This is a genomic window from Nocardioides sp. Root1257 (assembly GCF_001425175.1).
GTDB lineage: Bacteria > Actinomycetota > Actinomycetes > Propionibacteriales > Nocardioidaceae > Nocardioides.
In genome coordinates, this window is record NZ_LMDV01000004.1 from 1 (window position 1) to 57,671 (window position 57,671).

General features: G+C 72.3%; 46 protein-coding genes, 2 tRNA genes and 1 other RNA gene (1 of these 49 running past the window's edge). 34 read left to right on the forward strand and 15 right to left on the reverse strand.

Annotated elements, in window-relative coordinates; genetic code table 11:
* Positions 1-100: 100 nt before the first annotated feature.
* The 3 genes from ASC77_RS07485 to ASC77_RS07495 all read right to left on the reverse strand — a co-directional run bounded on the left by ASC77_RS07485 (position 101) and on the right by ASC77_RS07495 (position 4,538).
* Entirely contained in the window at positions 101-2,443 is a 2,343-nt protein-coding gene (locus ASC77_RS07485) for a glycoside hydrolase family 3 protein (protein WP_056150653.1), read from the reverse strand.
* Positions 2,444-2,514: 71 nt separating this feature from the next.
* Positions 2,515-3,303 carry a nucleoside hydrolase gene (locus tag ASC77_RS07490; RefSeq protein WP_056150655.1) on the reverse strand — a complete coding sequence of 263 codons (789 nt, stop codon included), beginning with the start codon at positions 3,301-3,303 and terminating at the stop codon, positions 2,515-2,517.
* Positions 3,300-4,538 (reverse strand): glycoside hydrolase family 1 protein, encoded by a 1,239-nt coding sequence (locus tag ASC77_RS07495; protein ID WP_056150657.1) that lies wholly within the window; start codon positions 4,536-4,538, stop codon positions 3,300-3,302. The genes ASC77_RS07490 and ASC77_RS07495 overlap by 4 nt, the downstream gene beginning before the upstream one ends.
* A gap of 109 nt (positions 4,539-4,647) precedes the next feature.
* Here ASC77_RS07495 and ASC77_RS07500 point away from each other — a divergent pair, with 109 nt between their 5' ends.
* The gene (locus tag ASC77_RS07500; protein WP_056150746.1) at positions 4,648-5,796 is read left to right on the forward strand and encodes an alpha/beta hydrolase family protein; all 1,149 of its coding nucleotides are present in this window, start codon (positions 4,648-4,650) and stop codon (positions 5,794-5,796) included.
* A 27-nt stretch (positions 5,797-5,823) separates the two neighbouring features.
* Here the strand turns inward: ASC77_RS07500 and ASC77_RS07505 are convergent, their stop codons facing one another.
* Positions 5,824-6,855 (reverse strand): LacI family DNA-binding transcriptional regulator, encoded by a 1,032-nt coding sequence (locus tag ASC77_RS07505; RefSeq protein WP_056150659.1) that lies wholly within the window; start codon positions 6,853-6,855, stop codon positions 5,824-5,826.
* A 214-nt stretch (positions 6,856-7,069) separates the two neighbouring features.
* Between ASC77_RS07505 and ASC77_RS07510 the strand changes: the two genes are divergently transcribed.
* From ASC77_RS07510 to ASC77_RS07575, 14 genes are all read left to right on the forward strand, one after another.
* Entirely contained in the window at positions 7,070-8,605 is a 1,536-nt protein-coding gene (locus ASC77_RS07510; RefSeq protein WP_056150661.1) for a sugar ABC transporter ATP-binding protein, read from the forward strand.
* Positions 8,602-9,651: an ABC transporter permease gene (locus ASC77_RS07515; protein ID WP_056150664.1), complete on the forward strand. Its 1,050-nt coding sequence runs from the start codon at positions 8,602-8,604 to the stop codon at positions 9,649-9,651. The genes ASC77_RS07510 and ASC77_RS07515 overlap by 4 nt, the downstream gene beginning before the upstream one ends.
* A gap of 67 nt (positions 9,652-9,718) precedes the next feature.
* On the forward strand, positions 9,719-10,846 hold the full coding sequence (locus tag ASC77_RS07520) for an ABC transporter permease (protein WP_056150666.1): 1,128 nt from the start codon (positions 9,719-9,721) through the stop codon (positions 10,844-10,846).
* 5 nt (positions 10,847-10,851) lie between these two features.
* Positions 10,852-11,895, forward strand: coding sequence for a rhamnose ABC transporter substrate-binding protein (rhaS, locus tag ASC77_RS07525; protein ID WP_056150748.1), 1,044 nt, complete (start codon positions 10,852-10,854; stop codon positions 11,893-11,895).
* Between the two features lie 97 nt (positions 11,896-11,992).
* Positions 11,993-12,352, forward strand: coding sequence for an L-rhamnose mutarotase (locus ASC77_RS07530; RefSeq protein ID WP_056150668.1), 360 nt, complete (start codon positions 11,993-11,995; stop codon positions 12,350-12,352).
* 1 nt (position 12,353) lies between these two features.
* Positions 12,354-13,517: an L-rhamnose isomerase gene (gene rhaI / locus ASC77_RS07535; protein WP_056150669.1), complete on the forward strand. Its 1,164-nt coding sequence runs from the start codon at positions 12,354-12,356 to the stop codon at positions 13,515-13,517.
* Between the two features lie 4 nt (positions 13,518-13,521).
* Positions 13,522-15,567, forward strand: coding sequence for a bifunctional rhamnulose-1-phosphate aldolase/short-chain dehydrogenase (locus tag ASC77_RS07540; RefSeq protein ID WP_056150671.1), 2,046 nt, complete (start codon positions 13,522-13,524; stop codon positions 15,565-15,567).
* A 9-nt stretch (positions 15,568-15,576) separates the two neighbouring features.
* Positions 15,577-17,064, forward strand: a complete 1,488-nt coding sequence (locus ASC77_RS07545; protein WP_056150673.1) for a rhamnulokinase — start codon at positions 15,577-15,579, stop codon at positions 17,062-17,064.
* An 11-nt stretch (positions 17,065-17,075) separates the two neighbouring features.
* Positions 17,076-17,816, forward strand: coding sequence for a (Fe-S)-binding protein (locus tag ASC77_RS07550; protein ID WP_056150675.1), 741 nt, complete (start codon positions 17,076-17,078; stop codon positions 17,814-17,816).
* The gene (locus ASC77_RS07555; RefSeq protein WP_056150676.1) at positions 17,813-19,252 is read left to right on the forward strand and encodes a lactate utilization protein B; all 1,440 of its coding nucleotides are present in this window, start codon (positions 17,813-17,815) and stop codon (positions 19,250-19,252) included. The genes ASC77_RS07550 and ASC77_RS07555 overlap by 4 nt, the downstream gene beginning before the upstream one ends.
* Positions 19,249-19,845, forward strand: a complete 597-nt coding sequence (locus tag ASC77_RS07560; protein WP_056150678.1) for a LutC/YkgG family protein — start codon at positions 19,249-19,251, stop codon at positions 19,843-19,845. The genes ASC77_RS07555 and ASC77_RS07560 overlap by 4 nt, the downstream gene beginning before the upstream one ends.
* A gap of 2 nt (positions 19,846-19,847) precedes the next feature.
* Positions 19,848-20,078, forward strand: a complete 231-nt coding sequence (locus ASC77_RS07565; RefSeq protein WP_056150680.1) for a helix-turn-helix domain-containing protein — start codon at positions 19,848-19,850, stop codon at positions 20,076-20,078.
* A gap of 146 nt (positions 20,079-20,224) precedes the next feature.
* Positions 20,225-26,047: a family 78 glycoside hydrolase catalytic domain gene (locus ASC77_RS26050; protein ID WP_082574570.1), complete on the forward strand. Its 5,823-nt coding sequence runs from the start codon at positions 20,225-20,227 to the stop codon at positions 26,045-26,047.
* Between the two features lie 63 nt (positions 26,048-26,110).
* The gene (locus tag ASC77_RS07575; protein ID WP_156390989.1) at positions 26,111-27,970 is read left to right on the forward strand and encodes a CocE/NonD family hydrolase; all 1,860 of its coding nucleotides are present in this window, start codon (positions 26,111-26,113) and stop codon (positions 27,968-27,970) included.
* Here ASC77_RS07575 and ASC77_RS07580 read toward each other — a convergent pair.
* Complete coding sequence (locus tag ASC77_RS07580; RefSeq protein ID WP_056150684.1) at positions 27,951-28,382, reverse strand: MarR family winged helix-turn-helix transcriptional regulator; 432 nt, start codon at positions 28,380-28,382, stop codon at positions 27,951-27,953. The two genes, ASC77_RS07575 and ASC77_RS07580, sit on opposite strands and share 20 nt — an antisense overlap.
* Before the next feature lie 75 nt (positions 28,383-28,457).
* On the opposite strand from ASC77_RS07580, the gene ASC77_RS07585 reads away from it, so the two are divergent.
* From ASC77_RS07585 to ASC77_RS07600, 4 genes are all read left to right on the forward strand, one after another.
* Positions 28,458-29,048, forward strand: coding sequence for a TIGR03086 family metal-binding protein (locus tag ASC77_RS07585; protein WP_056150685.1), 591 nt, complete (start codon positions 28,458-28,460; stop codon positions 29,046-29,048).
* A gap of 135 nt (positions 29,049-29,183) precedes the next feature.
* A tRNA-Ser gene (locus ASC77_RS07590) sits at positions 29,184-29,273 on the forward strand.
* Between the two features lie 86 nt (positions 29,274-29,359).
* Positions 29,360-29,896, forward strand: a complete 537-nt coding sequence (locus tag ASC77_RS07595; RefSeq protein WP_056150688.1) for a gamma carbonic anhydrase family protein — start codon at positions 29,360-29,362, stop codon at positions 29,894-29,896.
* A complete protein-coding gene (locus ASC77_RS07600) occupies positions 29,893-30,651 on the forward strand; it encodes a crotonase/enoyl-CoA hydratase family protein (RefSeq protein ID WP_056150690.1) in 759 nt (252 codons plus the stop codon). The genes ASC77_RS07595 and ASC77_RS07600 overlap by 4 nt, the downstream gene beginning before the upstream one ends.
* On the opposite strand, the gene ASC77_RS07605 is transcribed toward ASC77_RS07600, so the two are convergent.
* Entirely contained in the window at positions 30,648-30,980 is a 333-nt protein-coding gene (locus ASC77_RS07605) for a hypothetical protein (RefSeq protein ID WP_056150692.1), read from the reverse strand. The two genes, ASC77_RS07600 and ASC77_RS07605, sit on opposite strands and share 4 nt — an antisense overlap.
* 109 nt (positions 30,981-31,089) lie before the next feature.
* Here ASC77_RS07605 and ASC77_RS07610 point away from each other — a divergent pair, with 109 nt between their 5' ends.
* Both ASC77_RS07610 and ASC77_RS07615 read left to right on the forward strand, forming a co-directional pair.
* On the forward strand, positions 31,090-31,968 hold the full coding sequence (locus ASC77_RS07610; protein ID WP_156390990.1) for an AAA family ATPase: 879 nt from the start codon (positions 31,090-31,092) through the stop codon (positions 31,966-31,968).
* Positions 31,965-33,344, forward strand: a complete 1,380-nt coding sequence (locus ASC77_RS07615) for a vWA domain-containing protein (RefSeq protein WP_056150696.1) — start codon at positions 31,965-31,967, stop codon at positions 33,342-33,344. The genes ASC77_RS07610 and ASC77_RS07615 overlap by 4 nt, the downstream gene beginning before the upstream one ends.
* An 87-nt stretch (positions 33,345-33,431) precedes the next feature.
* Here the strand turns inward: ASC77_RS07615 and ASC77_RS07620 are convergent, their stop codons facing one another.
* The 4 genes from ASC77_RS07620 to ASC77_RS07635 all read right to left on the reverse strand — a co-directional run bounded on the left by ASC77_RS07620 (position 33,432) and on the right by ASC77_RS07635 (position 37,902).
* The gene (locus tag ASC77_RS07620) at positions 33,432-34,802 is read right to left on the reverse strand and encodes a hypothetical protein (RefSeq protein WP_056150697.1); all 1,371 of its coding nucleotides are present in this window, start codon (positions 34,800-34,802) and stop codon (positions 33,432-33,434) included.
* Positions 34,799-35,101 (reverse strand): hypothetical protein, encoded by a 303-nt coding sequence (locus tag ASC77_RS07625; RefSeq protein ID WP_056150699.1) that lies wholly within the window; start codon positions 35,099-35,101, stop codon positions 34,799-34,801. The genes ASC77_RS07620 and ASC77_RS07625 overlap by 4 nt, the downstream gene beginning before the upstream one ends.
* A gap of 55 nt (positions 35,102-35,156) precedes the next feature.
* On the reverse strand, positions 35,157-36,341 hold the full coding sequence (locus ASC77_RS07630; protein ID WP_056150701.1) for a pyridoxal phosphate-dependent aminotransferase: 1,185 nt from the start codon (positions 36,339-36,341) through the stop codon (positions 35,157-35,159).
* Between the two features lie 94 nt (positions 36,342-36,435).
* Entirely contained in the window at positions 36,436-37,902 is a 1,467-nt protein-coding gene (locus ASC77_RS07635) for an FAD-binding protein (protein ID WP_082574571.1), read from the reverse strand.
* A 34-nt stretch (positions 37,903-37,936) separates the two neighbouring features.
* Here ASC77_RS07635 and ASC77_RS07640 point away from each other — a divergent pair, with 34 nt between their 5' ends.
* Entirely contained in the window at positions 37,937-38,968 is a 1,032-nt protein-coding gene (locus ASC77_RS07640) for a TlpA disulfide reductase family protein (RefSeq protein ID WP_082574572.1), read from the forward strand.
* Between the two features lie 53 nt (positions 38,969-39,021).
* Positions 39,022-40,542 (forward strand): potassium/proton antiporter, encoded by a 1,521-nt coding sequence (locus tag ASC77_RS07645; protein WP_056150705.1) that lies wholly within the window; start codon positions 39,022-39,024, stop codon positions 40,540-40,542.
* Here the strand turns inward: ASC77_RS07645 and ASC77_RS07650 are convergent.
* The 3 genes from ASC77_RS07650 to ASC77_RS27150 form a co-directional block, all read right to left on the reverse strand.
* Positions 40,535-41,026: a LytR C-terminal domain-containing protein gene (locus tag ASC77_RS07650; protein WP_235547543.1), complete on the reverse strand. Its 492-nt coding sequence runs from the start codon at positions 41,024-41,026 to the stop codon at positions 40,535-40,537. The genes ASC77_RS07645 and ASC77_RS07650 overlap by 8 nt on opposite strands.
* An 11-nt stretch (positions 41,027-41,037) precedes the next feature.
* A complete protein-coding gene (locus tag ASC77_RS07655; protein ID WP_056150710.1) occupies positions 41,038-41,334 on the reverse strand; it encodes a type II toxin-antitoxin system VapB family antitoxin in 297 nt (98 codons plus the stop codon).
* A gap of 93 nt (positions 41,335-41,427) precedes the next feature.
* Complete coding sequence (locus ASC77_RS27150; RefSeq protein WP_200944936.1) at positions 41,428-41,601, reverse strand: hypothetical protein; 174 nt, start codon at positions 41,599-41,601, stop codon at positions 41,428-41,430.
* Positions 41,602-41,776: 175 nt separating this feature from the next.
* On the opposite strand from ASC77_RS27150, the gene ASC77_RS07665 reads away from it, so the two are divergent.
* Positions 41,777-42,226 carry a nuclear transport factor 2 family protein gene (locus tag ASC77_RS07665; RefSeq protein ID WP_056150714.1) on the forward strand — a complete coding sequence of 150 codons (450 nt, stop codon included), beginning with the start codon at positions 41,777-41,779 and terminating at the stop codon, positions 42,224-42,226.
* A gap of 31 nt (positions 42,227-42,257) precedes the next feature.
* On the opposite strand, the gene eccCa is transcribed toward ASC77_RS07665, so the two are convergent.
* On the reverse strand, positions 42,258-46,199 hold the full coding sequence (gene eccCa, locus ASC77_RS07670; RefSeq protein ID WP_235547544.1) for a type VII secretion protein EccCa: 3,942 nt from the start codon (positions 46,197-46,199) through the stop codon (positions 42,258-42,260).
* A gap of 150 nt (positions 46,200-46,349) precedes the next feature.
* On the opposite strand from eccCa, the gene ASC77_RS07675 reads away from it, so the two are divergent.
* The 8 genes from ASC77_RS07675 (at position 46,350) to ASC77_RS07710 (ending at position 55,369) form a co-directional block, all read left to right on the forward strand.
* The gene (locus ASC77_RS07675) at positions 46,350-47,723 is read left to right on the forward strand and encodes a hypothetical protein (protein WP_156390991.1); all 1,374 of its coding nucleotides are present in this window, start codon (positions 46,350-46,352) and stop codon (positions 47,721-47,723) included.
* Positions 47,724-47,885: 162 nt separating this feature from the next.
* Positions 47,886-48,203, forward strand: a complete 318-nt coding sequence (locus ASC77_RS07680; protein ID WP_082574573.1) for a WXG100 family type VII secretion target — start codon at positions 47,886-47,888, stop codon at positions 48,201-48,203.
* Positions 48,204-48,231: 28 nt separating this feature from the next.
* Positions 48,232-48,528, forward strand: a complete 297-nt coding sequence (locus ASC77_RS07685) for a WXG100 family type VII secretion target (protein ID WP_056150722.1) — start codon at positions 48,232-48,234, stop codon at positions 48,526-48,528.
* A 99-nt stretch (positions 48,529-48,627) separates the two neighbouring features.
* A complete protein-coding gene (eccD, locus tag ASC77_RS07690) occupies positions 48,628-49,977 on the forward strand; it encodes a type VII secretion integral membrane protein EccD (protein WP_056150724.1) in 1,350 nt (449 codons plus the stop codon).
* A 9-nt stretch (positions 49,978-49,986) separates the two neighbouring features.
* Positions 49,987-51,417, forward strand: coding sequence for a type VII secretion protein EccB (gene eccB, locus ASC77_RS07695; RefSeq protein ID WP_056150726.1), 1,431 nt, complete (start codon positions 49,987-49,989; stop codon positions 51,415-51,417).
* A complete protein-coding gene (locus ASC77_RS07700; protein WP_056150728.1) occupies positions 51,408-52,667 on the forward strand; it encodes a S8 family serine peptidase in 1,260 nt (419 codons plus the stop codon). Before eccB ends, ASC77_RS07700 begins: the two co-directional genes overlap by 10 nt.
* Positions 52,668-52,676: 9 nt before the next feature.
* Entirely contained in the window at positions 52,677-54,383 is a 1,707-nt protein-coding gene (locus tag ASC77_RS07705; protein ID WP_056150730.1) for a hypothetical protein, read from the forward strand.
* Positions 54,380-55,369 (forward strand): hypothetical protein, encoded by a 990-nt coding sequence (locus ASC77_RS07710; protein ID WP_056150732.1) that lies wholly within the window; start codon positions 54,380-54,382, stop codon positions 55,367-55,369. The genes ASC77_RS07705 and ASC77_RS07710 overlap by 4 nt, the downstream gene beginning before the upstream one ends.
* Before the next feature lie 71 nt (positions 55,370-55,440).
* Here ASC77_RS07710 and ASC77_RS07715 read toward each other — a convergent pair.
* Positions 55,441-55,528, reverse strand: a tRNA-Ser gene (locus ASC77_RS07715).
* A gap of 113 nt (positions 55,529-55,641) precedes the next feature.
* On the opposite strand from ASC77_RS07715, the gene ffs reads away from it, so the two are divergent.
* An RNA gene (gene ffs / locus ASC77_RS26055) (signal recognition particle sRNA small type) lies at positions 55,642-55,732 on the forward strand.
* 56 nt (positions 55,733-55,788) lie between these two features.
* Positions 55,789-57,671 carry the 5' portion of a DNA polymerase III subunit gamma and tau gene (locus tag ASC77_RS07720; RefSeq protein WP_056150734.1) on the forward strand. The gene runs 157 nt beyond the window's last position, so 1,883 of the gene's 2,040 nt are visible here — the first part of the coding sequence; it begins with the start codon at positions 55,789-55,791; its stop codon lies beyond the right edge, outside the window.

A 57,671-nucleotide genomic window follows, 5' to 3' on the forward strand; every position in this document is an offset into this window, starting at 1 on the left:
GGTGATTCAGGTGTGGGTGCGTGGTTGCTCCACACCTCACCCGGAGGTCTTCGTCATCGTCCAGCAGGCACGCCGTACCTAACGTCCGTGATCAGTACAGCTAGAGCGCCACCTCGCCGCGGATGTCACCCAGCCCGCGCGCGACCAGCAGCCTGCCGGAGGTCAGTGGGCGCCAGGCCCCGTCGTCCCAGGTGCGCATCGCCCGTGCGTCGATCGTGACGTCGACGGTGTGCGTGGAGCCGGCGAAGACGTCGACGGTGCTCCACCCGACGAGCCGGACCGGCTGGTCGTCCCCCTCTGACGGGTCCGGCTGGAGGTAGACCTGCACGACCTCGCGGGAGTCGCGCGTCGAGGTGTTGGTGACCTCGACGGACACGACCGAGCCGGCGAGCGTGACCTCGCCGTACGACCACTCGCCGTAGCCGAGGCCCTCGCCGAACCAGTACGCCGGCGGGGCCGCACGTCGGGCCGCGTAGCCCCGGTAGCCGACGTAGACGCCCTCGTCGTAGGTCAGGCGGCCGTCGGTCGGGACGACGTCCCACGCCGGCGACTCGCCGTCGGCTGCCGGGAACGAGGTGACCAGGCGACCGGCCGGCTCGATGTCGCCGAGCAGCGCGGCGGCCACCGCGTGGCCGCCCTCCTGGCCCGGTAGCCCGGCCCAGACGATGGCGTCGACCTCGTCGCGCCACGGCATCAGCACGGGGGTGGCGGCGTTGACGACCACGACCGTCCGCCGCGCGGCTGCGGCGACGGCCGACACCAGCTCGTCCTGGCGACCGGGCAGGGCGAGGGTCGACTTGTCGAACGCCTCCGTCTCCTGCTCCTCGGTCAGACCGACCACGACCACGGTCACCTCGGCCGCACGAGCAGCGGCCACCGCCGCCGCGATCGCCGCGTCGTCGCCCGGTGGGGTCGGCTCCGCCACCAGCCCGAACCGGGACAGTGCGCCGACGGTGATGTCGGCGACCAGCTCGGAGGGCCCGTCGAGCACCACGTCGGTCTGCCACCCGGGCGGGCGCAGGAAGTCGCCGCCGATGTCATCGGACTCCGACGCCAGCTTCACGTCGTACGACGCCCCGCCGATCGTCACCGTCGCGGAGCCGACGCCGAGCACGCCGACCCGCATCGCACCGCCGGGCACGGTCGCGGACAGCACCAGCCGGGCGACCGGCTCCGCCAGCTCCTGCTCGGGCATGCCGACCGCGACCTTCGCCTCGCCGGAGACGGTGTCGGAGATCAGCGCCCCGGATGCGCCGTACAGCCGGACGTGCATGCTGAAGTCGCCGGCGCGGGCCCGGGCCCGGACCGCGACGCCGTCGACGACCGTGACGCCGTCCATCGCGGCGGCCAGGCCGTCGGCGACGCTCACCTGGTGCGGCGCACGCACCGACGCCGACCCGCCGCCCATGCAGGTGGTCTCGAGCGCCAACCGGCCGACCAGGGCGACCGACGCCTCCCGGGCGAGGGGCAGCACGCCGTCGTTGGCCAGCACCGTCATCCCCTGAGCGGCGAGTCGCGTCAGCTGCTCGCGGCGTACGTCGTCCGTCGGCTCCGGCAGGTCGGTGCGCCAGCCGCGGGGCGCGTCGAGGGCGCCGACCCGCTCGGCGAGGAGCAGCAGCCGGCGCAGGTGGTCGTCGATGACGGTCTCGTCGACCTCGCCCGACTCGACCGCCGCGACCAGCGCCGGCCCCCACGGCCCGAGCGGCCCGGGCATCACCAGGTCGAGCCCGCCGTTGGCGGCGGGGCCGGCGGACTTGGTCGCGAACCAGTCCGACATCAGCAGGCCGCGCCAGCCCCACTCACCCTTGAGGATCTCGTTGTTGACCGTGGTCTGCTCGGTCGCGGCGATGCCGTTGACGTCGTTGTAGGCCGCCATCAGCGTCCACGGGTCGGAGTCCTCGACGGCGATCTCGAAGGGGAGCAGGTAGAGCTCGCGCAGGGTCCGGTCGTCCACCACGCTGTCGACCGTGTGCCGGTCGGTCTCGGCCTCGTTGGCGACCAGGTGCTTCGGGCAGGCGCCGATGCCGCGCGCCTGCATCCCGGTGACGTACGCCGCCGCGAGGTGGCCGGTGAGCAGCGGGTCCTCGGAGTAGGCCTCGAAGAGCCGCCCGCCCAGCGGGGTGCGGTGCAGGTTGACGGTGGGACCGAGCACCACGTGGATCTGCTGCCGCTCGGCCTCCTCGGCGAGCAGCCGCCCCACCTCCTCAGCGGTCTCGGTGCGCCACGACGACGCGAGCAGGGTCGCGTTCGGGAAGAGGCCGGTGAGCGGGCCGTCGGTGAAGTGCAGGCCCCGTACGCCGGTCGGCCCGTCGGAGAACGCCATCGGTTCCAGCCCGGCGTCGTCGTCGCCACGCAGCGTGAACATCGAGGCGCCGGTCAGCAGCCGGACCTTGCGCTCGAGCGTCAGTGCGGCCACCCGCTCGTCGAGACGTTCGTCGTCCATCTCGTCACCTTCCCACTGTCGGCGTCGGACGCTCGGCAGGGCCGCGCGCGTTCACCCACTTTGTCCGCGCGTCACTGCCCCGCATGCCGCTCGAGCTTGGCGAGCAGGTCGCCGAGGAGCAGCCGCACGTCGACGCCCGTGAACACCCGCCGGTTGGGCGCGGGCGAGGTCCAGGTGGAGGTGACGTCGTCCAGCGCGGTGACCAGCACCGGCGGGCTGTCGCCGAGCGGCCAGACCTCGCCGAGCTCGATGAAGGCGGGGAGCGGGAGCTCCTCGAACTGCCGCCAGAGGAAGGCGCCGACCGGACCGGCACCGCCGATCCGCTGCTCGAGCTCGGCGACCGAGAAGCCGCACCGCCGGTAGGTCTCCAGCGGGAACTGGTCGATGGCCAGCCCCGTCTGGGCGAGCACGTACGCCGCGGCCTCGGGATCGGTGTCGCGGTTGTACTCCTCGACCCCGTCCTCGATCGTCCCGCCGACCCACACGAGGCGGAATCGCTCCACGGCCGTCGGGTCGAGCTCGATCGCCGCTGCGACGTTCGTGAGCGGTCCGCCGCAGACGACGTGGAGCGGCAGGTCGTCGTCGGCAGCCGCCGCGGCAGCGATCGCGGCGGCGTCGTCGGCGTGGACCGGGACCGGGAGGTCGAGCAGGTCCACGAGCTCGCGGGCGACGGCCGCCCCGTCTGCAGGCGTGGGTCGCGGCGAGCCGAACATCGGGTGCAGCCCCGTGCTCGTCACCGCGTCGACCCGGTTGGCCGGCGACAGCAGGTGGTGGGCGAGTGCGACGAGACCGTCCGGGTCGCCCGCCCAGTCGTTGTCGAGGACGACCCGGCAGCGCGGCCGGATCCTCAGCCCGGTCACGCCCGGGCGGACTTCACCAGGTCGGCGTACACGCCCGCGCTCGGCTTGGGCGTCCTCTCGAAGGTCTCGCGGTCCACCTCGTGCAGGCCGATCTGGTGGGCGTAGCCGAACACCCACTCGAAGTTGTCGAGCAGTGTCCAGTGGATGTAGCCGAGGACCGGGACGCCCTCGTCCATCACCGCGCGCAGCCCGGCGAGCGACGGCTCGAGGAAGGCCGCACGCAGGGTGTCGTCGTGGGTGCTGAGTCCGTGCTCGGTGACCAGGATCGGCACGCCGGTGCGCTCGTACGCGTAGCGGACCGCGCCGGCGAGCGACAGCGGCTCGATGGCGGTGCCCATCTGGTTGGTCGGGACGCCCGGTGCGGGTGCCACGGCACCGTCGGCGTCGTAGGGCATCCGCTCGTAGTTCTGCACGCCGAGGAAGTCGTCGTCGCGGACCAGGTCGAGCCAGCGCTGGTAACACTCCGCGCGCTTGCGGTCGCGCACGGTCGGGTCGTCGCCGTCGACCACGTCGTCCATCATCGCCAGCGACAGGCCGACCGGCAGGTCGGGCCGGCGCGCCTTGATCACGGCCTTGGCCGCGAGGTGCCCGGCCTCGAGGCCGTCCTCCATCCGGTCGAGCTCCTCGGGCAGCACGACGTTGGCGAGCCGGTACGCCGGCACCCCGGCCTTCTCGCTCGCGGCCTCGAGCGTCGCGCGCTCCACCTGCCGGACGAAGTCGGGGAGGTTGAGCCACGACAGGACGTGCGGCAGGTTCGGCTCGTTGAGCGTCACGGCGTACGCGATCCGGTCGCCGAAGCGCTCCATCAGCCGGTCGCAGTAGCGCGCGAAGAGCGCCGGCGCCTCGGGGTCGAGCCAGCTGCCGCGGCAGGCGAACCAGTGCGGCGAGGTGAAGTGGTTGAAGGTGACGACCGGTGCCAGCCCCTGGGCGACGCACTCGTCGACCATCGCGGCGTACCGGTCCAGCGCCTCCTCGTCGAAGACGCCCTCGGCCGGCTCGACGCGCGCCCACTCCACCGAGAACCGGTAGGACGTCAGGCCCATCGCGACGACGAGGCCGATGTCCTCGCGCCAGCGGTTCCAGCTGTCGCACGCCAGCCCGGACGGCTCCTGGAAGACGGACGGGTTCACCTGCTCGGCGAACCAGGTGTCGCTGTTGCTGTTGCCACCCTCGATCTGGTGGCCGGCGCCGGCGGCGCCCCACAGGAAGCCGTCGGGGAACGTGAGGTCGGTCATACCGACCATCGAACGTGGTCGGGACCGATCGCGGAACGCGCCGTCGCCGATACCTCGCATCACGACAGCCGGGTTCCGGTGCGAAGTGACGCCCGGCACAGTGGCGAGCATGTTCGAGTACTTCACCGGCCCCAAGTACGTCTGGAACCTCGGCGTCTGCGCGACGCTGAACAACGGAGGCGCGATCGACGAGGTCGACCGCGCCTGCCGGCCCGCGCGCGAGGCGGCCGACGTGAACTCGGGCAGCCGCATCTTCATGCAGTCGTGGAAGGCGGTGGCCGACCAGGTCGCCGACCAGGCGCGTGCCTCCGAGGCCGCCGGCCACCTGCGTACGGCGGGGCAGCAGTGGTACCGCGCCGGGCTCTACATCTGCCAGGCCGAGCGGATGCTCTCCAACACCGACCCGGGCCGGCGCGAGTTCTACCAGCAGGCGCTCGACGCGTTCGCCAAGGTCTTCGAGATCTCCGACCCGGCCACGTCGCGGGTCGAGATCCCGTTCGAGGGCACCACGCTCCCGGCGTACTTCTCCAACGCCAGCCAGGACGGCGAGCCGGTGCCGTGCGTGATCATGTGGAACGGCCTCGACTCCACCAAGGAGCACATGTACACGTCCGGCTGGGCGCAGGAGATGCGCGAGCGCGGCGTCTCGGTGCTGATGATCGACAACCCCGGCTCCGGTGAGGCGCTGCGCTTCCAGGACCTGAAGTCGCGGATCGAGTCCGAGGACTGGGCGACCGCGCAGGTCGACTGGCTCGAGACCCGCTCCGACGTCGACAGCGAGCGGATCGGCCTGGTCGGCTGGTCGCTCGGCGGCTACTACGTGCCGCGGGCCGCGGCGTACGAGAAGCGCATCAGGCTGATCGCCGTCTGGGGCGCCAACCACAACTGGGGCGAGGTGCAGCAGAAGCGCCTCAAGCGCGAGGGCGAGAACCCGGTCCCGCACTACTGGGAGCACGTCCTGTGGGTGTGGGGCTTCGACGACGTCGAGAAGTTCATCGCGTACGCCGAGGGCGTCAACCTCAACGGCGTCGTCGACCAGATCACCGTCCCGTTCCTGATCGCCCACGGTGAGAACGACCGCCAGATCTCGGTCGAGTACGCCCACCAGTCCTACGACCAGGCGGTCCACAGCCCGAAGCGCGAGCTGCGGATCTTCACCGTCGAGGAGGGCGCCGCCGAGCACGTCGGCCTCGACCACATGCCGCACATCAACGCATACGTCGCCGACTGGGTCGAGGACACGCTGGCCGAGCTGTGAGGGAGGCGCGGCCGACGACCGACCCGGCTAGCCCTGCGTCGACGACCGGGCCACCAGCTCCGGGGTGAAGAGGACCTGGCGGTGCGTGTGGTCGGGGTTGGACGCCTCGTCGAGCACCAGCTCGGCAGCGGTCTGGCCGAGCAGCTGGCGGGGCTGGCGCACGGAGGTGAGGGGTACGGCGGCGGCCGCTGCGAACTCGATGTCGTCGTAGCCGACGATGCTCAGCTCCTCGGGGACGCGCACGCCCGAGGAGATCGCGTGCTGCAGCAGGCCGAGGGCGACCAGGTCGTTGGCGCAGAAGGCGGCGGCCGGGCGTCGCCGGGCGGGGATGCCGGCCAGCCGCGCTCCGGCCTCGCGGCCCTCGGCCACCGTCAGGGCGCTGGTCTCGATCCAGGTGAGCGACTCCGCCGGTCGTCCCGCGGCGGCCCACGCGTCGCGGGCGCCCTGGAGCCGGTCGCGGACCTGGCCGAGGTGGGCCGGGCCGCCGACGTACGCGACCCGCGTGTGACCGCGGTCGACCAGGTGCTCGACCGCGAGCCGGCCTCCGAGGACGTCGTCGACGGCGACCGAGCAGAAGGACTGGTCGGAGCGGGTCCGGTCGACCACCACGACCGGGGTGCCCCGACGGGCGACCTCGTCGAGCGCCGGTGACTCCGGGTCGACGGGGGTGACCAGCACGCCCTGCACGCGCTGCTGCTCGAGCAGCGTGAGGTGGGACTGCTCGCGCTCGGCCGAGTTGCGGCTGTTGCAGAGCACCAGCGACAGGCCCGCGGCCTCGGCGGCGGTGTCGATGCCCGCCGAGACGTCGGTGAAGAACGGGTTCGCGGCGTCGAGCATCACGTAGGCGAGGGTGCGGCTGCTGCCGGCCCGGAGCTGGCGCGCCGACTCGTTGCGCACGAAGCCGAGGTCGGCCATCGCGCGCTGCACCTTCTCGCGGGTCTCGGGACTGACCCGGTCGGGCCGGTTGAGCACGTTGGAGACCGTGCCCAGGGAGACGCCGGCGGCGGCGGCGACGTCCTTCACGGAGGCGCTGCGCGCTCCCGGTTCGCGGTGCGGCACGGGCTCCCTCCCTCCGGTCGGGTGACTGCTGCTGAAACGATCAACGCACACCTTAGGGGGCGTTGGCAGCGGGGGACAGGGTTTCGTGTCCACTCCGTTACACGGAGATTTCTGCCAATCCCTTGACGGCTGTGATCGCAGTCACCTACGGTCTGCGGCATCGGGATTTGAAACCTTTCAATCCGCAAAGTCCGACGTCGTGAAGGAGCCCCACATGCCCGGCACCGCACCCGAGGGTCCCGCCCTCGAGCTGCGCGATGTGGCCAAGTCGTTCGGGTCGGTGGTCGCGCTGCGCTCCGGCAGCATCGCCGTCACCCCCGGCTCGATCCACGCCCTCGTGGGCGAGAACGGCGCCGGCAAGTCGACCCTGGTCAAGATCGTCGCCGGCGTGCACCGCCGCGACTCCGGTGTCTTCCGCCTGCACGGCGAGGACGTCGACTTCGGCTCGACCGCCGACTCCAAGGCCGCCGGCGTCGCGGTGATCTACCAGGAGCCGACGCTCTTCCCCGACCTCTCGGTCACCGAGAACATCTTCATGGGCCGCCAGCCCGTCGGTCGCGGCCGCCGCATCGACCGGGCCGCCATGTACGCCGAGGCCGAGCGGCTCTTCCAGGGCCTCGGTGTCCACATCGACCCGCGCCGTCCGGCCCGCGGCCTGTCGATCGCCGACCAGCAGATCATCGAGATCGCCAAGGCCATCTCGCTCGACGCGAGCGTCCTGATCATGGACGAGCCGACCGCCGCGCTCTCCGGCGTCGAGGTCGAGCGGCTCTTCGCCGTCGCCCGCGGGCTGCGCGACGAGGGTCGCGCGCTCGTCTTCATCTCGCACCGCTTCGACGAGGTCTTCGAGCTCTGCGACACCGTCACCGTGATGCGCGACGGCGACTACGTCTCCACCGACGCCATCGCCGCCACGTCCGTGGACGAGATCGTCTCGCGGATGGTCGGCCGCGAGGTCGCCGAGCTCTTCCCCAAGAGCCCCGCCGAGATCGGTGACGTCGTCCTCGAGGTCGAGGGGCTCTCGTCGCTCGGCACCTTCCACGACGTCTCCTTCTCCGTTCGCGCGGGCGAGATCGTCGGCCTGGCCGGCCTCGTCGGCGCCGGCCGCAGCGAGATCGCCCGGGCCGTCTTCGGCGTCGACCGGTACGACGCGGGCGCGGTGCGCCTCGCCGGCAAGCCGGTCGCGGCCCGGTCGCCGCGAGCCGCCATCCGCGCCGGCATCGCGTTCGTGCCCGAGGACCGCCGCAAGCAGGGCCTGGTCACCGACGCCTCGGTCGCCCGCAACGTGGCCGCGGTGATCCGCCGTGGCCTGACCCACGCCGGCGTGCTGACCAACCGCGACGAGAACAAGGCCGCCGGCCCCTGGGCCGGTCGCCTCGAGGTCAAGACCAGCGCCCTCGACATGACGGCCTCCACGATGAGCGGCGGCAACCAGCAGAAGGTCGTGCTCGCGAAGTGGCTCGCCACCGAGCCGAAGCTGCTGATCATCGACGAGCCCACCCGCGGCATCGACGTCGGCACCAAGGCCGAGGTCCACCGGCTGCTCTCCGACCTGGCCGGCCAGGGCCTCGCGATCCTGATGATCTCCTCCGAGCTGCCCGAGGTGCTCGGCATGGCCGACCGCGTCCTCGTCGTCTGCGAGGGCCGGATCACCGCGGAGCTCTCCCGCGACGAGGCCACGCCCGAGGCGGTCATGCACGCCGCGACCGCCACCACCGCCCACGCCATCGAAGAGGAGGCCACGGCATGAGCACGGACACCCTGCTCGTCGAGCCGAGTGCTGTCTCGCCGACCAAGCGGATCGTGGGGGAGCTGCTCCGCTCCCGCGAGATCGCGGTCGCGGTCGTCTTCGTCCTCGTCGTCGCGCTGACCACGATCAAGAGCCCGAACTTCCTGTTCAGCAGCGACGGCTGGCGCGACCTCCTGCTCACGCCCTGCCTGCTGCTGATCCTGGCGGTCGGGCAGACGGCCGTGATCATCACCCGCAACGTCGACCTGTCCGTCGGCTCGACGCTGGGCCTGACGGCGTACTTCACCGGCAAGCTCTTCAGCGACCACCCGGGCCTCCCGATCATCGCCGTCGTGGTGCTCGGGATGTTGTTCGGCGCCGTGCTCGGCCTGGTCAACGGCCTGCTGGTCGCGATCTTCAAGGTGCCGGCACTGGTCATCACGCTCGGCACGCTCTACATCTACCGCGGCATCTTCCTGACCTGGGCCGGCAGCGACCGGATCAACGCCGGCGACATGCCCAAGGACTTCCTGTCCCTCGGCACCAAGACGGTCCTCACCATCCCGGTGCTGACGATCGTCGGCCTCGTGGTGCTGGCGGCGGTCGGCTACTACCTCCACACCGCCCGCGGCGGCCGCGAGCTCTACGCGATCGGCTCCGACCCGGACGCCGCGGTGCTCTACGGCCTCAAGGTCAACCGGCGGATCATCGGTGCCTTCGTGCTCAGCGGCGCGCTGGCCGGCCTGGCCGGTGTCGTGTACACCGCCCGCTACGGCACGGTCAGCTCCAACGCCGGTCTCGGCATGGAGCTCCAGGCGGTCGGCGCGGCGGTGATCGGCGGCGTCGCGATCTTCGGCGGCTCGGGCACGGTGTGGGGCGCCGCGATCGGCGCGTTCCTGCTGGTGACGATCAACCGGGCCCTTCCCGTGGTCGGCATCTCCGACTTCTGGCAGCGCGCCGTGGTCGGCGCCCTGATCCTCGGCGCGATCGTGCTGGACCGGGTGCTGTCCGCCCGACAAGAACGACGACTCGTGGCCGCGCGTGAAGAGACGAGGTCCGCACGATGAACACCCCACAGAACTGCGAGCTTCCCCCGCTTCGCTCCTCCATCTCACACTTCTGCGGGGACCCCGAATGAGCACCGCAACGGTGGACCGGCCCGAGGGCCGGGCGACCCGCACCTACCCGGCGTACTCGAGGTCGCTGTGGCGCCGGGTGCTGCTGACCCGCGAGTTCGCAGTGATCGCCCTGCTCGCGATCGTCTACTTCTACTCCAACGCCAACGTGCCCGCCTTCGACGGCCCGCTGACGCTCTACTACCTCTTCCTCGACATCGCGCCGATCCTGCTGATCGCGCTGCCGATGACCCTGGTGATCATCACGGGCGAGATCGACCTGTCGGTCGCGAGCGTGATGGGCCTGTCGAGCGCACTGATCGGCGTCCTCCACGCCGATGCGGGGATGTCGATCCCGCTGGCCGCCCTCGTGGCGATCGTGGTCGGCGCGGTGTGTGGCGCCTTCAACGGCTTCCTGGTCGCGTACGTCGGCCTCCCGTCCCTGGCCGTCACGATCGGCACGCTCGCCCTCTACCGCGGCATCGCGCAGGGCCTGCTCGGCACCAAGGCGATCACCGACTTCCCGGAGAAGTGGACCGACCTCGCCAAGGAGCGGATCTTCGGCGACGGCTCGTCGTACCCGATGATCCTGATCCCCTTCGTGATCCTGCTCGTCCTCTTCGTCTGGCTGCTGCACTTCTCGACCTTCGGTCGCGGGGTCTTCGAGATCGGGCTCAACGACGAGGCGGCGCACTTCAGCGGGGTCGACGTCGAGCGGACCAAGTTCCTGCTCTTCGTGCTGGCCGGCGCGGTCTCGGCGTTCGCGGGTCTCTACTTCACGTTGCGCTTCGGCAGCGCCCGCGGTGACAACGCGAACGGCCTGGAGCTCCAGGTGATCGCGGCGGTGCTGCTCGGCGGCGTCTCGATCTTCGGCGGCCGCGGCGCCCTGCACGGCGTCGTCGCCGGCGTGATCCTCATCGGCGTCATCTCCAGCGCCATGCGGCTGCAGGGCGAGACGGTCAACAAGATCAACATCGTCATCGGGGTGCTGCTCGTGCTCTCGGTGATCTCCACGACGCTGCTCGGCTGGGCGCAGGGCTTCCTGTCCCGTCGCCGCCGGAGCAGCACCCCCATCTCGGGATCGAGCTCGGAAGACGGTCAGCGCCGACAGGCGGCCGCTGCCACTGAAAGCACCAACGAAAGGTGAGCACCATGAAGGTCCGGAACCGGCGGCTTTCCGCCCTGGCAGCGGTGACGCTCGTCGCCAGCCTGGCGCTGACCGCCTGCGGCGGCAGTGACAGCGACGGCGGCAGCGATGGCGCCAGCGGGGGCGGCGGCGGTGGCAACACCACCGTGACGTTCCTGCCGAAGAACCTCGGCAACCCGTACTTCGACACCAGCAGCAAGGGTGGCAAGGCGGCCGTCGAGGAGTTCGGCGGCACCTTCGACGAGGTCGGCCCCGACACCGCGTCCCCCGACGCGCAGGTCCAGTTCATCAACACCGCCGCGCAGCAGGGCGTCAACGCCCTCGTCGTGTCGGCGAACGACCCCGAGGCCATCTGCGACGCGCTCAACGAGGCCAGCGACGCCGGCACGAAGATCGTCACGTTCGACTCGGACACCAACCCGGACTGCCGCGACCTCTTCATCAACCAGGCGACGGCCGACGGCATCGCCAAGGTCCAGGTCGACATGATCGCCGAGCAGATCGGTGACGCCGGCGAGGTCGCGATCCTCTCGGCCGCGGCCAACGCGACCAACCAGAACGCCTGGATCGACACGATGAAGAAGGAGCTGGAGGCCAGCCACCCGAACATCAAGCTCGTCGACACCGTCTACGGCGACGACGACGACCAGACGTCCTTCGACAAGACCGCGGCGCTGCTGCAGTCGCACCCGAACCTCAAGGGCATCATCTCGCCGACCACCGTCGGTATCGCCGCCGCGGCGCGCTACCTGTCGACGTCGGAGTACAAGGGCAAGGTCGCGCTGACCGGCCTCGGTACCCCGAACCAGATGCGTGAGTACGTCAAGGACGGCACCGTCACCGAGTTCGCCCTGTGGAACCCGGAGGACCTCGGCTACCTCGCGGCGTACGCCGCCAAGGCCCTCGTCGACGGCGACATCTCCGGCAAGGAGGGTGACTCCTTCACCGCCGGCAAGCTCGGCGACTTCACCGTCGGTGCCGACGCCACCGTCCTGCTCGGTGAGCCCTACCGGTTCAACAAGGACAACATCGACGACTTCGACTTCTGAGTCGTCGCTCCTCCTCTCCACCCGCTGCCGGCCGGCCCCACCCCCCTCGACCTCCGTCGGGGCCGGCCGGCAGCACCCCTCCCCGAAAGGTGTGGCGATGCCGCGCGTCTGCTTCCAGCTCCAGGTCAAGCCCGACCGGATCGCTGAGTACAAGACCCGGCACGCCGCCGTCTGGCCCGACATGCTCCAGGCGCTGCACCGGACGGGGTGGCACAACTACTCCCTCTTCCTCCGACCGGACGGCCTGCTGATCGGCTACTTCGAGACCCCTGTCTCGGTGGCCGATGCGCAGGCCGGCATGGCCGGCACCGAGGTCAACGCCCGCTGGCAGGCCGAGATGGCCGAGTTCTTCGAGGAGCTCGACGGGCTCGCGCCGGACGAGGGGTTCCTGCAGCTCGAGGAGGTCTTCCACCTCGAGGACCAGCTGCCCGACGTACCGCAGACAGAAGTGATGTGAGATGACAACGTTCAGCGAGATCGCACCGGTCCTCGAGCGCCAGGCGATCGAGGTCCCGTCGTGGGCCTACGGCAACTCCGGCACCCGCTTCAAGGTGTTCGGCACTCCCGGCACCCCGCGCACGCCCGAGGAGAAGATCGCCGACGCGGCGACCGTGCACAGATTCACCGGCCTCGCGCCCTCGGTCGCCCTGCACATCCCGTGGGACCTGGTCGACGACTACGCCGCTCTGCGCCGGTACGCCGAGGACCTCGGCATCCGCCTCGGCACCATCAACTCCAACACCTTCCAGGACGACGACTACAAGCTCGGCGCCCTGACCCACACGGACCCCAAGGTCCGGCAGAAGGCGATCGACCACCACTTCGCGTGCATCGACGTGATGGACGCGACCGGCTCGCGCGACCTCAAGATCTGGCTCGCCGAGGGCACCAACTACCCGGGCCAGGGCGACCTCCGCGGCCGTCAGGACCGGCTCGCCGAGAGCCTGCGCACCATCTACGACCGCCTCGGCGACGACCAGCGGCTCGTGCTCGAGTACAAGTTCTTCGAGCCGGCGTTCTACCACACCGACGTCCCGGACTGGGGCACGTCGTACGTCCAGGTGGCCGCCCTCGGCGACAAGGCGATGGTCTGCCTCGACACCGGCCACCACGCGCCGGGCACCAACATCGAGTTCATCGTCGCCCAGCTCCTGCGGCTCGGGAAGCTCGGCTCCTTCGACTTCAACAGCCGCTTCTACGCCGACGACGACCTGATCGTCGGTGCGGCCGACCCCTTCCAGCTCTTCCGGATCCTCTTCGAGTGCGCCCGCGGTGGCGCGCTCGACCCGGACAGCACCGTGGCCTTCATGCTCGACCAGTGCCACAACATCGAGGACAAGATCCCGGGCCAGATCCGGTCGGTCCTCAACGTCCAGGAGATGACGGCCCGGGCGCTGCTCGTCGACCGGGACGCACTCACGAAGGCGCAGGAGGACGGCGACGTCCTGCTGGCCAACGAGATCTTCATGGACGCGTTCTACACCGACGTCCGCGCCGACCTCGCCGGATGGCGCGAGGGCCGGGGGCTGCCCGCCAACCCGATGCGGGCCTACCTCGAGAGCGGCTACCAGCAGCAGATCGAAGCGGACCGCGTCGGCGGCACGCAGGCAGGATGGAGCTGAACCCATGAGCACCGCTCGCAGCAACGCGGCACAGGAGCTGATCACCCGGTCCAACCGACTGGGCTCGGACCCGAAGAACACCAACTACGCCGGGGGCAACACCTCCGCGAAGGGCACGGAGACCGACCCGGTGACCGGCCAGGACGTCGAGCTCCTCTGGGTGAAGGGCTCCGGCGGCGACCTCGGCACCCTGCAGGAGAGCGGCCTCGCCGTGCTCCGCCTCGACCGGATGCGCGCGCTCGTCGACGTCTACCCGGGCATCGCCCGGGAGGACGAGATGGTCGCCGCGTTCGACTACTGCCTCCACGGCAAGGGCGGCGCCGCCCCCTCCATCGACACCGCGATGCACGGCCTCGTGGACGCCGCGCACGTCGACCACCTCCACCCCGACAGCGGCATCGCGATCGCGACGGCCGCCGACGGCGAGGCGCTCACCAAGGAGATCTACGGCGACAAGGTCGTGTGGGTCCCGTGGCGACGTCCCGGCTTCCAGCTCGGCCTCGACATCGCCGAGATCAAGGCCCAGAACCCGAAGGCGATCGGCTGCATCCTCGGCGGCCACGGCATCACTGCCTGGGGCGATACCAGCGAGAAGTGCGAGAAGAACTCGCTCTGGATCATCCGGACCGCCGAGAAGTACATCCGGGCCAACTCCAAGAAGAACCCCTTCGGCGCACGCGTCAAGAAGTGGGAGCCGCTCAGCCCCGCCAAGCGTCGCGCCCGGGCGGCCGAGCTCGCACCCACCCTGCGCGGCGTCGCCTCGGCCGACCGCCCGATGGTCGGGCACTTCACCGACGACCGGGTCGTCCTCGACTTCCTGGCCAGCCGCAACCACCCGCGCCTCGCCGAGCTCGGTACGTCGTGCCCGGACCACTTCCTGCGCACCAAGGTCAAGCCGATGGTCCTCGACCTGCCGGCCGACGCCCCGATCGAGAAGGTGAAGGCGCGCGTCGCCGAGCTGCACGAGGCCTACCGGGCCGATTACGCCGGCTACTACGACCGCAACAAGGTGAAGGGCTCGCCCGCGATGCGCGGCGCCGACCCGCTGGTCATCCTGGTGCCCGGCGTCGGCATGTTCTCGTACGGCGCCAACAAGCAGACCGCCCGCGTCGCGGGTGAGTTCTACATCAACGCGATCAACGTGATGCGCGGCGCGGAGGGCCTCTCGACGTACGCCCCCATCGACGAGTCGGAGAAGTTCCGCATCGAGTACTGGGCGCTCGAGGAGGCCAAGCTCCAGCGGATGCCGAAGCCGAAGCCGCTCGCCACCCGGGTCGCGCTCGTCACCGGTGCCGCCTCCGGCATCGGCAAGGCCACCGCCGAGAAGCTCGCCGCCGAGGGCGCCTGCGTCGTCATCGCCGACCTCTCCCTGGAGAAGGCCCAGGCGGCCGCGGCCGAGCTCGGCACGACGGACGTCGCCGTCGGGGTCCAGGTCGACGTCTCGAGCGCCGACGCCGTGCAGGCCATGGTCGACGCGGCCGTGCTCGCGTTCGGCGGCGTGGACCTGGTCGTCAACAACGCCGGGCTCTCGCTCTCGCGCTCGCTCCTGGACACCACCGAGAAGGACTGGGACCTCCAGCACGACGTGATGGCCAAGGGCTCGTTCCTGGTCTCGCAGGCCACCGCGAAGGTGATGATCGACCAGGGGATGGGCGGCGACATCGTCTACATCTCCTCGAAGAACTCGATCTTCGCCGGACCCAACAACGTCGCGTACGGCGCCGCGAAGGCCGACCAGGCGCACCAGGTGCGGCTGCTGGCCGTCGAGCTCGGCGAGCACGGCATCAAGGTCAACGGCGTGAACCCGGACGGCGTCGTCCAGGGCTCCGGCATCTTCGCCAGCGGCTGGGGCGCCAACCGCGCCGCGGTCTACGGCGTGGAGGAGCAGGACCTCGGCAAGTTCTACGCGCAGCGCACGATCCTCAAGCGCGAGGTGCTGCCGTCGAACATCGCCAACGCGGTCTTCGTCCTCTGCACCGCCGAGCTCAGCCACACCACCGGCCTGCACATCCCGGTCGACGCGGGCGTGGCGGCGGCGTTCCTGCGATGAGCTCCTGCCATGTCTGAGCCCGTCCGCGTCGCAGCGGTCGACCTCGGTGCCACGAGCGGCCGGGTGATGGCCTGCCGGGTCGGCGCCCGCACCCTCCACCTGGAGGAGCTGCACCGCTTCGGCAACGGCGCGGTGCCGGTGCGCGGCTCCCTCTACTGGGACGTGCTCGGCATCCACCGCGAGGTGCTCGTCGGCATCCGCGAGGTCGCCCGCACCGGCGCGCTGCACGGCATCGGCATCGACTCCTGGGCCGTCGACTACGGGCTGCTCGACCGCGACGGCCGGTTGCTCGGCAACCCCCGCAGCCACCGGGACAGCCGCACCGACGGCGTACCGGCGCAGGTGCGGGAGTCCGTCTCCGACGCCGAGCTGTACGACGTGACCGGGCTGCAGCAGCTGCCGTTCAACACGGTCTACCAGCTGGTCTCCGAGGTCGGGACGCCCGCGCTCGAGTCGGCGGAGCGGCTGCTCCTGCTGCCCGACCTGCTGACCTACTGGCTGACCGGCGAGGTGGGTGCCGAGCGCACCAACGCCTCGACGACCGGTCTCTATGACGTGCGGACGAGGGAGTGGTCGCTGGACCTGGCGAAGCGGATCGGCCTGCCCTGGTCGGTCCTCCCCCCGCTGCGCGAGCCGGGCACCGTGGTGGGTCCGGTGGTGGACGAGGTGGCGGAGTACGTCGGCACTGCCGGCGTACCCGTCATCTCGGTGGGCTCCCACGACACCGCCTCCGCGGTGGTCGGGGTGCCGGCGGACGAGGGCAGCTTCGCCTACATCTCCTCGGGCACCTGGTCGCTGGTCGGTCTCGAGCTCGAGAGCCCGGTGCTGACGTCGGAGGCACGCGAGGCGGACTTCACGAACGAGTCGGGCGTCGACGGCACGATCCGCTTCCTCAAGAACGTGATGGGCCTGTGGGTGCTCTCCGAGTCGGTGCGCACCTGGGCCGACAAGCGGCTCAGCGACGTCACGCTGCCCGCCCTGCTCGCGGGGGCCGAGACGGCACCGGCGCTGCGCACCGTCGTCGACATCAACGACCCGCGCCTGCTGACGCCCGGCACGGTGTCGACCAACAGCATGCCCGCGCGGATCCAGGAGCTGGCGCGCGAGGCCGGCGAGCCGATCCCGCGCACCCCGGTCGCGATCACCCGCACCATCCTGGACAGCCTGGCCCTGGCCTACCGGCGCAACATCCGGCTGGCCGCGTCCCTGGCCGGTCGTGACGTCGACGTCGTGCACCTGGTCGGCGGCGGCTCCCAGAACGCGCTGCTCTGCCAGCTCACCGCCGACGCGCTCGGGGTGCCGGTGCTCGCCGGGCCGGCGGAGGCGGCGGCGCTGGGCAACGGACTCGTGCAGGCGCGGGCGTTGGGTGCGGACCTTCCCGACCTTGCTGCGATGCGGGCGCTGATCCGCCGCACCCACGACGTACGCCGCTTCGAGCCGCGCGGCGACGCCGCCTCCGGCGGGGACTGGGATGCGGCCGCATCCCGGCTGGGGTGAGGATGGGGGACATGCGGGTCGCGCTGATGGTCACGTGCATCAACGACGCCCTCTACCCCGACACCGGCAAGGCCGTCGTGACGCTGCTGCGCCGCCTCGGCGTCGAGGTCGAGTTCCCGGCGGGCCAGACGTGCTGCGCCCAGCCGATGGTCAACACCGGCTACCTCGACGAGGCGGTGCCCGTCGTACGCAACTTCGTCGACACGTTCGCCGGGTACGACGCCGTCGTCACGCCGTCCGGCTCCTGCGCGGGCTGCGCGCGGCACCAGCACTCGATCGTCGCGCGGCGCTCGGGTGACGCGGGGCTGGCCGCCGCGGTCGAGGAGACGTCGCCGAAGGTCTACGAGCTGTCGGAGTTCCTGGTCGACGTGCTCGGCGTGACCGATGTGGGTGCCTACTACCCGCACACGGTGACCTACCACCCGACCTGCCACTCGCTGCGGATGCTCGGGGTCGGTGACCGGCCGCGGCGACTGCTGGAGAGCGTCCGCGGCCTGACGCTGCTGGAGCTGCCGGCGGCGGACCAGTGCTGCGGCTTCGGCGGCACCTTCGCCGTGAAGAACTCCGACACCTCGGTCGCGATGGGCACCGACAAGGTGCGGCACGTGCAGGACACCGGTGCGGAGGTCCTGGTCGCGGGCGACAACTCGTGCCTGACCCACATCGGCGGCCTGATGACGCGCCAGCAGTCCGGCGTGCGCCCGGTGCACCTCGCGGAGATCCTGGCGGCCACCGAGGCGGACCCGGCATGAGCGGCGGCACCTTCGTCGGGATGCCCGCCTTCCCGAAGGCCGCGCACGAGGCGCTCGGCAACGCCCAGCTGCGCCACAACCTCGCCCACGCCACCGGCACCATCCGTGCCAAGCGGCTCCGGCTCGTCGACGAGGTCAATGCGAACTCCTCCTGGGAGGAGCTCCGGCTCGCCGGCGCCGGGGTCAAGGAGTCGGCACTGGTCGACCTCGCCACCCATCTCGAGCGGCTCGAGGAGTCGCTCACCGCCAACGGCGCGACCGTGCACTGGGCTCGTGACGCTGCCGAGGCGAACGCGATCGTCGCGTCGATCGCGAAGGGCCACGGCGTTGACGAGGTCGTCAAGGTCAAGTCGATGGTGACCCAGGAGATCAACCTCAACGAGGCGCTCGAGGCCGAGGGCATCGCCGCCTGGGAGACCGACCTCGCGGAGCTGATCGTCCAGCTGGGCGAGGACCTGCCCTCTCACATCCTGGTGCCCGCCATCCACCGCAACCGCTCGGAGATCCGCGAGATCTTCCTCGCCAAGATGGCCGGGGCCGGCCGGCCCGCCCCCGAGGACCTGACCGACGAGCCGGCCGTCCTCGCCGCTGCCGCCCGGGCGCACCTGCGCGAGAAGTTCCTGCGCGCGAAGGTCGGCATCTCCGGTGCGAACTTCGCCGTCGCCGACACCGGGACGCTGGTCGTCGTGGAGTCCGAGGGCAACGGCCGGATGTGCCTGACGCTGCCCGAGGTGCTGATCTCGGTCGTCGGCATCGAGAAGGTCGTGCCGACGTGGGAGGGCCTGGATCCCTTGCTGCGCCTGCTTCCTCGATCCTCGACCGGCGAGCGGATGAACCCCTACACGTCGACCTGGTCCGGCATCACGCCCGGCGACGGCCCGCAGGAGGTGCACGTCGTGCTCCTCGACAACGGCCGCACCAACGCGCTCGCCGACGAGGTCGGCCGTCAGGCCCTGCGCTGCATCCGCTGCTCGGCCTGCCTCAACGTCTGCCCGGTCTACGAGCGCACCGGCGGGCACGCCTACGGCTCGGTCTACCCGGGCCCGATCGGCGCGATCCTGAACCCGCTGCTCAAGGGGCCGGGCGCCGACGAGCAGACCGACTCGCTGCCGTACGCGTCCTCGCTCTGCGGCGCCTGCTTCGAGGCCTGCCCGGTCCGCATCGACATCCCCTCGGTGCTCGTCGACCTGCGCGCCCAGGTCGTCGACGCCCATCGTGGCGGCGTCCCCAAGCTCGAAGCGGTCGCGTTCAAGGCGTCCGCGGTCGCGCTGTCGGACGCGCGCAAGCTCGCCTTCGGCGAACGCTTCACGCGCCTCGGTCTGCGCGTCGCCCGCCGCTTCGGCGCCTCGAAGTGGACGTCGTCCCGCGACCTGCCGCCCGCGCCGCCGGAGTCGTTCCGCGCCTGGTGGAAGCGCACCGACGGAGGTCGCCGATGAGCGCCCGGGACGACATCCTGCGCAGGGTCCGCGCCGCGCTCGACGGCGTCGAGCCCGGGTACGCCGTGCCGGCCGCGCCCCGCATCGCGCCGCTGGACGACGTCGTCGGCCACTTCGTCGAGCGGGTCGAGGACTACAAGGCCGTCGTGCAACGCTGCTCGCCCGCGGACCTCGCCGACCGCGTGACGGCGGCCCTGCCCGACGGAGCCCGGGTCGTCGTGCCCGCCGGGCTCTCGGTCGCCGTTCCCGGTGCCGACGAGGACGCCGGCTTCGGTGCGCACGAGCTCGACGGCTACGACGCCGTCGTCACCGAGGCCCGGGTCGGGATCGCGGAGACCGGGACGATCATCCTGGACCACGGGCCTGGTCAAGGGCGTCGAGCGATCTCGCTGGTCCCCGACCTCCACGTCTGCATCGTGCGGGCCGACCAGGTCGTGCCCGACGTTCCCGACGCACTGCCGCTCCTCGACCCCGCGCGGGCCCACACCTGGATCAGTGGGCCGTCGGCGACGAGCGACATCGAGCTCAACCGCGTGGAGGGGGTCCACGGGCCGCGGACGTTGGTCGTCATCGTCGTCGAAGCCGCTCCGTGACCATGGTCGACTCGGGCCGAACGCCCGCCGCTGCCGGCGGCTGGGACCCCAGCGCGGACGACGTCCGCATCCTCCAGCTGCTCTCGGAGGGGCACACGACCGACGTGATCGCGCGCCGGGTGGGCCTGTCCGAGCGCACTGTCCGGCGGCGGCTCCGGACCATCGCGGACGAGATCGGCGTGGACTCGACGATCGAGGCCGTCGTGTACGCCGTGCGGGCCCGCCTGATCTGAGCGGATCGGCGTCAGCGATTGAATCGTTCTCGCCGACCTGAGAACTTCCTGTGACCGGATGCGGTCAGAACCGTTGTGACGGCGGTCACGACGACCTACGTTGCCGTTTGCAACGTTTCAAATCCCCCCGTCGCAAGGAAGTCCTCATGTCTGCACCTCGAGCTCGCGCTCGTGCACATGGCCGCCTCGTCGCCCCGGTGGTGGCGCTCGGCCTGGGCCTGACCCTCGTCGTCCCCGCCTCGCTCGTGACGGCATCGTCCGCCGCCGCCGCCGCCGCCGCCGCCGTCGCCGCGCCGCTGACGGTCACCGGTCTCCAGACCAACGGCCGGACCGAGCCGCTCGGCATCCCCGGGGCCGACCCGAGCCTGAGCTGGAGGTCGGAGTCCTCGGCGCGCGGGGTCGTGCAGAGCGCCTACGAGGTGCGGGTCGCCAGCAGCGAGGGCGAGCTCTCGTCCGCAGACGTCTGGGACTCCGGCAAGGTCGGCTCCGACGACCAGACGGATGTCGTGTACGGCGGTCCCGACCTCACCGCCGGCACCCGCTACGTGTGGCAGGTCAAGGTGTGGGACGGGTCCGACGCGGCCTCCGCGTGGAGTGAGCCCGCCACCTTCGAGACCGGGCTCCTCGACGCGGCCGACTGGGGCGACGCCGACTGGATCGGCAAGTCCGCCAACGGCGAGGTGGACCGGTGGACGAACTACACCGCCGACATCGACTTCGACATCGACAAGCTGGCGCTGGGCGTGTTCGTCCGCGCCAAGGACACCGCCAACGCGTACATGTGGCAGATCTCGACCGCCGACGGCACCGGCGTCCCGAAGTTCCGTCCCCACAAGCGGGTCAACGGCGTCTACACGCTGCTCGACAACAAGCCGATCACCGGGATCACGTCGGCCCAGCTGCTGGAGGGCACGCACCGCCTGTCGGTCAAGGTCGACGGCAGCACCATCACGACCCTGCTCGACGGCACCCAGATCGACCAGCGCACCGACGCGACGTTCGCGAAGGGCTTCGTCGGCTTCCGCCAGGACTTCGCCAACGACGTCAACGAGTCCGCGGACATCAAGGCGGTCAAGGTCACCGCGCTGGGTGACGGCGGAGCGGCAGGCGACGTGCTGCTCGACACGGACTTCTCCGACGGCAACCCCTTCAACGGCGGCACCCTCACCGCCCAGGGCCTGCGCGTCGCCGATCGCAAGGACGTGCTGTGGCGCTCCCCGGACGCCAACAAGCCGCTGCTCCGCACGGAGTTCACGACCGAGCCCGGCAAGACCATCGAGTCGGCACGCGTCTACGCCTCGGCGCACGGCGTGTACGAGCTCGAGCTCAACGGCGAGAAGGTCGGTGACCAGTTCCTCGCTCCCGGGAGCACCGACTACCGCAAGCGGATCCAGTCCCAGACCTACGACATCACCGACCAGGTCCACGAGGGCGACAACGCCCTCGGCGCCGAGCTCGGCGACGGCTGGTGGGCCGGCAAGGTCGGCATGTGGGGCCCCGGCATGTTCGGGTCCTCGCTCGGCCTGATCGCCCACCTCCGGATCGACTACACCGACGGCACCCACCAGGTCGTGGACAGCGACGGCAGCTGGAAGAGCCACTTCGGCCCGTACGCCGCGGCCGACAACATCGACGGCGAGACCTACGACGCCAACGCCGAGCAGCCCGGCTGGGACCAGCCGGCGTTCGACGACGCCGCGTGGAACGACGTCACGGTGACGGGCTCCGACACGAGCACGCTGGTGCCCCAGCCCGACGAGCCGGTCCGCGTGACCGGCGAGCGTCCGGCGCTGTCGCGGGTGCCGTCGCCCGGCGTCGACAACGGCTACATCTACGACCTCGGTCAGAACATGGTCGGCGTCGCACGGATGCGCATCTCCGGAGTCGCCGGCCAGACCGTCAAGTTCCGGTACGCCGAGGAGCTCCGCGCGAACGGCGCGTTCTACGTCGGCAACCTGCGGGCCGCGAAGGTGACGGACTACTACACGTTCAAGACGACCGGCACGGTCGAGTACACCCCGAAGTTCACGCAGCACGGCTTCCGCTACATCGAGATCTCCGGCGCGGCGACCCCGCCCGAGATCGGCGACGTCACCGGTGTCGTCTGGGGCTCGGACCTCAAGGCGACCGGCACCCTGCAGACCTCGGACGCGATGCTGAACCAGCTGGTCAGCAACATCTCGTGGGGCCAGCGCGGCAACTTCCTGTCGATCCCGACCGACACCCCTGCCCGTGACGAGCGGCTCGGCTGGACGGGCGACATCAACGTCTTCGCCCCGACCGCGAGCTACCTGCGCGACACCCGCGCGTTCCTCTCCAAGTGGACCGCGGACCTGCGCGACTCGGCGTACGGCAACGGCAACCTGCCGGGCATCGCGCCGTCGGTGCCGACGATCGACCTGGGCAGCGGCCTGGGCTGGTCGGACTCGCAGATCACCGTCCCGTACGCCTCGTTCCACGCCCAGGGCGACACCGCGATCGTGCGCCAGAACTACGCGGCCATGCAGAAGTTCTTCACCTTCGTGCAGAACGGCGCGGGCGCCGACCTGATCGACTCGGCGCGCGGCAACTGGAACGACTGGCTCAACCTCGACGACAACACCGGGGTCGACGTGCTCGGCACCGCCTACTACGCCGAGGACGCGCGGATGCTCTCCGAGATGGCTGCGGCCATCGGCGAGGACGACGATGCGGCCGAGTACGCCGCATTGTCCGAGCAGATCCGCGACGCCTTCACCGACAAGCTGATCTCCGACGACGGCACGGTCGACGGCAACAGCCAGACGGCGTACGCCATGGCCCTCGGGATGGACCTGGTCACCGACCCGGCGCTGCGCGAGAAGGTCGGCCAGAGGTTCGTCGCCAAGCTCAAGACCAGCGACTTCCACCTGACGACCGGCTTCCTCGGCACCCCGTGGCTGCTGCCGGCCCTGACGAGCATCGACCGCACCGACCTCGCCTACACGATGATCCTCAAGAAGGACTACCCGTCGTGGGGCTACGAGATCCAGCACGGCGCGACCACGATGTGGGAGCGCTGGAACTCGATCGGTCCGGACGGCAGCTTCGGCGACGAGACCATGAACTCCTTCAACCACTACGCGTACGGCGCGGTGGGCGACTGGATGTACCAGAACATCGGGGCCATCAAGGCCCTCGAGCCCGGCTACCAGAAGATCCAGGTCAAGCCGGCGGTCGGCGGCGGCCTCACCCACGGGTCCGGCCACTACGACTCCGTGTACGGCGAGATCGCCACCGACTGGAAGACCGAGGGTGACGACCTCACCCTCTCGGTCGACGTGCCGGTGAACACCACGGCCGACGTGGTGCTCCCCGCCGCCAACCAGTACGCCGTCAGCGAGGGCGGGCACCTGCTCTCCGACGTCGACGGGGTCACCGACGTGGCCGCGGCCGACGACCTGGTGACCGTCACGGTCGGCTCGGGCCACTACGAGTTCGCGGTCACGGCCGCCAACGCCCGCCTCGGCTCGATCATCGAGTCCGTCGATGCCGTGAAGGCGCACGTCGACGACCTCGCCGGCAGTGCGGACCTGGAGTCCGCCGACGCCGAGCACCTCGACGGCGGGCTCGCCGACGTCCGCGACGACGTCTCGGCCGCGCTGCTCGCCGGGCTCGCCGAGGAGTCGACGACCCCCGACCTGCAGAGCGCCCTGGCCGGCGTGCAGGCCCTGCGCGGCTGGCTCGGGACCTCGGGTGCCGAGCAGTCGGTCCGTGCGGACCTCGACGGCCGCCTCGGCCAGGTCGAGGCGCAGCTGGTGCGGGCGCTCACGGTGAGCCTCGGCATCCAGGTCGCGCTGCCGCCGGTCTCCGGCTCGGCCCTGCCGGGCACGACCGTGTCCGGGACCATCGACCTCACCAACAGCGCGACGGGGCCGGTCACCGGGCTCGCCGCCGAGGTCTCCGTCGACGGCTGGGGGACGGCGAGCGCCTCGCTCGGCGCCCTCGCGGTCGGGGCGAGCGCCCAGCTCCCGGTCACCTTCGAGGTGCCGAAGCACGAGGCTCCGGGCGGCTTCGACGCCGACCTGACCCTCACCTTCACCGTGGGCGGGCAGCAGCTGACGCTCACGGACACCACGGCCGACTGGGCCACGGTCACGTCGGGCCTGACGATCGGGACGGCCACCGCCACGATGGACGGTGCCGACCCGGTGGAGCACGCCACCCTGGCCGTGCCGGTCACCAACGACGGCAACGCGGACGTCACCGCCCACGTCGCCGTGACCCTGCCGGCGGGATGGAAGAGCGTCCCGTCCGACCGGGTGACCATCCCGGCCGGCGGCACCGTCACGGCCGAGGTGCCGGTCGTGGTCCCGCTGGACTTCGTGTCCGGTCCGGTGGCGACGACGATCGACGTACGACGGGCCGGGGTCAGCCTGGTCTCCGTCGACGCCAGCCCCGCGTTCGACCTGGCGACCCCGCCGACCGTGGACGCGGTCGACCACGTCGACTTCGGCAACACCGCCTCGGAGAACGCGCACGGCCTGCAGGCGTCCGCCAGCAGCGGCACCAACACCGAGGCGGGCCTCACCCGGCGCTACGCCAACTCGGCCAACCCCGGGGCCTGGTACTCCGCGACGGTCGACGTGACGCCGAACAAGCCGTTCATCCTGCGTGGCGTCGAGACCTTCGACGGCGCGCGCACCAAGAAGTACCACGTGTACGTCGACGACGTGCTGGTGAAGACCCAGCTGGTGCCACGCGCCGAGACGGGCGCCGGCACGAAGGTCTACGACCTGCTGGTCGACGACCCGGCCGTGCTGGCCAACGACGGCAACGTGCGGGTCAAGTTCGAGTACCCCACGGACGCCAGCGGGTTCTTCGACCCCTCGATCGCGGACCTGTGGGTCCTCGAGGTCGGGGCCGACACCCAGGCTCCGGACGTGTCCGCGACGACCACCTCCGGCACCGTCGGCGACGCCGGCTGGTTCCGGGGCGACGCCACCGTGGCGGTCACGGCCGCCGACAACCGGGACGACGCTCCGGCGGTCGAGACCGGCGACGGTGCGTCCTGGCAGTCGTACGTCGGGCCCCTGACGGTGTCCGGTGACGGCAAGCACGAGGTGTCCTACCGGTCCTCGGACCAGGCCGGCAACGCCTCGGGGACCCGGACCCTGCCGGTGTGGATCGACCAGACCGCACCGCAGACGACGCTGGCCGCCACCCGTGGCGCCGGCGTCGAGGGTGCGGACTCGGCCACGCTGTCCTTCGCCGCGACCGACGCCCTCAGCGGGGTGGCGCAGACCGTCTACCGCGTCGACGGTGGCGCCTGGGCGACGCTGGGTGCCGGGCCGGTCACGGTGCAGGGCTTCGGCGAGCACCTGGTCGACTTCGCCTCCACGGACGTGGCCGGCAACCCGGAGGTGGTCCGTCACCAGACGGTCGACCTCGCGGACGTCGACGCGATCGCGGCCCTGGTCGCACCGCAGGTCACCGGTGTCGCGAGGTACGGCGCGCGGCTGACCGCCACGACCGGCTCCTGGAACACCAAGGGCCTGAGCTACGGCTTCCAGTGGCTGCGCGATGGTGTCGCGGTGTCCGGCGCGACCTCGTCGTCGTACCTGCTGGGTGCGGGTGACGTCGGCAAGCGGATCTCGGTGCGGGTCACGGCGACCAAGGCCGGCAAGGCGCCCGGGACCTCGGACTCGACCGCCACGGCCAAGGTCGCGAAGGCGACCTCGGCCACCAAGGTCTCGGTGAGCCCGACCAAGGTCAAGAAGGGCAAGCCGGTGCTGGTCAAGGTCACGGTGGCGTCGTCGCCCACCGCGACCGGCAGGGTCACGGTCCGCGTCGACGGCAAGGCGGTCAGGACCCTGTCCCTCAAGGCCGGCAAGGCCTCGGTGAAGGTCGTCGTGAAGAAGGCGGGCAAGCACAAGGTGACGGCCGTGTACGCCGGATCCGCGGCGGTCGCCGGCTCCACCTCGGCGGCCAGCACGTTCAAGGTCGGCTGACCTGAGCAGGCCCGGAGATGTAACGCGGCGTTACATCTCCGGGCCCGGCTCGTTGTGCTCGGTGTGAAACCGTCCCTGGCCGCCCTGCTCGCCCCGCTCCTCGCCGCGTCCGCGCTGGTCCTGCCCACCGCGCCCGCGACCGCTGCCGCACCGGTGGCCGACCGGGCCGCGTGGCAGCCACGGGCGGCGACGTACCCCGGCACGGTCACCCGGACCGACCTGGCGATCCCGATGTCCGACGGCACCGTGCTCCGCGGCGACCTGGTGCTCCCGGCGAAGGCCGACGGCACCGCGGTCGACAAGCGCCTCCCGGTGATCGTCACGATCACGGCGTACAACAAGTCGTCGGGCAGCGTCAGCGGCGGCCTCACCGGCTCGGCCCCCGACTACCTGGTGGAGCGCGGCTACGCCCACCTCACCGTCGACGCCCGCGGCACCGGCAGCTCCGAGGGGCAGTGGGGCGCGTTCAGCCGGCGCGAGGACAAGGACGCCGGCGAGATCGTCGAGTGGGCCCACTCGCGCAAGCGCCCGTGGAGCGACGGGCGGATCGGCATGAACGGCCCGTCGTACCTCGGGATGAGCCAGATCTTCGCTGCCGGCGCCCGGCCCGCGGGGCTCAAGGCGATCTTCCCGCAGGTGCCGGCCGCGGATGTCTACCGTGACGTCGTCGCGTCCGGCGGCCAGGTCGACGTGGGGTTCATCCCGCTGTGGCTCGGCCTCGTCACCGGCACCGGTGTCATCCCGCCCGCCGTCACGGCCACCGACCCCGAGTCCGGGTTCGGCGCCCTCATCGACCACCTGTCCGCCGTCGGCACCTTCACGCTGCCGCTGCTGCTCGACGCGGTGGCCGGTGGCGACTCGGCGTACGACGGGAAGTTCTACCGCGACCGCTCCCCGGGCCGCGTCATCAACCGGGTCACCGTGCCGACCTTCCTGGTCGGCGGTGAGTTCGACATCTTCCAGCGCGGCACGCCGCTGCTCTTCGAGAACCTCCAGCGCCGGGGCGTCCCGACCAAGATGATCATCGGCCCGTGGGACCACCTCGAGGGCTCGTCGGCCGCGGACATCGACCGGGCCGGCTACGGGACGCTCGACGAGCTGCAGCTGCGGTGGTTCGACCGCTACGTGCGGGGTGTGAAGGACGCGTCCCTCGACACCGACATCCCGCCGATCACCTACTACGAGCAGGGCAGCGGCCACTGGACGAAGGCCCAGCACTGGATGGGCAAGCAGCACGCCGAGAGCTTCCGGCTCACCGGCTCCGCGGCGGCGGGTGGGGGCATCGGCAGGCTGACCCAGGGTCGGGTCGTCGCGGGCAAGGCCTACGTCCCGCCGGTCCCGGTCTCCGGGCTGTGCACACGCTCGACCAACCAGTGGACGGCGGGGCTGCCGGAGGCGGCCCTCGCCGACCTGCCCTGCTGGTCCGACAACGCGCCCAACGACAAGACCGGTGTGGTCTTCCAGACGGACCCGCTGACGAAGGCGCTGCGGCTGCGCGGTCCGATCAACGCGCGGCTCTACACGTCCAGCCTCAGCGGCGACGGGATGCTCTCGGTCTCGGTGTCGGACGTCGCACCCAACGGCAAGGTCACCCGGTTGACCGGCGGCTGGCAGGTCGTCTCGCAGCGCGCGCTGGACCGCTCGCGCACGCGCTTCCTCGACGGCCAGGTGCTCCAGCCCTTCCACCCCTTCACCCAGGCGTCCAAGAAGCCGCTGGCCAACGGCCAGGTCGCCCCGGTCGACGTGGAGGTCTTCCCGACCGCCGCGAAGATCGCGAAAGGTCACCGGCTGCGGATCGCGATCCAGTCCTTCGACGTGCCGCACCTGCTGCCGTCGGTGCCCGACCTGCCGAGCACGCTGACCGGGCTGACGATCCACAACTCGGCGACCTACCCGTCGGTGCTCACGATCCCCGGTCTGTGAGCCGGGTCAGGAGGGCGAGCAGGCGCTGACGGTCGCGGGCGGGCAGCGCCTGCACGAGGTGCCGGCGTACGGCGTCCGCGTGCACGGGGCGGGCCCGCACCGCCGCTGCGCGCCCCATCGTGGTCAGCCGGACCTCGACGCCGCCGGGCACGTCGGTGCGGTTGACGAGTCCACGCTCCGCCATCCGCCGGAGGTGATGCGACAACCTGCTGCGGTGCCAGCCCGTCGCGGCCGCGAGGTCGCTCTGCCGCAGCCGCGTGCCCTCCGCATCCTGTAGACGTGTCAACACGGTGACGTCCGGCTCCGAGAGCCCGGTCGCTGCGGCGACGTCGGCGCTCACCTGCGACAACGCCTCGGCCGCGGCGACCCACGCCGCCCAGAGCGCGGCCTCGTCGTCGGTCAGCGGCTCCACGGGCCCACCCTACGGGTGGACGTTGTCGTGTCAACGTCGCGATGAGTTCGCCGTCGTACGCCGGTCTGCCCCCGCATGCCCATCCTCGACTTCGCCCACGCGACCGACGCTGTCTCCGCGGTGCTCGACGGCATCCGCGACGACCAGCTCGCCGACCCCACTCCGTGCCCCGACTGCACCGTCGCCGACCTGCTCCAGCACGTGAGCGGCCTGGCGGCCGCGTTCACGTACGCCGCGCGCAAGGCGCCGGTGCCTGCTGGTGGCAGCCAGGCGACCTTCGACGCCTCCCTGCTGTCGCCCGGGTGGCGGACCGAGATCCCCGCCGCGCTCGCCGGCCTGGCCGAGGCCTGGGCCGACCCGGTGGCGTACGACGGGCTCACGATGGCCGGCCCGATCGAGATGCCGGCCGACATCGCGGCCCTGGTGGCGCTCGACGAGGTGGTCGTGCACGGGTGGGACCTGGCCCGCGCGGCCGGCCTGCCCTACGACCCCGACCAGGCCGCCGTCCTCGCCTGCCTGGGCTTCGCCACCAGCTTCACGCCGCCGCCCGACGCCGGCGCCGGCCCCTTCGGCCCGCCCGTGCCCGTCCCCGACTCCGCGCCCGCGCTCGACCGGCTCGCCGGTGCCACCGGTCGGGACCCCGGGTGGGCGCCGTCTCGCTTGTAACGCGGGGTTAGGACCACTGGTGACCCCGTTCGAACGGGGTGCCTAGTGGTCCTAACCCCGCGTTACAGCGGTCGCGGCCCCCGCGCACCCCGCCTGATTTCGTCCCGCCCGGACCCCTCCGGTAATCTTCCGCGCGGTGGCGTGTCCGAGCGGCCGAAGGTGCAACACTCGAAATGTTGTGTGGGGTCAAACCCACCGTGGGTTCAAATCCCACCGCCACCGCCAGTGAACGCCCCGGGTCCTCGATCCGGGGCGTTCGGCGTTCCCGGGCCTGTTGTCGGGCCGCGTCGGTGCAGGTCGAGAATGTGCGCATGCCGATCTTCGAGTTCGAGGGCAAGCGCCCCACCGTCCACCCCGACGCCTTCGTCGCCCCGACCGCGACCCTGATCGGCGACGTGACCGTCGAGAAGGGCGCGAGCATCTGGTACGGCGCGGTGCTGCGCGCCGACATCTGCACGATCGTCATCGGCGAGGGCGCCAACATCCAGGACAACTCGGTCCTGCACGCGGCGCCCGGCACCAGCCTCGTCGTCGGCCGGAACTCGACCGTCGGCCACGGCTGCGTCGTGCACTGCGCCGAGGTCGGCGAGCAGGCGCTGATCGGCAACGGGTCCACCCTGCTCGACGGCGCGAAGGTTGGCCCCCGCACGCTGGTCGCCGCCGGCTCCGTGGTCACCCCTGGCACCGACCTCCCCGGCGGGATGGTCGTCGCCGGCATCCCCGCCAAGCCGACCAAGCCGATCGAGGGGACGTCGTCGGAGTTCTGGGTCGAGCAGAACCCGCCGTACTACCAGGAGCTCGCGCAGCGGCACGCCGCCGGCGCGAGCGAGGTCGAGGCGGCGTCATGACCGTGCGGGTCGAGGTCGACGGAGCGGTGACGACGGTCGTCGTGGACCGTCCCGAGGCCCGCAACGCCGTCGACGGCCCGACCGCCGCGGCGCTGGTCGAGGCGTTCCGCGCCTTCGACGCCGACGACAGCCAGAGCGTCGCAGTCCTGTACGGCGAGGGCGGCACGTTCTGCGCGGGCGCCGACCTCAAGGCGATCGGGACCGAGCGCGGCAACCAGGTGACCGAGGACGGCGACGGCCCGATGGGCCCGACCCGGATGCGGCTCTCGAAGCCGGTGATCGCGGCGATCGACGGGTACGCCGTCGCGGGCGGCCTCGAGCTCGCGCTCTGGTGCGACCTGCGCGTGGCCGGGGGCGACGCGATCCTCGGGGTCTTCTGCCGGCGCTGGGGCGTGCCGCTGATCGACGGCGGCACCGTCCGGCTGCCTCGCCTGATCGGCGCGAGCCGGGCCATGGACCTCATCCTCACCGGCCGTCCGGTCGACGCCTGGGAGGCCGAGCGGATGGGCCTGGTCAACCGGGTGGTCCCGGCCGGCCACGCCCGCGCCGAGGCGGAGGCGCTGGCCCGCACCCTGGCCGCGCTTCCCCAGGCCTGCTTGAGGAACGACCGCCTCTCGATGCTCGAGCAGGAGGGCCTGACCGAGGAGGACGCGCTCGCCGCCGAGTACCGGCACGGCCTGGCCTCGCTCGAGGCCGGGGCGCTCGACGGCGCGGCGCGGTTCGCGGCCGGCGAGGGTCGGCACGGAGCCTCCTAGGCCTTGCCCCTCCGCGGCGGCTCGTCCAGGCACACCGCGACCACGCTCCCGGCCCGAGCCAGGGCGAAGACCCCACGGTCGTAGGCGATCAGGCGCAGGTGACCGTCGGGGGTGCGGACCAGCACGGACGCCGGCTCGTCGTCGGCGAAGCCGGTCGTCGAGCAGTCGTGGCGGTCGAGCACCCGCTGCACGGTGCCGGGCGGGTCGGCGGTGACCGCGAGCGGGCCCCCGCCCTCGTCGTACGGCCCGGCCCAGAGACCGGCCAGCAGGACGAGGGACAGGAGCCCCGCGCGGATCACGAGGAGCGTGTGTGGGAGCCGGTGGGGCATCGGAACCTCCTCGTACGGTGCCTCCCGCGTCCGTCCCCCCAGGGCGGGCGCGGTCCTCCCATCCGGTCAAACGACGATGTGCGCCCGGGGGTACGCGAAGATGGGGAACATGCCGCAGCCGAACCCCTGGTTCTCCTCGCCCGCCGACGCCGCCACCCGGTTGGCGGAGGCGGGCTACCTCGCCGACCCGACGACCGCGACCACGGCGTACCTCGCCGGTGCGCTCGAGAAGCCGCTGCTCGTGGAGGGGCCGGCCGGCGTCGGCAAGACCGAGCTGGCCAAGGCGGTCGCGACGGTGACGGGCGCCGAGCTGGTGCGGCTGCAGTGCTACGAGGGCCTCGACGAGGCGCGCGCCCTGTACGAGTGGAACTACAAGAAGCAGCTGCTGCGCATCCAGTCCTCGCAGGGCTCCGACCAGGAGTGGTCGGCCACGCACGACGACATCTTCACCGACGAGTTCCTGCTGACCCGCCCGCTGCTCACCGCCATCCGGCGCGAGGAGCCGACGGTGCTGCTCATCGACGAGGTCGACAAGACCGACGTCGAGGTCGAGGGGCTGCTGCTCGAGGTGCTGTCGGACTTCCAGGTCACCATCCCCGAGCTCGGCACCGTCGCCGCCGTACGCCGTCCCTTCGTGGTGCTCACCTCCAACGCGACCCGCGAGCTGTCGGAGGCGGTGAAGCGGCGCTGCCTCTACCTGCACCTGGACTACCCGGACGCCGAGCGTGAGCGGGAGATCGTGACGTCGCAGGTGCCCGACCTGGAGGAGCGGGTCGCCGTACGCCTGGTGGAGACCATCACCCGGCTGCGGGAGCTCGAGCTGAAGAAGGCGCCGTCGATCGCCGAGTCGGTCGACTGGGCGCGGACGCTGGTGGCGCTGGAGATCGGCGAGCTGGACGACAAGGCGATCGCGGACACCCTCGGCGTCGTGCTCAAGCACGCGTCCGACCAGGCCAAGGCCGTCAAGGAGCTGAGACTCCGCTCATGACCTCGGGACTCGTCGACCGACACATCTCCTTCCTGGAGGCGCTGCGCGCCGCCGGGCTGTCGGTGTCGCTCGCCGAGGACCTGGACGCGATCGCGGCGCTGTCGGCGCTGCCGTGGGACGACCGGGCGACGATCCAGGCGGGGTACGCCGCGACGCTGGTCAAGAAGCAGACCCAGCGGCCGACCTTCGACGCGCTGTTCGACGTCTACTTCCCGCGGATGGTGGGCGACGGCGTCGCGGGCCGGCGCGACGACGCCGACGCGGCCGACGGCGCGGTGCGTGACAACGCGGCGGCGCTGGCCGCCTTCCGTGAGGAGCTCGCGGACGCGCTGGCCGAGGGCGACGAGCAGGCCATGCTGGAGCTCGCCGCGGAGATGATCGCGCGCTTCGGCGCGATGCCGGGTCGTGGTCCGGGACTGTCGTCCTGGTCGGCGTACACCGCGATGCAGCGGGTGTCGCCGTCCGAGCTCGTCGACCGGATCGTGCAGGCCCTGGTGGGGGACGGGCGCCTCGACGACGAGGCCCGGCGCGAGGCCGGTCGCCGGATCGGCGGCTTCACCGCGATGGTCGAGGCGGATGCCCGGCGCCGGATCGCGGAGGAGAAGGGCCCCGAGCACGTCGCCAACGTCGCGATCAAGCCGTCGATCGACCGGCTCGACTTCACGGCTGCGCGCCGCTCCGACCTGGAGCAGATGCGCCGCGAGATCTATCCGCTCGCGCGGCGGCTCGCCACCCGGCTCACCCAGGAGCACCACGCGAAGCGCCGCGGGCCGCTGGACTTCCGGCGCACCGTGCGCGCGTCGATGTCGACCGGCGGCGTACCCCTGACGACCCACCACAAGCCGAAGCGGCCGCACCGCACCGAGCTCGTCGTGCTCTGCGACGTCAGCGGCTCGGTCGCGAACTTCGCGCAGTTCACGCTGCTGCTGGTCTACGCGCTGCGCGACCAGTTCGAGAAGGTCCGCGCCTTCACCTTCATCGACCACGTCCACGAGGTCACCGAGCACTTCGTCCCCGGCGCGGACCCCGCCGACGTACTGACCGAGCTCGCCGCCAGCACCGCCCACGCCGCGCTGTGGGGGCGCACCAACTACGGCCGGGCGCTGGCGAAGTTCGAGGAGAACCACGCCGACGCGCTGGGCCCGAAGTCGTCCCTGCTGATCCTCGGCGACGCGCGGTCCAACTACAGCGACCTGAACCTCGACGTGCTCAAGCGCCTGTCCGGGTCCGCCCGTCATGCGTGGTGGCTGAACCCGGAGCACCGTCGGCACTGGGACACCGGCGACTCCGCCGCCACGAGGTACGGCGAGGTGGTGCCGATGGTCGAGTGCCGCAACCTCGTCCAGCTCGGCGAGTTCGTGCACGACATCCTCTGACGTGGCGGTGCCGGGCGGCGGTGAGCTGGCAACCTTTTCGGCGGCTCGACCGGGCAGAAACGGTTGCTTGCTCACCGCCGCCCGGCGTCACCGCGCGCGCACGACCTGGAACACCTGGCTGGTCACCTGCGCGGAGCCGCCGAGGAACCCGCGCTCGCGCAGGCCCGCCCGCTCGGCGACGAGCGACGGGTCGCCCGAGGCGTCGACGGCGGCGGCCCCGGCCTCGTAGTGCCCGTAGCCGTGGGCGCCCACCACGGTCGTGTCGTGGCCGTCGGTGAAGGCGACGGTCGTCTGCTGGGTGCTGTCCGGGTTGTCGGTGCCGTCGAGGAGGGGGACGACGTCGCCACGATGCTCGAGCGAGAGCACGTGGACGCCGTCGGGGAAGCCGTCCACCTGGGCCGTCGGAGACCCGGCCGTCACGACGTCGGTGATGGTGAAGCCCGTGTCGCGACTGGCGAGCGCGGCGGCCTCCATCCCGCCGAGGGAGTGGCCGACCAGCAGCACCGGCTCGTGAGGCCCGATCCCGGCCCGGCGCATCGCCTCGAGGATGCCGCGCTGGTACGACGTGGGCTCGCCCGCGGCCGAGCGCAGGTCGGAGCCGAGGTCGCGGACGTCGTCGTCCTGGGTCCAGGGGAGAGTTCCGAGGTCGTCGGTGCCGGGCACGTAGACGATGTGCCGCGCACGGTCGGTGCCGCCGTCGAGGGTCTGCACCTCGAGGGTGCCGTTGTCGCGGGAGTCCGGGTCGGGCGACAGTGCGGCCACCTGGGCGAGGTGGCCGACCAGGCCCTCGACCGAGTCGGGCTGACGGTCGCGGGCGGCGACGCCGAGGTCGGGTCGCCGGGTCGTGACCGGGTCGCCGTCGTCGTACGCCGTCGCGAGCAGTGCCGTGGCCGCCCGGTTGCCGGGGACGGGCACGCCGCTCAGTCCGGTGAGCAGCCCGCCGCTGCCGTTGACCGCGTGCTGGACCGCGCCGGGGTGCCCGACCAGCCAGCGCTGCACGCCACCGCCGAGGCGGGCGCGGGCGTCGGGCGGGAGCACGCCGACGACCCCCGCCAGCGCCGGGCCGGCGCAGCGCAGGGAGAGGCCGGCCACCAGGCCGAGGCGCCAGTCGACGGCCTCGATCGCGAGGTGCGTCGCCTCGTCGCTCGCCTCGAGGGCGAGGACGGCGGCACGCACGAGGCGCGCGTCGGCCTCCCAGGCCAGCACCCCGGGCAGCAGCCCGGCCGGGCCGGTGACCGCCGCGACCACGGCGGCCTCGGCAAGCGCGAAGGTCGGCGGCGAGAGCGGCGCGGACGAGGTGAGGTCCGGGTCTGCGAGTGCCCGGAACCCGTCGCCGGCCCAACCGCGCAGCTCGTCGCCGGTCCGGTCGAGCGTGTCGGCCAGGGCGCGTACGGCGGCGTACATCGCCTCGATGCCGTCTGCCCCGCCGCTGACGTTCGTGATCTCCGCGCCGCTCACAGCAGGCTCCCGATCTCGCGGACGGCCCGGTTGACCGCGCCACCCGCGACGGCGGCCACCGCGTCGACCGCTCGGGCGTGGCGGAGCAGGGCATCGGCTGCGTCGTCGTGCAGGTCGGCCGTCGCGGCGAGCGTCGTCAGCCGGGCCGCGACCTGGCGGCGCATCGCCTCGGCGGACCGGCCCTGCCACGGCACGTCGTCGGCCCGTCGTCGTACCCGGGCGGCCTCGGCCCGGATCTCCTGCGCGCGTTCGCGCATCCGCCCCGCGAGGTGTCGAATGCCGGTCGTGTCGGTGAGCATGTCGTCCCCCTTCGTCGTGGGGAGAGGCTCGCCGGGCCGCGGTTGTGGAGAAACCTCAGCGGTCGAGGGCTGTGGACAGCCGCTCGAGCGCCTCCTCGATCTCGCTGCCCGGACCCGCGAAGCTGAGCCGCACGAAGCGACCCCCGTCGACCGTGTCGAAGTCGATGCCGGGGGCGAGGGCGACGCCCGCGGTCGTCAGCAGGTGGTGGCAGAACGCCATCGTGTCGTCGGTGAGGTGGCCGACGTCGGCGTACACGTAGAACGCGCCGTCGGCCGGCGCGAGGTCGGTGATGCCGAGCTTCGGGAGACCGTCGAGCAGGAGGCGGCGGTTGTCGGCGTAGCGCGCGACGTGGCCGTCGAGCTCGTCGTACGACGCGTCGTCGAAGGCGGCGAGGCAGGCGCGCTGGGCGATCACCGGCGGACAGATCGTGAAGTTGCCGGTGAGCACGTCGACCGCGCGACGCAGCCGGTCGGGGACCAGCATCCAGCCGATCCGCCAGCCGGTCATCGAGAAGTACTTGCTGAAGCTGGAGAAGACCACGGCGTCGCGGCTGGTCTCCCACGCGCTCCGGGCCAGGTGCGCCCCGTCGTTGACGAGAGGGGCGTACTCGATGCCGTGGTAGATCTCGTCGGAGATCAGCTGGATCTGCTGCTCCTCGCAGTACGCCGCGAGCGCGGCCAGCTCGCTGGGCAGCAGCATCGTGCCGGTCGGGTTCGCCGGGCTGGCGACGACCAGCCCCTTGATGTCACCCAGGTCCCGGACCTGCTCGACCGTCGGCTGGAAGCGGGTCTCCGGGCCGGTCGGGATCTCGACGACCTCGCAGCCGAGCGCGGTCAGGACGTTGCGGTAGCAGGGGTAGCCGGGGCGCGCCATCGCCACCCGGTCGCCGACCTCGAACGCCGCCAGGAACGCCAGCAGGAACCCGCCGCTGCTGCCGGTGGTGACCACGACCTCCTCCGGGCTGACCTCGATCCCGTGCGTCCGCCGGTGGTGGCCCGCGATCGCCTCGCGCAGCTCGAGGATGCCGGCCGCCGGCGTGTAGCCCAGCGGGTCGCCGGAGTCGAGCAGCCGCTTGGCCTCCTCGCGCACCGGCACCGGCGCCCCGGTCATCGGCTGCCCGGCCAGCAGGTTGAGCATGTCGCCGTGGGTGCGCTGCCGCGCCGCCGACGCCGCCAGCAGGTCCATCACGTGGAACGGCGGCACGTTGGCCCGGCTGGCCACCTGGAACCGGTCGGTCATGGGGGCGAGCGTACGGGTGCGGGTTTCACCGGTCAGCCGCCGAAACCCGCATGACGCGCCGTGACCGCACGGCGCGGCGCGCGGGTTTTGACGGTCAGCCGGTGAAACCCGCAGCGTGTCGGCCGGCCCGCCGCCCGAAGAACGACCCCTCGCCGAGCTGGGTGCCGGAGCAGTAGCCCTTGCCGTCCTGGGCGATGTTGGAGGCGCACGCGCCGGCGGCGTACAGGCCCGGGATGACGGAGCCGTCGGCGCGCAGCGCCTCGCCGTCCACCGAGGTCCGGATGCCGCCGAGGGTGAACCCGGCATAGATCGCCTTGCCGAGCCGCAGGTCGAAGACCGCCCACGGGCCGGTGCCCTGCGGCGCCAGCCACTCGGCACCCTTGTGGAGGTCGACGTCCTCGCCGGCCTCCGCCATCTCGTTGTAGCGCGCCAGGGTCTTCTCGACCGACCCGGCCGGGAGCCCGATCGACTCCTCGAGCTCGGCGATGGTCTCGAAGCCGTCGATCAGCGGCACCAGCGGGAACTTCGGGTACTCGACGTGCTCGCTGTCGACGATCAGGTACGCCGCGTGGTCGGGCTGCTCCATCACGAACTGCGACGTCCGCGAGTGGTAGCAGTCCTCGCTGACGAACCGCTCGCCCTGCCCGTTGACGATGAAGCCCGTCATCAGCGCGGACGGCGGGTAGAACGGCGCCGTGATGAACGGCTCCTCCATGTGCTTGAGCTCGGCCCCGACCGAGGCGCCGAGGCGGATGCCCAGCCCGTCGTCGTACGTCGAGCCGAGCGTGAAGGGCTTCTCCGCGAGGGCGGGGGTGTACGCCGCGACCATGTCGGGGTTCATCACGAACCCGCCGGCGGCGACCACCACCGACGATGCCGCCACGACCCCGGTCTCCTCGAACGAGCGCCAGGCGACGCCGACCACGGCGCCCTCGGCCGTGGCCACGAGGTTCGTCGCCCCCGTCTCGTAGCGGACCTCGACGCCGGCCTCCTCGACGCGGGCGCGCAGCAGGTCCATCACCATCTTGGTGCCCTCGGTGTCGCCCGGCACCGGCACCTTGTGGCCGCGCGGCGCCGGCACGGCCTCCTGCTTGAACGGCCAGACCTTCTCGTTGCCGGTGAACATCAGCCCCTGCGTCCCGGGCTGGATCACCGCCTTCTCCGGGTAGTAGGAGCGCTCGAACTCGAAGCCCAGCGCCTCCAGCCAGTCGAAGTGCTCGACGGAGCCGTCGCAGTACGCGCGGATCTTGTCGTGCTCGGGCTCCTTCGAGACGGAGACGAGGTACTTGTACATCTCGTCCGCCGAGTCCTCCCAGCCCGTCGCCTGCTGCACGGCGGTGCCGCCACCGAGGTAGAAGTGCCCACCGGACATCGACGAGGTGCCGCCGTGCACGGCCGCGCGCTCGAGCAGCAGCACCCGCGCACCCGCTCGGGCCGCCTCCAGGGCCGCGCAGCCGCCGGCGATGCCGAAGCCGAGCACCACCACGTCGTACCGCTCGGCCTCGGCCGGCAGCACGGAGGCGTCGAGGAGCTCGGGGTGGGCCGTACCGTCGGAGGTCATGGGGCAAATCTAGAACAAGTTCCAGTCTCGTGGGATGCTGTCCGACGTGCTCACGCTCATAGACTCCGATGGCAGAGTGCACGAGCTCCCGACCTGGGCGGCGTACGTCGACGCCGAGGCGCTGACCGCGGCGACGGGGTGGAGGCTGCGCAGCGTCGGGCTCTGCAAGAACGACGTCTGCGTGCCGCTCTTCGGCCGCGAGGTCACCTCGCCCGAGGACGCCGGCCTCATCGACCTCGACGCCTGGGCCGCGGCGCTGGACCAGCTGATCGTGCACGACGACGACCACGAGGTCGTCGCGCTGGTGCCGTCGGCCGGGTGGCGGCGGACGGTCGCGGCGTCCGGGAAGGCGCCGCCGCTCGACCTGGCCGACGTGGACGGACGCCCGGTGTCCTTCGACGACCTCTCCGGCAGCAAGCGGGTGCTCGTCGCCTGGGCGTCGTGGTGCGGGTGCCGCCACGAGCTCGGCGGCTGGCAGCACCTCCAGGACGAGCTCGCCGACGCGGGGCTGAGGGTGTTCTCGGTCGCGCTCGACGCCGACCCCGAGGACTCCCGGCCGTGGATCGAGGCCGCTGCGCCGTCGTACCCCGTCGCGGTCGACACCGCGCACCTGACCGCCGAGAGGTACGGCATCACCAACGTCCCCTCCGTCGTGTGGATCGACGAGGACGACCGCATCGTGAAGCCTCCGACGATCGCCCCGGGCGACGACGGGTTCGTCGAGTTCACGCAGATCCCGGCCGACCAGCACCACGACCTGTTGCGGGCGTGGGTGCGCGACGGCGTGCTGCCGGACGGCGCCGGTGCCGAGGTGGCCGAGCGCACCGACGACGAGCAGCGCGCGCTCGCCCACCGCCGCATCGCCCTGCACCACCGGCGGGCAGGTCGCACCGAGCCCGCGAAGCAGCAGCTGGCGCTCGCCGGGGAGCTGGCGCCGTGGGACTGGACCGTACGGCGGGGTGGGATCGCGATGACCGGGGGCGATCCGTTCCTCGGCGAGGAGTTCATCTCGTTCTGGGAGGAGTGGAACGCGTCCGGCCGTCCTGGGTACCGCCCGACCACCTGAGCCGTCGCCGATAGACTGCGGTCCCGCCGCCCCGACGAACGCCGAGGTGACCCGTGTCTTTCGATGTCCACGAGCTCGACACGTTCGTGCTCGTCGGATCTGCGGTCACGCTCCTGGCGATCCTCGCCGTCCGGCTCTCCTCGCGGGCCGGGCTCCCCAGCCTGCTGATCTACCTGCTCATGGGTGTCGCGCTGGGCGAGGCCAGCCCGATCGGCATCCACTTCGAGGACGCCGAGCTCGCGCACGCGCTGGGCTTCGCCGCCCTGGCGATCATCCTCGCCGAGGGCGGACTCACGACCAGCTGGCGCGAGATGCGTCCCTCGATCCGGCTCGGCGTCTCGCTGGCCACGATCGGCGTCGCCATGTCGGTGACCGTCGTCGCGCTCGGTGCCCACTTCCTGCTCGGGCTCCCGTGGGAGCTCGCCCTGCTGCTCGGTGCGGTGACCTCGCCGACCGATGCGGCCGCCGTGTTCTCGGTGCTGCGGGTCGTCCCGCTGCCGAAGAAGCTCACCGGGTCGCTCGAGGCGGAGTCCGGCCTCAACGACGCGCCGACGGTCGTGCTCGTCACGCTGGTGGCCTCGGGCGCCGTCGACGAGCACGGACCGCTGGCCCTCCTCGGCATCATCAGCTACGAGCTCGCGGCGGGCACCGCCATCGGGCTGGCGGCCGGCTTCGGTGGCGCCTGGGTGATGCGCCGCGCGGCGCTGCCGTCGTCCGGCCTCTACCCGCTCGCCGTCCTCTCGCTCACGTTCCTGGGGTACGGCGTCGCCACGTCCGTCCACGCCTCCGGCTTCGCCGCCGTCTACGTGTCGGCCCTGGTGCTCGGCAACATGGAGCTCCCGCACCGAGCGGCCACCCGCTCCTTCGCCGAGGGCGTGGCGTGGCTGGCCCAGATCGGGCTGTTCGTGATGCTCGGGCTGCTGCTCTCGCCGAGCCGGATCACGCTGGAGACCGTGGGGCTCGCCGTGGTGGCCGGCCTGATCCTGACCTTCGTCGCCCGGCCGCTCTCCGTCCTGATCAGTGCCGTCGTCCAGCCGATGCCCTGGCGCGAGCTGGGCTTCATCTCGTGGGCCGGCCTGCGCGGTGCGGTGCCCATCGTGCTGATGACCATCCCGCTGGCCGAGGGCATCGACCAGTCCGAGCGGCTCTTCGACATCGTCTTCGTCATGGTCGTCATCTACACGCTGCTGACCGGACCGACGCTGCCCCTGGTGGCGCGCGTCCTCAAGGTCGCCCGACGCTCCGAGCCCCGCGGGCTCGAGGTGGAGGCGGCGCCGCTCGAGCGGATCGCCGCGGACCTGCTCCAGGTGACGATCAGCCCGGCCTCGAAGATGCACGGCGTCGAGGTCGGCGAGCTGCGACTGCCACAGGGCTCGTCGGTGTCGATGGTGATCCGCGAAGGCCGGACGATCATCCCCGAGCAGCGCACCGTGCTCCGGCACGGCGACGACCTCCTGGTCGTCACCCCCCGCAAGCTGCGCGAGCGGACCGAGGAGCGGCTGCGCCAGATCAGCGCGCACGGTCGACTCGCGCAGTGGCTGGGCGAGAAGGACCGGCGTACCCGCCCTAGCTGACCGGCGGGCTGCAGATCTGGGCGTCGTCGGTCGCGCGGACGGCGCGACGCCCGGCGGACAGCTCCTTGAAGTCGTCGCCGACCACGACGGTGACGCCGACCCCCACGCCGTCGCGACGCTCGATGTCGACGTCGGGTCCGAGGTAGGAGGCGACCAGGCGTACGTCGGGGCTCTCCGGGTCGGTCGTCCAGATCGCGGCCGTCGACACCTTGGCCTTCGCGGCGTTGCCGGCCTGACCCTTGACGAAGCCCTCGTCGGTCAGCAGCCCCATGGTGCGTCCCGCGAGGCCCTCGCGCTGGCTGGCGTTGTAGACGCTCACGACGACCTGCTGGGGGAAGACCTTCTCGCCGGCGGCCACGTCGGTGTCGACGCAGATCGGGCTGTCGACCTTGGCCGGCAGCGGCTCCATGGTCGCGTGCCAGCCCCAGACGGCTCCGACGACCAGCAGCGCGCCGAGCACGACCAGGGTGACGGTCGTGCGCATCGCCTGACTCATCAGCCCTCCATCGTGTGCACGCGGGCGTGCAGGATGTTGCGCTGCTGGAGGGCGGCGCGGAGCGCGCGGTGCAGGCCGTCCTCGAGGTAGTACTCGCCCTGCCACTCCACGACGTGGGCGAAGAGGTCGCCGTAGAAGGTCGAGTCCTCGTCGAGGAGGGCGGCGAGCTGCAGGGTGTCCTTCGTGGTGACCAGCTGGTCGAGGCGGATCTGGCGCGGCGGCACGGCTGCCCAGCCCCGGGACGACAGCCCGTGGTCCGGGTAGGGCCTTCCGACCCCGACGCGCTTGAAGATCACGCGGCGACTATAACGACGACCCTCGTCCGGGGCGGGACCCGTGCGCCGGGGCCGTGGGTGCGACACCCCGCCCCGGCGGCGCGAGGGGGCGGCTCAGGCGGACCAGCGGATGGCGTCGTCGATGGTGTCGGCCAGTGCGTGCACGCCGCGCAGGTCGGTGCGCTCGACCATCAGGTTGGTCAGCGCCGCGGAGTGCCGCAGGCGCAGCAGGGCGCGCTGCTCAGCGACGCGGTCGATCGGTGTGTCGGTGGTGTTCTGCTCGTCCATCATGGCCTCCGGATCGGGTGTGGTGATCAGTGCGGTGTCCGGTCGTCGGTGGATGGGACGCCCGTTCGAGAACAAGATTGGATCGTTCAGATCGCCGGGAGGTTGACCCTGCGTTACAAGCAGGTCAAACGTTTCCGGTGTCGCTGGGGCCAGAACTGGAATACGTTCTAGTTTTGTGGACGACATCACCGCGATCAGCCAGCTGAAGTACCGCTACCTCCGCACCCTGGACACCAAGGCGTGGGACGAGTTCGCCGACTGCTTCCTCCCCGAGGCGACCGGCGACTACAACGGCCTGCTCTTCGACAACCGGGACGCGCTGGTGGCGTACATGAAGGAGAACCTCGGCGAGGGCTTCCTGACGATGCACCAGGTGCACCACCCCGAGATCGCGGTCGACGGCGACACCGCGACGGCGCGCTGGTACCTCCAGGACAAGGTGATCGTCCCGGCCTTCCAGTTCATGCTCGAGGGTGCGGCCTTCTACTCCGACCGCTACGCCCGGACGCCGGACGGCTGGCGGGTCGCCCACACCGGCTACCGCCGTACGTTCGAGGTGACCTACGACCTCAAGGACCTGCCCGGGACCAAGGTCAACGGGCCGGGGGAGCACACGCACGTCTGAGGGACCTCGACCGGCCTCAGGCCGGGGCACCTCACAGGCTCGGCTCGCTCCACGCCATCTGCACGACCTCGACGCCGCGGTCGCGGGAGACCAGACGGCCGCGGCCGGGCGGGGCGGGCTGGGGCTTCTGGTTGCCGAGGAGCGGGCCCTCCTCCGGGCTGCCGGAGAGCAGCAGGCCCGGCATCGCGAGGTCGCGCAGGCCCTGGATGACCGGCTCGTAGAGCGCGCGCGAGGCACCGCCCGAGCGACGGGCGACGACGACGTGCAGCCCGACGTCGCGCGCCTGGGCGAGCAACGGAGCGAGCGTGAGCGCCGGCGAGCCCTGCTGGGTCGCGACCAGGTCGTAGTCGTCGATGAGCACGTAGACCTCGGCGCCCGTCCACCACGACCGGCCGCGCAGCTGCTCGGGCGTGACGTCGGGCCCGGGGATCCGACCCTCGAGGTACGTCGCGAGCTCCTGCAGCCCGGGCTGTGCCTGGGTGCCGGAGGTCAGGTAGCTGAGGAGGTACTCGTCCGGCACCTCACCGAGCAGCGAGCGCCGGTAGTCGACGACCACCAGCTGCGCCTCTTCGGGGGTGCGGGTCCGCATGATCTCCTGCGCGTACGCCCGGAGCACGCCGCTCTTGCCGGACTGGCCGTCGCCGAAGATGAGCAGGTGCGGCTCGGCGTCGACGTCGAGCCCGATCGGGCCGAGGTCCTTCTCGTTGATGCCGAGCAGCAGCTCGCGGGGACCGGCACTCTGTGCCCCGAGGGCGCGAACGTCGTCGAGCGAGATGCGCTCGGGCAGCAGCCGCAGCTTCGGGCCGGCCGGGCCCGACCAGGCCGCGCTGACCTGCTTGATCAGGTTCTCGACACCGTCGCCGAGGCTGTCGGCGTCGTTGACCCCGTCGATGCGCGGCAGACCGGCCAGGAAGTGCAGCTTGCCCTGCACCAGGCCGCGGCCCGGGCGGCCGCTCGGGACCAGTGCGGCGACCTTGCGGTCGATCTCGGAGTCCATCGGGTCACCCAGGCGGAGCTCGAGCCGGGTGCCGAAGAGGTCGCGCATCGCGGCCCGGAAGTCGGCCCAGCGGGCGGCGCCGACGATGACGTGCAGGCCGAAGGTCAGGCCGCGGGTCGCGAGCTGCTGGATCTCGGCCTCGAGGTCGTCGAAGTCGGCGCGCAGCGTGCTCCAGCCGTCGACGACCAGGAAGACGTCGCCGTACCCGTCGTCGACGCGACCGGCGGCCCGGCGCGCCCGGTAGGTCTCGATCGAGTCGATGCCGTTGGCACGGAAGTAGGCCTCGCGCCGGTCCACGATCCCGCGCACCTCCGCGAAGATGCGGCGTACGACGTCGGGCTCGGCGCGGGTGCCGACGCCGGCGACGTGCGGGAGGTTCACGAACGGTGAGAACGTGCCGCCGCCGAAGTCGAGCACGAAGAACTGCGACTCCTGCGGCGTCGTCGTCAACGACATGCTCGCGACGATCGTGCGCAGCGTGGTGCTCTTGCCGCTGCGGGGTCCGCCGACCACGGCCGCGTGACCGCCCGCTCCGCTGAGGTCGACGGTGAGGGTGTCGCGGCGCTGCTCGCGCGGACGGTCGACGGTGCCGAGCGGGACGACCAGCCCGCCGAACCCGCGCCAGTGCCCGGAGACCAGGCCCAGCTGGGGATCCGGGGCCAGGTCGGCCATCAGGTCGTTGAGCGTGTCGGGTGCGTCGAGCGGCGGCAGCCAGACCTGGTGGGCCGGCGTGCCCTGCCCCTCCATGTGGCGCACGGCGATGGCGAAGAGCGACTCCGTCTCGGCCGGCCCGGGCTGGGCGACCACGGGCTCCGCCTCGGGTTCCGGCAGGTCGAGGCTCTGCACCTCCGAGATCGTGAAGGGCAGGATGCCGCGGACGTGGCCGCCCTCGTCGCGGCGCACCAGTGCCTGCGCCGGCGGCCCGGAGACGTACGCCGACTTGAAGCGCAGCATCGTCGCCGGGTCGGGCTTGAGGTAGCCGAGGCCCGGGTCGGCCGGCAGCTCGTAGGCATCGGGGACGCCGAGGACCGAGCGGGACTCGGTGGCGCTGAAGGTGCGCAGGCCGACCCGGTAGGAGAGGTGTGACTCCAGGCCGCGGAGCCGTCCCTCCTCGAGCCGCTGCGACGCGAGCAGCAGGTGCAGGCCGAGCGAGCGGCCGAGCCGACCGATCGCCACGAAGAGGTCGATGAACTCGGGCTTCGCCGACAGCATCTCGGAGAACTCGTCGACCACCACGAAGAGCGATGGCATCGGGGCGAGGTCCTCGCCCGCCGTACGTGCCTTCTCGTAGTCACGGATCGACGCGAAGTTGCCGGCGTCCCGCAGCAGCTCCTGGCGGCGCACCATCTCGCCGGACAGGGCGTCCTGCATGCGGTCGACGAGGGTGAGCTCCTGCTCCAGGTTGGTGATCACCGCGGAGACGTGCGGCATGCCGGTCATGCCGGCGAAGGTCGCGCCGCCCTTGAAGTCGACGAGCACCATGTTGAGCTGCTCGGGGGAGTGCGTCATCGCGAGGCCGAGCACCAGTGTGCGCAGGAACTCCGACTTGCCCGAGCCGGTCGCGCCGATGACGAGACCGTGGGGGCCCATGCCCTGCTGGGCGGACTCCTTGATGTCGAGGTGGACGACCGAGCCGCCCTCGCCGAGGCCGATGGGCACCCGCAGGCGGTCGCGCGCCGGCCGCGGGCGCCACGCCCGGGTCGGGTCGAAGGAGTGCACGTCGCCGAGCGCCAGCAGCTCCATGAAGTCGGTGGGACCGGCGATCTCGCCGGTCGACTCGACCACGCCGGAGGCCACGGTGTGCAGGGGGGTCAGGCGGCGGGCGAAGGCCTCCGCGGTCGCGACCGGGCAGACGTCGGCCCGGGCCTTGATGGGCTCCTCGCGCAGCCGCAGCGCGTGCACGCCGTGCCGACCGTGCGCGTCGAGATCGGCCGCGTCGTCGAACTGGATGCGTAGCCGGGTCGGGTCCTCGAGCTCGTCCCACCGGGCGGGCAGGTCGATGAGGGTGACGCCGTGCAGCCCGTCCGGGGGTACGACGTGGTTGCCGGGCGGCAGCTCGCCGCCGTCGATCACCAGGAGGAGGTGGGGGCTCGCAGCGCGCTCGTCGGCACCGAAGCGGGGCCGGTCGGCCAGGTCGGCCGGGAGCAGCCCGGCCAGGTCGGCGAGCGACGTCGACACCATCCGCATCGGGCCCACGGCGTCGGACTGCCGGGAGCTCTGGGCGTGCGGGAGCCACTTCACCCAATCCCAGTGCGCCAGGTTCTGCTCGGAGCTGAGCACCGCGACGGCGAGGTGCTCGGGCGCGTGGAAGGCGGTCGCCGAGCAGATCAGCGACCGGGCCAGCGACCGGGCGGGCTCCTCCGGTCCGCAGACCTCGACCCGGTCGAAGGCGCGCAGGTCGATCGACGCGGGCAGGTCGGGCTGGAGCCGGTGCACGACGAGCAGCCGGTGCAGCGCCGATGCGGCGGCCGGGTCGACCTGGTCGATCGGCGTGCTCTCGGGTGGCACCAGCTCGAGGGCGAGCGGCTGCGCGCACACGCCGTACCGCACGTGCAGGAAGCCGGGGTCGCCCGAGCCGTGCTCCCAGACCCGGGAGCGCTCGTCGGCGAGCGCCGGCAGCGCGGTCGGGTCGGGGTGGTGCCAGGTGAGCGCGCGGCGCTGCTGGTCGGCCGCCTCCCGGGCGACCTTGCGGACGTTGGCGAGGTAGCGCAGGTACTCGGTCCGCGACCCGGTCACCTGCTGCGAGCGCTGCTTCCGCTGCCGGTCGAGCTGCACGATGATGAAGCCGACCGTGGCGAAGAGGAACATGCCGGCGGCGATCAGGCCGCGGCCGCCGTTGGCCTTGCCCATGGTCGCGACCAGCACGATCGAGCCGAGGCTGCCGAGCATCGGGATCGCGTTCATGAGCACGCCGCTCGCGCCCTCGTTGGGCTCGATCTGCGGTGGCGGCTGAAGGACGAGCTGCCCGGTGGGCATCTCCGGCTCGTCCATGCGTGTGCCGCGCAGCGTCGTCGTCAACGCAGTCCTCCCCTGTGGTGCCGACCCCCCGTAGGCCGAGCTGTCCACCGGGGAACTACCCCGCCCGGGCGAGGTTGACGCCTCCTGTCGCTGGGGAAGGTGGACGACGTGACCACGAACGCGACCGCCGACCTGGCGCTGAGCGTGCACGGCCCGGTCGGCGTCCTCGACCTGGTCGTGCCCTCCGGTGCTGCGGCCGTCGACGTCGCGGAGGTGTACGCACGCCAGGCCGGGCTCGCGACCGTGCCGGTGCTGTGCAGCAGGGTCGGCGCGGTGCTGCCGCCCGACCTGCCGCTCGGGCGGGCCGGCGTACGAGCCGGCGACGTCCTGGTCGCCACCACCTCCGTCGTACCTGCCGCCGGTCGGGGGCATCGGACCGCTGCCCCGGCGCCGCCGGACCGGCGTACCGACACCGCGGCGACGGTTGTCACCGTCCTCGCGGCCGCGTGCGCCGTGACGGCGGGCTGGCTGGCCGCCACCGCCGGCACCGACCGGCTCCGGACCGCCGCGGTCGTCGTGCTCCTGGCCGCCAGCGTGATCGGCGTGCTGCCGATCGGGAGGTACGCCGCGCAACGGGCCGTTGCCGCACCCGCCTTCGCCGGAGCCGCCGCCCTCGCCCTCGCCTGGGACCCGCAGGCCGTGCGGCTCCCGATGATCGTCGGCCTCTGCGGGCTGGTCTGCGCGCTGGCCGCGGCGACGGCCCGGTCGCTCGGTCGCGAGGCGGACGAGGCGCTCCAGGTCTGGATCGTGACCGGTGCGCTGGTGTTCGGCCTGACCTGGCTCTGCACCCTCGCGGGCGCTCCGCCCCGGCTCACCTGGTCGATCCTCCTGGTGCTCGCGGTCCTCGCCGCGCGGGTCGTGCCCGGCCTGGTGGTCGACGTGCCGGACCAGTACCTCATCGATCTCGAGCGCCTCGCCGTCACGGCGTGGTCGGCGCGCGAGCGCACCACCGGCAAGCGCGGTCGTGCCGTCGTCCCCCGCTCGGCGGTCTCGTCCGTCGCCGGCCACGGCGCCCGGATGCTCACCGCAGCCGCGGCGGCGGTCGCTGTCGTCGCGCTCCTGTCCGCGCCCCTGCTGCTCGCGACCGCCGACCTCCGGGTCGACCGGATCGGCGCGCGCTGCCTGGTCGGCCTGGCCGGCACCTCCCTGCTGCTCGCCGCCCGGAGCTACCGCCACCGCGGCGCCGGCGCCCTGCTGCGTACGGCGGGGCTGGGCTGCTGGGTCGTACTGCTGGTCGTGCTGCTGGGGCTGCTGGGCGAGTCCCTCCTGCGCGGGCTGACGGTCGCGGCCGTGCTGGTCGGGGTCGCCCTCGTCATCGTCGCGGTGGCGACCGGCCGCGGCTGGCGCTCGGCCTGGTGGTCGCGACGTGCCGAGGTCGCCGAGGGCCTGTGCGGCGCGCTGGTGGTCGCCTCCGTCGTCGTGTCGTCGGGGTGGTTCCGTGAGGTCTGGGAGATGGCCAGCACCTGGTCGCTCGGCAGCTGACGGACCGCATCCCCAGGTTGTGGAGTGTGAGGTTTAGCGCCCTACCCCCCGGGTAATCGACGTCTGTCCGGCTCGGGAACTACGGACCGAGCTGATGTTCATCAACGAACACAATCAGTCTCGAGCGGCCTGACAGCCGCCACGGGGGAAGGAGTTGGCGCTATGTCGGGCGCAGCAGAGATGGGACAGGGTGAGGGCACACTCACCCGGGCCGCAGGCCTCGTGGCCGAGGCCAAGCAGGACTTCGATTCGATGAGCAAGACGCTGGAGGGGCAGATCGCCGGCGTCCAGGGCAAGTGGGCCGGTGCCGGTGGCACCGCCTTCTTCGCGCTCCACCAGGCGTGGAACGAGAAGCAGCGCGTGATCACCAACGCCCTCAACGAGTTTCAGGCATCCCTGACCTCGACCGAGAAGGACAACGTCAACACGGACCAGGCGCAGTCCTCCACCTACAGCCGCGTCGCCGGTCGCCTCGGCTGACCGGGCACCGGACAAGGAAGTGAGTGAGATGTCTCTCGACGGACTTCGCGTCAACCACGCCGGCCTCGACATGGCCGCCCAGGACCTCGGCAACACGGTCAAGCAGATCGACGACCGGCTCAACCGCCTCGAGTCGGAGCTCGCTCCGCTGCGCAGCGACTGGACCGGTAACGCGCAGCAGTCCTACCAGGTCGCCAAGACCAAGTGGGACACCGCGATGCAGGAGATGCGCGACCTGCTGCAGGAGACCAGCACCACCGTGCACCAGTCGAACGCCGACTACCGCGCCGCCGACCAGCGCGGCGCCGCCTCGTTCGACATCTGAGGCACCGTTGGAGAGAGGGGTCGGCGCTCTGCGCCGGCCCCTCTCCCTGACTGAGCACGGCCCGACGACGGGCAGCGACATCACGGGAGGGATGACGAGATGACCCAAGCCCCAGTGGCCTCGGGCCTGGTGCGGGTGACCGTCGCGTCGGGTACCCGTCGTGTCGACCTCGTGCTCCCCGGCGCCGTCCCGGTCGCCGAGCTCGTGCCCGAGCTGGCCCGCAGCGTCGGCCTGCTCGACGCGGGCACCGTCTACGGCGGCTACCGCCTCGTCACCGCCGACGGCCGCGAGCTCGCCACCGATGCCGGCCTGGTGATCCAGGGCGTCGAGGACGGTGGCCTCATCACCGTCGCCGCCGGCGTCGACGACGAGCCGCCCCGGGTCTACGACGACGTCGTCGAGGCCATGACCGACATCGTCGAGCACGACCTCCGACCGTGGTCGCCGGCAGCCGGACGTCGTACCGCTCTCTGGGCCGCAGGCCTCTTCATGTCCCTCGGCGCCGTCGCGCTCCTCATCCAGCGCGACTCCCTGCTCGCGGGGGTCGCCGCCGTCGTGGTCGCCGTCGCCCTGGTCACCGGCGCCATCGTGCTCTCCCGGGCGCAGGGCGAGCCCGAGGCCGCCGTCGCGGTGGCCTGGATGGGCGCGCTGTACGCCGCGGTCGCCGGCCTGATGATGGTGACCGACGGCCAGTTCTTCGGACCCCCGGTCGCCGCCGCCGGTGGCGCCGCGACCACCGCGGGCCTGATCTGCCTGGTCGGCCTCGGGCAGGGTCGCGCCCTGGTGCTCCCACCCGTCGTCGCCGGCGACGTCTTCCTGATCACCGGCCTGCTGATGCAGACGGCCGACTTCGACCCCGCCGTCGTGCTGACGGTCGCGCTGGTCGTCGTCGTCATCCTCGGCAGCGTCTTCCCGTGGCTCGCGCTCGGCGCGACCGGGACCTCCGTCGACCAGCTCTACAACGTCGCCGACATCACCGCGGAGCCCCGCCCCGTGGATCCCGGCCGGGTCGGCGCCGACGCCCGCATCGCCCACGAGATCCTGGTCGCCGTCTCCGCGACGGTCGGCCTGCTGCTCGTGCTGATCGCGCCGCTGGCCGTCTCGCTGGGCCTGGCCGGCGCCGTCCTCGCGGTCCTGTGCGCCCTGGTCGTGATGCTGCGGACCCGGCAGTACCGCACCGGACCCGAGGTGCTCGTCGGCCTGGTCTCCGGCATCGTCGGCCTGCTGTCGTCGGCCGTCGCGGCGCTGTGGCTGCACCCGGACTGGCGCCCGACGATCGCCGTCGTGCTCGCCGGGGCCGGTGCCGTGCTGCTCGCGGTCACGCTGCTGCCCGCCGCGCCGTCGGTACGCCGTGGTCGCCTCGGCGACGTCGCCGAGAGCGTCGCCCTGCTGGCGCTGCTCCCGGTCACCGTCATCGCGGTCGGCCTGTTCGCGGCGATCCGGAGCTAGGCGCGCACCGTGGCAACCAAGAAGGACCTGGTCGAGGCGTACTCGTTCAGCCGTCGGCGCCTGGTCACCGCCTTCGTGTCGGGAGCCCCCGGCGGGCGCGAGGTCGAGCCCGCGCGGCCCGGCCGCACGATCGTCGGCGGGCTCGCGCTGGCCGTGCTGCTGGGTGCCGGCGCCGCGATCGCCGGCGTCTTCTCGCCGACGGCTCCGAGCGACTGGAAGAAGCAGGGCCTGATCGTCTCCAAGGACACCGGCTCGTCGTACGTCATCGTCGACGAGGGCAGCGATCCCGAGCTGCGCCCGGTCCTCAACTCCACCAGCGCCATGCTGATCCTCGGTGCCGACGCCAAGCCGACCTCGATCGCCCAGAGCACCATCGACGAGCAGCGCATCGGCGATGACATCGGCATCCTGGGCGCACCCGCGAGCATGCCGAGCCCCTCGCTGCTGATCGACACGGGCTGGACGGCCTGCACGGCCGCCGACGCCGGGATCTCCGTGACGATCGCCAAGGACCCGGCGACCACGCCGGTGCCCGGGCACGGCATCACGGTCACCAACGGAGGGCAGTTCTTCGTCGTGGTGCCCACTGCCGGCACCGACGTGGCCGCCGAGGACGACCGAGGCGCCGTCCTGCTCCCGGTCGAGCCGCAGGGCAACCAGACCGACAACCTCCTCTCGGCCCTCAACCTGCAGACGACCGGCAACGCCATCCCGGTCAGCCGCGACTGGATCAACCTGTTCCCCGTCGGCGCGCCCCTGGACTGGGAGACGTTCGGCGTCACGCGCTACGGCCAGACGCCGGACTACGCGGCGCAGGACGAGGCCGGGATCATCGGCGACCACAAGATCGGCGAGCTGCTGACGGCCGGCGACGAGGAGCTGCTGCTCACCGACAGCGGCCCGGTCGAGCTCGACCCGTTCGAGGCCGTCGTCTACACGAACGTCGTCGCCCCCGACAATACGGTCCCCGCGCCGCAGCCGGTGGACGCGACGCCCCGCGTGCCGCGCGGCGACCCGGTGCTCGACGGCGCCGGCTGGCCGACGGTCGTCCCCGACGAGAGCATCGACGCCCCGTGCGCCGAGCTCGAGGCCACGGCGGGGCAGACCCCCCGGGTGCGGCTGCGCACCGCCGGCGAGTCGGCCGCCGACCTCACGGTCCCGGTCGGCAAGAAGGAGTCGCTGGTCGACAAGGGCCGGGGCGCCTACGTGCTGTCCGGCGGCTGGACCGACCCCGATCGCGGCGCGCCGTTCTTCATCGACTCCAAGGGACGCGCCAACCCCCTCGTGGGCGACGGGGTGGCGGACGCGCTCGGCTACGGCGACTACCCGGTGGTCGTCGTGCCGGACACCTGGGTGGAGCTCTTCGACTGCGGGGTCAACCTGTCCCGTGACGCCGCGCTCTCGCCCCCGGTGGAGCAGGACGAGTCCGAATGCGGCTGACCGCGTCGCTCGCTGCGGTGGTCGGCCTCGCGTCCGTGGTCGTCCCGCTCGGGGTGGCGCCGGCGTACGCCGCCGACAACGTCTGCCTCGGCGTCGACGAGTCCGTCGCACCCAGCCAGACCGGTCGGGCCAGCGCGACGTACGACGCACTCGGGATCGAGCAGGCCCAGGAGGCCGTGGCGCGGCTGGCCCCTGCCGCCACGACGCCGGTGCGGGTCGCCGTGCTCGGGCCGGGAGTCCTCGGCGGCGCGATCCCCGTGCACGCGACGGTGGTCGCGGGCGGCTCGGCCGACGAGATCGAGGACCCCCTCGGGACCGAGGTCGCCGGGCTGGTCGCCGGCGCCGCGCGACCGGACGGTCAGGCGGTCGGCTTCGCCCCCGGTGCCGAGATCGTCGACGTGCGGGTCTACCGCAACGGCACCTCCGCCGAGGACGCCGAGAGGCCGTCGGCGGACGCCCTCGCCGCCGGGCTGCGCCGGGTTGCCGAGCTGGCGGGAGGCGACAACATCAGGGTCGCGGTGGTCCCCTTCGCGGTCCGCAAGGACACCGCGCTCCGCAAGGCGGTGGCGGCCGTGCACCGCGCCGGCGTCGTCCTGGTCGCCGCGTCGGGGGACCGGCCCGACGACGGCACCGAGTTCGCGACGGACTTCGCCACCAGCGCCGACGACCCGAAGGTGCGCACCGAGGACGCCGGCCCGAAGATCTTCCCCGCCGGCTACGCCGACGTGGTCGCCGTGAACTCCTCGGGCGACCCGGACGGCGCGCTGGCCAACGTGCTCAAGAACTCCCGGACGGCGGTCGCGGCCCCGTCCTACAACGCCGTGTCCTACGGGCTGAACGGCGCGACCTGCGTCGTCCAGCCCACCTCGACCGCCGCCGCGGCAGGTGAGGTCGCCGGCGTGCTGGCGCTGCTGGCGCAGCGCTTCCCCCGCGACCTGGGTCCGCAGCTCGTGGCGCGCCTGGTCGCCACGGCCGACGGCACCCCCGACGACCCGACCCCGCTCACGGGCGCGGGCGTGGTCCAGCCCTACGAGGCGCTCGCCCGGCCGCTCGCTCCCACCGAGAAGGGTGAGGTGGAGCGGACCGTCGTCCGCACCGACGCCGAGACCCGGGCGACCGCGCCGGAGCCCGAGGCCGACCTCCTCGCGAGCACGCGTGAGAACGCGGTCTGGTGGGGGCTGATCGGCGGTGGCCTGATCGTCGTCACCCTGATGCTGCGGCCGGTGCTCGCGCGGCGCCGGCGGACCTGAGACGCGACCGTGGTCGACCCGGAGATCCCCTACCGACGCATCACCTCCGGTGACGCCGGGGCGATCCGTGAGCGTCGCCGGGTGCTCGTCGGGGCCGCCGACGCGATCGAGGGCGCCCGCGACGCGGTCCGGGAGGCCGCCGGGATCCCGGTCTGGACGGGCGACGGCTCGGCCGCCTTCGTGGCACGGACGACGGGGGTCCTCCAGGGCGCACTCGGTGGACGCGTGCTGCTGATCCAGACCGTCGGCGCCCTCGGCCACGTGGCGACCGCCTACGAGCAGACCTGCACCGCCGCCGACCGGTCCATCGCCTTCTGGCGCAACCGTGAGCCGGGCATGCCGGCGATCCTCGAGAACCTCCTCGCGGCGGTCGTCAGCGCCCAGCTCACCGACATCGCGAAGGCGTACGACGCGCAGCTCTCCGCGGCGGCCGCGGTGCTCACCGGCGACGCGGGCGACGTCGACCTCGACGCCTTGGACGACGACACCCGGACCTGGGTGGAGCGTGGCCTGGACAAGACCGAGGACTGGCTCGACGACTACGGCAGCACGGCCGGCCCGCTGATCCCGAACACCCAGGCGGCCGGCGACGACCGCGGACTCACCCCGCAGGGGCTGGGCTACGACCCGGCCACCGGGATGCTGCTCCAGACCTACTACAAGGACGGCGAGCCGTCCGTGCTGTCGGTGATCGACCCGCGCACCGGGCAGGAGGTCAACGAGGTCGTCCTCACGGCCGGCCAGGGCAAGGACGAGCCCCTGGGCCACGCGGGCGGCGTGACCGTCGACGGCGACAACGTCTACGTGAGCTCCGGCGGCTCGGTCTACACGTACTCGATGGACGCGATCAGCGGCGCGTCGTCGGGCGCGTCCGTCGACCCCAGCTCGTCACAGGGGCTGGGCGACGGACCGGACGAGAAGGTGAACGCCTCCTACACCACGTTCAAGGACGGCAAGCTGTACGTCGGCGACTTCTACGCCAGCACCCTGCGGGTCTACGAGAAGGGCGCCGGCGGGTCCTGGGTGCCGGGCTCGCCCCCGTCGTACACGACACCACCGCAGACCCAGGGCGTCGTGGTCCGTGACGACGGCTTCATCTACAGCACGTCCGAGGGCCGCACGAACTCGAGCACGATGATCGTCCAGCACGGCCACGCCGACTACGACAAGGACTCGGCGGACTCCTACGACTTCCCCACCATGTCGGAGGGCATCGTCGAGGTCGACGGCCAGCTCGTCGCGACGTACGAGTCGGGGTCGAGCGAGTACCAGCACGCGAAGTCCAGCAACTGGCTCGACGGCCTCCTCGGCGGCAACGACGACGACGAGCTGTGGGCCAGCCCTTTCATGACCAAGACGCCGCTGAGTGCCCTCGGGCTCGGTGGGGCGCCGGCGCCCGGCGAGCTCGAGGCCGAGCCGGCCAGCCTGACCAAGGCTGCTGCGGCGCTCGGCGACCCCGCGTCGACCTTCAAGACCCAGAGCGGGGTCGTGGAGGGCGTGACGCTCCCCGCGCACCTGCTCGGCGACGTGCCCTCGGCGGGCGCGTTCAGCAGCGCGGTCGCCGGTCGCGTCGAGCCGGTCGCCGCGAACACCCGGGTGACGGCGTCGGGCCTCGAGCTGCTCGCCGACGCGCTCGAGGCGGCGAGCCACCACTACGTCGCGACCGACCAGCACGTCAGCGGCGGGTTCGCCCGCCTGTCCGGGCGGCTGGGATGACGGCCGGTCGTCGGGTCGGTGTCGCGCTGGCCGCGCTCGTGCTGGTGGGCGGCCTGACGGCGTGCGGTGAGTCCGACAGCGGCGGAGGGTCGGCCGGCGCCGACTGGCCGTCGTCGGATACCCCCGTCGACACGTCCGGTCTCGTGTACGCCGTCGGCGGCACCGTGCGCCTGGGCGACGGCTCGGACCTGACGGTCGGCGCGAAGGTCGACCGCTTCGTGCTGGCCGGCGACGGCGCCTTCTTCACGTCGGGCGGTCACGAGACCGGCGAGGACGGCCGCTCCTACGTCGACCCCCTCTACTACTCGACCGGTGACGGCACCGCGCGCAAGGTGGCCGCCGACGCCACCGACCTGCGAGCCACCCGCGACGGCCGCTACCTGATGCTCATGGACCTCGGCTCCGGGAAGAAGGACCAGTACGGCACGCCGCAGGCCGTGGTCGTCGTGGTGGACACCACCACCGGGGACGAGGTCGCCCGGACCACGGAGGGCATGGGCGACCCCTCCTCCGACGACGACCTCGCCGACCTCTACGAGGACGCCGAGCCCCGGCTCGAGGGCTTCGCCGACGGCACGGCGTACTACCGGGGTGCCACCGACCCCGTCGCGATCGACCTCGGCACGCGGGACGTCACGGTGCGGGACGAGGACGCGCCGCCGGCGGCGCTCGACGGCCTGCGCAGCCCCGACGGTCGCTGGACGGTCGAGGACGTCTACGAGGACTACGCCCCCCAGGACCGCCTGGTCGCGACCGACGGCACTCGGGTGCGGCTCACCGGCGTACCCCCGCACGTCGACCTGGTGTCGTGGATCGGCGACACCGCGGTCGCCGGCTACGCGCTGGACGGCTCGGCGGACGCCCAGGGGCTGACGGCCGGCTCGACGCTGCCGCTCATCACCTGCGAGGCCACCACCGGCCGCTGCGAGGTCGTCCCCGGACCGACGGGGGACCAGGTCACCTTCCCCGAGGGCAGCGCCGACTGAGCGCATCGGCTCGACGAGCCGGACGGGAGCGGCGGAAATGACGGACGGCGCCGCAGTGCGGCGCCGTCCGGTGGCGGAGGATAGGGGATTCGAACCCCTGAGGGCTTTCACCCAACCCGCTTTCCAAGCGAGCGCCATAGGCCACTAGGCGAATCCTCCGCCGAGGAGCGTACCCGTCGGCGTACGGCGTGCGAAATCGGCCCGGGGTGCTCCGCCGGCCGCCGGGGCACCCCGTCTTGGAGCGCCCAGCGCGACTCACCTACACTCGGGCCAACCCCCCGCGTGGCGGCATCTTGCCGAACTCCCCCAGGGCCGGAAGGCAGCAAGGGTAGGCGAGCTCTGTCGGGTACGCGGGGGGCCTTGTCATGTCCGGACCCGCCCCGCTACCGGGTGTCGGCACCGGTGGTTAGGGTTCATGCGTGGAGTCCCCCCTCGCGCTGTACCGCCGCTACCGGCCGGAGACCTTCGCCGAGGTCATCGGCCAGGAGCACGTCACCGAGCCGCTGCGCGCCGCGCTGGCGAACAACCGGGTCAACCACGCCTACCTCTTCTCGGGTCCACGTGGCTGCGGCAAGACGACCAGCGCCCGGATCCTGGCGCGCGCGCTCAACTGCGAGCAGGCGCCGATCGCCGACCCGTGCGGTGAGTGCGACAGCTGCCGGGACCTGGCCCGGGGCGGGCCGGGCTCCATCGACGTCATCGAGATCGACGCCGCGTCGCACGGTGGCGTCGACGACGCGCGCGACCTGCGCGAGAAGGCGTTCTTCGCGCCGGTGCGCAGCCGCTACAAGGTCTACATCATCGACGAGGCCCACATGGTCACGACGCAGGGCTTCAACGCCCTGCTCAAGCTCGTCGAGGAGCCGCCGCCGCACCTGCGCTTCATCTTCGCCACGACCGAGCCCGACAAGGTGCTGCCGACGATCCGGTCGCGCACCCACCACTACCCGTTCCGGCTGATCCCGCCCCGGCTGCTCTCGGCGTACCTCTCCGAGCTGTGCAGCAAGGAGGGCGTGACCATCGACCCGGCGGCGCTGCCGCTGGTGGTCCGGGCGGGTGCGGGCTCGGCGCGCGACACCCTGTCCGTCCTCGACCAGCTGCTCGGCGGTGCCGGCCCGGCCGGGGTCAGCTACGAGCTGGCGACCGGGCTGCTCGGCTACACCCCCGACACCCTGCTCGACGACGTCGTCGAGGCGTTCGCCGGCGGCGACGGGGCGGCCGTCTTCGGCGTCGTCGACAAGGTCATCGAGACCGGCCAGGACCCCCGCCGGTTCACCGAGGACCTGCTGCGCCGGCTCCGCGACCTGGTGATCGTCGCGGCCGTCCCGGACGCGCCGGCCACCGGGCTCATCGACGTCTCCGAGGACCAGGGGGAGCGGCTGGTCGCCCAGGCCGCCCGGTTCGGCCCCGCCGAGCTCAGCCGGGCCGCCGACATCGTCGCCTCCGGCCTGACCGAGATGCGCGGAGCCACCGCGCCGCGACTGCTGCTCGAGCTGCTCTGCGCCCGGGTGCTGCTGCCCGGCTCCGACGACGCCGCCAACGGCGCGCTCGCCCGCCTCGACCGGCTCGAGAAGCGGATGTCGATCAGCGGTGGCACGCCGTCCCCGACGGTCGCCGCACCGCAGCCGCCCGCCCAGGACCGTCCCGCCCCGCCCGTCGACCGGCCGTCCGCCCCGGACCCCGCGAAGCCCGTCCTCGAGCCGCAGATCGTCACCGCCCCGGCCCCGGTGGTCGAGGCGGCCCCACAGGCCGAGCCGGCTCCGGTGGTCGAGCCTGTCGAGACCCCCGCGGCCCAGGCTCCGCCCGAGCCCGCGGCACCGACCCCGAGCGCCGGCCCGCTCACGCTCGTCGACGTACGCCGCCTCTGGCCCGACATCGTCGACGCCACCAAGGGGATGCGCCGGCTCGCGTGGATGCACCTGACCCAGAACTGCCAGGTCGTCGCGGTCGACGGCACGACGCTGACGCTGGGCTTCGCCAACGCGGGCGCCCGCGACTCGTTCGTGAGCGGCGGGTGCGACGCCGTGCTGCGCCAGGCGGCGGTCGACGTCGTCGGCGCCAGCTGGAAGATCGGCACGATCGTCGATCCGAGCGCCCAGGCCGAGGGCACCCCGACGGTGACCAAGGCGGCCACTGCGGCCGTCCCGGACGCGGCGCCGGAGCCCCCGGCCGCCGCCGCGCCGGTCGACCCGGCCCCCTGGGACCCGCAGCCCGAGGCCGCACCCGACCCGCAGGCCGCGGCGGCGGCCACCGCGGCCGCCAGCGCCGCCGCGCGCGAGGCGATCCAGCAGACCCGCTCGGC

Excerpts from the sequence above, each read along its gene's own strand:
- ASC77_RS27150 (WP_200944936.1), bottom strand. The coding sequence starts at position 41,601 with ATGGACGAGCAGAACACCACCGACACACCGATCGACCGCGTCGCTGAG.
- ASC77_RS07500 (WP_056150746.1), top strand. The coding sequence starts at position 4,648 with ATGTTCGAGTACTTCACCGGCCCCAAGTACGTCTGGAACCTCGGCGTC.
- rhaS (WP_056150748.1), top strand. The coding sequence starts at position 10,852 with ATGAAGGTCCGGAACCGGCGGCTTTCCGCCCTGGCAGCGGTGACGCTC.
- rhaI (WP_056150669.1), top strand. The coding sequence starts at position 12,354 with ATGACAACGTTCAGCGAGATCGCACCGGTCCTCGAGCGCCAGGCGATC.
- ASC77_RS07540 (WP_056150671.1), top strand. The coding sequence starts at position 13,522 with ATGAGCACCGCTCGCAGCAACGCGGCACAGGAGCTGATCACCCGGTCC.
- ASC77_RS07530 (WP_056150668.1), top strand. The coding sequence starts at position 11,993 with ATGCCGCGCGTCTGCTTCCAGCTCCAGGTCAAGCCCGACCGGATCGCT.
- ASC77_RS07510 (WP_056150661.1), top strand. The coding sequence starts at position 7,070 with ATGCCCGGCACCGCACCCGAGGGTCCCGCCCTCGAGCTGCGCGATGTG.
- ASC77_RS07685 (WP_056150722.1), top strand. The coding sequence starts at position 48,232 with ATGTCTCTCGACGGACTTCGCGTCAACCACGCCGGCCTCGACATGGCC.
- ASC77_RS07700 (WP_056150728.1), top strand. The coding sequence starts at position 51,408 with ATGCGGCTGACCGCGTCGCTCGCTGCGGTGGTCGGCCTCGCGTCCGTG.
- ASC77_RS07565 (WP_056150680.1), top strand. The coding sequence starts at position 19,848 with ATGGTCGACTCGGGCCGAACGCCCGCCGCTGCCGGCGGCTGGGACCCC.
- ASC77_RS07605 (WP_056150692.1), bottom strand. The coding sequence starts at position 30,980 with ATGCCCCACCGGCTCCCACACACGCTCCTCGTGATCCGCGCGGGGCTC.
- ASC77_RS07710 (WP_056150732.1), top strand. The coding sequence starts at position 54,380 with ATGACGGCCGGTCGTCGGGTCGGTGTCGCGCTGGCCGCGCTCGTGCTG.
- ASC77_RS07650 (WP_235547543.1), bottom strand. The coding sequence starts at position 41,026 with ATGCGCACGACCGTCACCCTGGTCGTGCTCGGCGCGCTGCTGGTCGTC.
- ASC77_RS07600 (WP_056150690.1), top strand. The coding sequence starts at position 29,893 with ATGACCGTGCGGGTCGAGGTCGACGGAGCGGTGACGACGGTCGTCGTG.
- ASC77_RS07485 (WP_056150653.1), bottom strand. The coding sequence starts at position 2,443 with ATGGACGACGAACGTCTCGACGAGCGGGTGGCCGCACTGACGCTCGAG.
- ASC77_RS07495 (WP_056150657.1), bottom strand. The coding sequence starts at position 4,538 with ATGACCGACCTCACGTTCCCCGACGGCTTCCTGTGGGGCGCCGCCGGC.
- ASC77_RS07635 (WP_082574571.1), bottom strand. The coding sequence starts at position 37,902 with ATGACCTCCGACGGTACGGCCCACCCCGAGCTCCTCGACGCCTCCGTG.
- ASC77_RS07625 (WP_056150699.1), bottom strand. The coding sequence starts at position 35,101 with ATGCTCACCGACACGACCGGCATTCGACACCTCGCGGGGCGGATGCGC.
- ASC77_RS07515 (WP_056150664.1), top strand. The coding sequence starts at position 8,602 with ATGAGCACGGACACCCTGCTCGTCGAGCCGAGTGCTGTCTCGCCGACC.
- ASC77_RS07520 (WP_056150666.1), top strand. The coding sequence starts at position 9,719 with ATGAGCACCGCAACGGTGGACCGGCCCGAGGGCCGGGCGACCCGCACC.
- ASC77_RS26050 (WP_082574570.1), top strand. The coding sequence starts at position 20,225 with ATGTCTGCACCTCGAGCTCGCGCTCGTGCACATGGCCGCCTCGTCGCC.
- ASC77_RS07595 (WP_056150688.1), top strand. The coding sequence starts at position 29,360 with ATGCCGATCTTCGAGTTCGAGGGCAAGCGCCCCACCGTCCACCCCGAC.
- ASC77_RS07585 (WP_056150685.1), top strand. The coding sequence starts at position 28,458 with ATGCCCATCCTCGACTTCGCCCACGCGACCGACGCTGTCTCCGCGGTG.
- ASC77_RS07550 (WP_056150675.1), top strand. The coding sequence starts at position 17,076 with ATGCGGGTCGCGCTGATGGTCACGTGCATCAACGACGCCCTCTACCCC.
- eccD (WP_056150724.1), top strand. The coding sequence starts at position 48,628 with ATGACCCAAGCCCCAGTGGCCTCGGGCCTGGTGCGGGTGACCGTCGCG.
- ASC77_RS07545 (WP_056150673.1), top strand. The coding sequence starts at position 15,577 with ATGTCTGAGCCCGTCCGCGTCGCAGCGGTCGACCTCGGTGCCACGAGC.
- ASC77_RS07560 (WP_056150678.1), top strand. The coding sequence starts at position 19,249 with ATGAGCGCCCGGGACGACATCCTGCGCAGGGTCCGCGCCGCGCTCGAC.
- ASC77_RS07680 (WP_082574573.1), top strand. The coding sequence starts at position 47,886 with ATGTCGGGCGCAGCAGAGATGGGACAGGGTGAGGGCACACTCACCCGG.
- ASC77_RS07615 (WP_056150696.1), top strand. The coding sequence starts at position 31,965 with ATGACCTCGGGACTCGTCGACCGACACATCTCCTTCCTGGAGGCGCTG.
- ASC77_RS07555 (WP_056150676.1), top strand. The coding sequence starts at position 17,813 with ATGAGCGGCGGCACCTTCGTCGGGATGCCCGCCTTCCCGAAGGCCGCG.
- ASC77_RS07630 (WP_056150701.1), bottom strand. The coding sequence starts at position 36,341 with ATGACCGACCGGTTCCAGGTGGCCAGCCGGGCCAACGTGCCGCCGTTC.
- ASC77_RS07640 (WP_082574572.1), top strand. The coding sequence starts at position 37,937 with ATGCTGTCCGACGTGCTCACGCTCATAGACTCCGATGGCAGAGTGCAC.
- ASC77_RS07610 (WP_156390990.1), top strand. The coding sequence starts at position 31,090 with ATGCCGCAGCCGAACCCCTGGTTCTCCTCGCCCGCCGACGCCGCCACC.
- eccCa (WP_235547544.1), bottom strand. The coding sequence starts at position 46,199 with ATGCCCACCGGGCAGCTCGTCCTTCAGCCGCCACCGCAGATCGAGCCC.